This window comes from Phytopseudomonas dryadis (assembly GCF_004327355.1).
GTDB lineage: Bacteria > Pseudomonadota > Gammaproteobacteria > Pseudomonadales > Pseudomonadaceae > Aquipseudomonas > Aquipseudomonas dryadis.
Genome location: NZ_QJUM01000023.1, coordinates 1 through 55,401, shown reverse-complemented (window position 1 = coordinate 55,401; position 55,401 = coordinate 1). Strand labels below are relative to the sequence as shown.

Sequence of the window (55,401 nt, the reverse complement as noted above, 5' to 3'; positions counted from 1 at the left end):
GCTGCCAGCCGCTGCCGGGCGACCCCATCGTCGGCTACATCACCCTGGGCCGCGGCGTGAGCATCCACCGCCAGGACTGCGCCTCGGTGCTGCAACTGGCCGGCCGCGAGCCGGAGCGCATCATCCAGGTCAGCTGGGGGCCGGTGCCGGCGCAGACCTACCCGGTGGACATCATCATCCGCGCCTACGACCGCTCCGGCCTGCTGCGCGACGTCACCCAGATGCTGCTCAACGAGAAGCTCAACGTGCTGGCGGTCAACACCCGTTCGAACAAGGAAGACAACACCGCATCGATGTCGCTGACCGTGGAGATCCCCGGTCTGGATGCCCTGGGGCGCCTGCTCGGGCGCATTTCCCAGTTGCCCAATATCATCGAGGCCCGTCGCCACCGGGCGCCCTGAACCGGCAGGCCGCACGCCGCGGCCTTGCCCGTGGCGCGCGGCGGCTGGCCTCCTGCACTGAGCGGAATTTGCCATGTACCAACTCGACGACCTCCTGCACCTGATGGCGCGCCTGCGCGACCCCCGGCACGGCTGTCCCTGGGATCTGCAGCAGTCCTACGCGAGCATCGTGCCGCATACCCTCGAAGAAGCCTACGAAGTGGCCGATGCCATCGAGCGCGAGGCGTTTGCCGAACTGCCCGGTGAGCTGGGCGACCTGCTGTTCCAGGTGGTGTACTACAGCCAGCTGGCCCGCGAAGAGGGGCGTTTCGACTTCGCCCAGGTGGTCGATGGCATCACCCGCAAGCTGGTTCGCCGCCATCCCCACGTGTTTCCCGATGGCGATCTGTACGGTGCGCCGGATCTGCCGCGCCTCGGCGAGGCCGAGGTCAAGCAGCGCTGGGAGGCGATCAAGGCCGAGGAGCGTGCACAGCGCGCGGCGGCCCCCGAGCAACTGTCGCTGCTCGACGATGTGCCGACCGTGTTGCCGGCCCTGAGCCGGGCCAGCAAGCTGCAGTCGCGGGCCGCCCGGGTCGGCTTCGACTGGCCCGATGCGCTGCCGGTGCTGGACAAGGTGCGTGAAGAACTGGATGAAGTGCTCGAGGCCATCGGTGCCGACGATCCTCCGGCAATCGCCGAGGAGGTCGGTGACCTGCTGTTCGCGGTGACCAATCTGGCCCGCCACCTCAAGGTCGAGCCCGAGGCGGCGTTGCGCGCGGCGAACGCCAAGTTCGAGCGGCGCTTCCGTTTTATCGAGCAGGCATTGCGCGAAGCGGGGCGGCCCATCGAGAATTGCGCCCTGGACGAGCTGGACGCCCTGTGGGGCGAAGCGAAGAAACGCGAGAGGCAGCCCTGATCGTGCTGCTGAAATCCGGTGGGTTGTCGGCTCACCACCATATTCATTGTTCGGCGGATAGGTAGGTTATGGCTCTTTCATTACGCGACCAGTTGCTCAAGGCGGGGCTGGTCAACGAGAAGCAGGCCAAGCAGGTCAGCAAGCAACAGCAGAAGCAGCAGCGCCTGGTACAGAAAGGGCAGGCCGAGAAGGACGAGTCGCAGAAGCTCGCCGCCCAGCAGGCCATGGCCGAAAAGGCGGCCCGGGATCAGGAGCTGAACCGGCAGCAGCAGGAGAAGATCGAGCAGAAGGCCCGCGCCGCCCAGGTCAAGCAGTTGATCGAGGTCTCCCGGCTGCCCAAGCTCACCACCGAGGATTACTACAATTTCGTCGACGACAAGAAGGTCAAGCGCCTGTCGGTCAACGCCCTGATGCGCGACAAGCTCAGCCGCGGCTCGCTGGCCATCGTCCGCCACGGCGGCGGCTACGAAGTGATTCCGCGCGAGGCCGCGCTGAAGATCCAGGAGCGCGATCCGCGCCGCGTGGTATTGCTCAATACCCCGACCGAAGCACCGGATGCGGACGACCCCTATGCCGCCTACCAGGTTCCCGATGACCTGATGTGGTAAACGCGCTCATGCGCGCATGGCTGGCAGTGCACCGCGATTACGCGGGCTTTTTCGTCCGATCATTCCGTATGCGGACTGGCTGAGGTTTCCAGCTCCGCCTGGTAGGCGATGGCCTCTTCCCGAGAGGGGAATATACCGACCAATTGGTCGTTCTGATGCACGTCCCAGACGCGCTTGCCCATGGCCTGGGCTTCGTGGGACATGTGCTGCTCGTCACGCTCGGACACAACTACTACGCTCATTCTTATATCTCCAGTCTGTCGGATCAATGCGGCGCAATACATGGGTCGTTCATGCTTAGCTTGCTAAGCAAACGATGCCATTTGTGACCGTAACGATTGGTTACAAGTTCCGCGGCATGGCAGTGCCGTGGTTGGCCGCCAGCATCGGGATCACTGCCGCGAGGCGGTAGCTGCCTTTCGTAGGGTGGACGACGCTTGCCTGCGCGGCCCGATCCGTCCACCGCTCTGCGATCGCAATGGTGGATGAAAAGAGCGTCATCCACCCTACGGGCTGGCACAAGCCCCGGAGCCAGCACGGATCGGCTCCCTCGCCCCCTGGGAGAGGGCTGGGGAGAGGGGCTCTTCAGGGGGGCAATCCGTAGATGGGGTCGGGCCACGCAGTTGAAACCCATCAATCGCCGATGGGTTTCACCCATCCTACGGCCTGCTCCATCCGGTCGTGGCTGAAGCCCCTCCTGCAAATGGCTGCTTCGCCAACAGCCTGCGGCCAAGAAAAAGCCGGGCATGCCCGGCTTTCTGATGATGACGGCGACCGGCTGGTCGATCAATCGCGACGGCCTTCCACGGTCTTGCCGTCGACGGTGCCGGACTTGAGCATGATCTGGTATTCCTTGCCGTCCTTTTCCACCTGATGCAGACGCACCAGCAGGTGGCCCCAGTCCTTGGCGAACCAGAGGATGGTCTTGCGGCTGCTCTGTGTCGGGTCGCGCACGCGCTCGACCTTGATCGCATCGATCAGGCCGGCCTTGGTGCGTACCACTTCCTCGCCCAGCACGCGGAAATCATAGGTTTCGACCTCGTCGCCATCGACCACTTGATAGCTCATGCTCTTCTGCCCGGCCGCGACGTCATGTTGCAGCACGAGCTGGTAGGTCGACTTGTCCTGCATGCCGCGGTTGAGCGGGAAACGCACGGGGTCGCCGCGATCGCTGCCGATCACCTGCTTCTGCGTCCAGTCGAAGTCGAACTCGACTTCCTTGCCCTTGCCCAGGCCGCTGCGTTCGAACTTGTAGGTCTGGGGCAGGAAGCTGTTGCCATCGACCGTGAAGGTGCTCTGCTCGGTGAGGCTGGCCACCAGCATGGAAGCCTTGAAGCTGAGCAGCCAGCGTCCATCGTCCTGTGCCTGCAGGCTGCGTTCGGCGGAGCCACTGACCGGCAGTTGCTTCCAGTCGGCGGTGTAGCTGGCGGAGAACGGCTTCAGCTCTTCGGCGACGGCTGGCAGGCTGAGCAACGCCAGGGCGAACAGTAAGGCACGACGCATGGTGTCTCCTAGGTGTTGATGAGGTAGCCGGTGGCCGGCAGGGGGTTGCCGTCGAGCGATGCGCCCGAGGCGTCGAGGCGCAAACGTCCTTCGGCGAACCAGCGGACGGCCAGCGGATAGATCAGGTGTTCCTGGACGTGAACCCGCTGCGCCAGGCTGGCGGCAGAGTCCTGCAACTGTACCGGGATTACAGCCTGTACGACCAGAGGGCCACCATCGAGTTCCTCGGTGACGAAGTGCACGCTGCAGCCGTGCTCGCGGTCACCGGCCTCCAGCGCCCGTCGATGGGTGTGCAGGCCCTTGTGCCTGGGCAGCAGGGAGGGATGGATGTTGAGCAGGCGTCCGCTGTAGTGGCGGACGAACGCCGGGCTGAGGATGCGCATGAAGCCGGCCAGCACCACCAGGTGCGGTTCGAAGGCGTCGATGGCTTCGATCAGGGCCTTGTCGAAGGCTTCGCGGTCGGCGAAATCGCCATGCTCGAGCACCCGGGTGTCGATGTCGGCATTCTTCGCCCGTTCCAGGCCATAGGCATCGGCGCGGTTGGAAATCACCGCGGCGATGCGTGCCGGATTGTCCGCGGCCCCGGCGCTGTCGATCAGCGCCTGCAGATTGCTGCCGGCGCCGGAGATCAGCGCCACCACATTGCAGGCTGGGGGCATCAGTGGCTTTTCAGGTTGTTCAGGACGACCCGTTCCGCGCCGTCGGCGGCGCTGGCGATCCGGCCGATGACCCAGGGCTGCTCGCCAGCGGCGCTCAGGGTCTCGAGGGTCACGTCGACCTGCTCCTGGGCGACACAGATGACCATGCCCACGCCGCAGTTGAGTACGCGGTGCATCTCGGTCTCGTCGACGTTGCCTTTTTCCTGCAGCCAGTCGAACACCGCCGGGCGGGTCCAGCTGGCCACGTCGATCAGCGCCTGGGCGCCGGCGGGCAGTACCCGCGGGATATTGTCGAGCAGGCCGCCGCCGGTGATGTGGGCCATGGCCTTGACCGCGCCGGTGTCCTTGATCAGCTTGAGCAGGGGTTTGACGTAGATGCGCGTCGGTGCCATCAGCAGATCGGCCAGCGGCTTGCCGTCGACCAGGGTGCTGTCGATGTCGCTGCCGGCCACGTCGATGATCTTGCGGATCAGCGAGTAACCGTTGGAGTGCGGGCCGGAGGAGGGCAGGGCGATCAGCGCGTCACCGGCGGCCACTTTGGAGCCGTCGATGATCTCGGCCTTTTCCACCACGCCGACGCAGAAGCCGGCCAGGTCATAGTCCTCGCCTTCGTACATGCCGGGCATCTCGGCGGTTTCACCACCGACCAGGGAGCAGCCGGCCAGTTCGCAGCCGGCGCCGATGCCGGTGACCACGGTGGCGGCCACATCGACGTTGAGCTTGCCGGTGGCGTAGTAGTCGAGGAAGAACAGCGGCTCGGCGCCGCAGACCACCAGGTCGTTGACGCACATGGCCACCAGATCCTGGCCGATGCTGTCGTGCTTGTTCAGGTTCAGCGCCAGGCGCAGTTTGGTGCCGACACCGTCGGTACCGGATACCAGCACGGGCTGTTTGTAGCCGGCGGGGATCTCGCAAAGGGCGCCGAAGCCGCCCAGGCCACCCATGACTTCAGGACGGGCGGTGCGCTTGGCCACGCCCTTGATGCGTTCGACCAGGGCTTCGCCCGCGTCGATATCTACACCTGCGTCCTTGTAGCTGATGGAGGGTTGCTTGCTCATAGATCCAGGCCTTTGGAAGGGGGAAGTCGGAATTGCACCGGCCTGCGACGGCCGCTCTGCGAAGGCGCGCGATTTTATCAGGCTTGCCGTGCAGCGGCCAGCCGCAGCGCCGTGCGGCGCTCTGCCGGGGGCGCCGGGCACGGCCTGCACGGGGCAGGCAAGCGACACGCTTGCACGCTGGCGGCAGCGACGCGGCTTGCGATGAAAGCGCAACAACCCATAAGGTATAGCGATTCGGCAGCCTGAGCTGCGCCGCCTCCTGTCTGCAGAGAGCTTTTATTCATGCGCCCGACCTCCTGTGTGTTCCTCCTGTGCCTGTCGCTGCTCAGCCTGACGAGCGCCGCTGCCACGGTCAGCGACCTGTATCAGGTGCGCGAGAAGGTCGCCAGCCAGCAGCCGCAAGAGCGCGATGCCGCCATGCAGCGTGCCCTGGAAACCCTGGTGCTGCGCCTGACCGGTAACCGCGACGCGGCCAAGGGCTCGGCGCTGGCCGAACTGCGCAAGGACCCCCAGCAGATCGTCAGTCAGTACGGTTATGAAGGTGACAGCCTGCTGGTCGACTTCGATGCCGTATCGACCGATCGCACGCTGCGCCAGGCCGGATTGCCGCTTTGGGGCGTCAACCGCCCGGCGTTGCTGACCTGGTGGCTGAGCGACACGGCGGCCGGCTCGAACATGGTCGGCGATGGTCAGGCCAGTGCCGAGCCCCTGCGTCTGGCGGCGCAGCATCGTGGGCTGCCGCTGCGTCTGCCGTTGGCGGATCTCGACGAGCAACTGCTGGCGACGGCGGACAACCTCGGCGCCAGCGATCCCGAGGCGTTGCGTTCGGCCTCGGAGCGTTATGGCGCCGATGCCCTGTTGGCGGTGCATGCACGCGAAACCGACGACAAGTGGCAGGCCGACTGGCAAATGTGGCTGGGCGAGGAACACGAGCAGGGCAAGGCCGAAGGTGCCGACCAGGCGGCCCTGGCCGATGCCGTGTTGCTGGCGGTGAGCGAGCGCCTGGCGCCGCGTTTCGTGGTCACCCCGGGCACCTCGTCGACGCTGACCCTGGAAGTCATCGGCGCCGATCTTTCACGTTATGCCGAACTGCAGCGTATGCTCGAACCCTTCGCTGCGCAGTTGCAGTCCGTCGAGGCCGACCGCCTGGTCTACCGGGTCAACGCCAGCGCCGAGCAACTGCGCGCGCAGTTGGCCCTGGCCCAACTGCACGAGGTGCCGGCGGATGAAGCCCTGCCCGAGCCCGCGCCGGCCAATGACGAGACACTGCCGATCGATGCCACTCAGGCGCCGCTCGAGCCCGCTGCTCAAGAGCCCGCGCCGCGCATCGTCCCGCGTGGCGATGTGCTGCGCTTTCGCTGGTAGACTGCCGCGCTGGCCGCACTGATATCGACTCCGGCGGATCACTCCGCACTGGCGCGGTCGGCGCTGTTTGCGCTTTATTCGCCGTTGTTCCCGAGGATTGAGCATGACCGTTTCGTCTCGCTGGCTATGGATTGCCGTGCTGCTGCTCTGCGGCCTGGTCTATGTCCTGCATCCGATCTTGCCGCCCTTCCTGATCGGCGTGTTGCTGGCTTACCTGGGCGATCCCCTGGTGGATCGCCTGGAGCGCTTGAAGCTGTCGCGTACCTGGGGCGTGATCGTGGTATTCGCCTTGTTCACCCTGGTCATCACCCTGATGCTGCTGGTATTGATCCCCATGCTCGGCAAGCAGATGGTACGGCTCTACGAACTGGCGCCGCAGATGCTCGACTGGGCGCAGCACGAGGCGCTGCCCTGGGTCCAGTTGAAGCTCGGCTTGAACGAGGGCTTCTGGCGCTTCGACCAGATGAAATCGGCGATTTCCGAGCACCTGGGCAAGACCACCGATATCGCCGGGCTGATCCTGGCCCAGGCCACGGCGTCGGGTCTGGCGCTGATGGCCTGGCTGGCCAACCTGCTGCTGATCCCGGTGGTCAGCTTCTACCTGATGCGTGACTGGGATCTGCTGGTCGCCAAGCTGCGTGGTCTGTTGCCGCGCAGCAACGAAGGGCTGGTGGTCAAGCTGGTCAGCGAGTGCCACGAGGTGCTGGGCGCTTTCCTGCGCGGACAACTGCTGGTGATGTTCGCGCTCGGCGTGATGTACGCCGTCGGCCTGATGGCCATCGGCCTGGAACTGGGGCTGTTGATCGGCCTGCTCGCCGGCCTGGCGAGCATCGTTCCCTATCTCGGGGTGGTGGTCGGCATCGGCGCGGCCCTGATCGCCGGGCTGTTCCAGTTCGGCGGCGACTTCTACCCGCTACTGGCCATTGCCGGCGTGTTCATGGTCGGCCAGATGCTCGAGGGCATGCTGCTGACGCCCCTGTTGGTGGGCGACCGCATCGGCCTGCATCCGGTGGCGGTGATCTTCGCGATCATGGCCGGCGGTCAGCTGTTCGGCTTCACCGGTATCCTGCTGGCCCTGCCGGTGGCCGCGGTGATCATGGTTTTGCTGCGTCATGTGCATGATTTGTATAAACTTTCCGACCTTTATCAAGAGCCTTCAGGGGGCTCCGACGAGCCTCCCCGTCCAGTATGAAGCCTATTCAACTGCCGCTTGGCGTCCGTCTGCGCGACGACGCCACCTTTGCCAACTACTACCCGGGCGCCAATGCCGCTGCCCTGGGGTATGTCGAGCGCCTGTGCGAAGCGGATGCCGGCTGGACGGAGAGCCTGATCTACCTGTGGGGGGGCGAGGGCGTGGGGCGCAGCCACCTGCTGCAGGCCGCTTGCCTGCGTTTCGAGCAGCGCGGCGAGCCCGCCGTCTACCTGCCGCTGGCCGAGGTGGTGCAGTACGGGCCGGAGCTGCTGGACAACCTGGAACAGTGCGAGCTGGTATGCCTGGATGACCTGGATGCGGCGGCGGGCCGGGGTGAATGGGAAGAGGCGCTGTTCCACCTGTTCAATCGCCTGCGTGACAGTGGCCGGCGTCTGCTGCTGGCGGCGGGCTCCTCGCCCCGCGAGTTGCCGGTCAAGCTTGCCGACCTCAAGTCGCGCCTGACCCTGGCCCTGGTCTTCCAGCTCCAGTCCTTGTCCGATGAGGACAAGCTGCGCGCCCTGCAATTGCGTGCCTCGCGCCGGGGCCTGCACATGAGCGACGAGGTGGGACGCTTCATCCTCACCCGCGGTGAGCGCAGCATGAGCGCGCTCTTCGAACTGCTCGAACGCCTCGATCAGGCTTCCCTGCAGGCCCAGCGCAAATTGACCATTCCCTTCCTGAAAGAGACGCTCGGCTGGTAGCGGCGCTCGATTGCGCCGCCTGGAATGGCTGAAACAAGGCGCAAGCGGACGGCCGATAAGAGCGCTAGAGGCTGGAGGCTGAACGACAAGCAAGCCGCACAGGCTCTTTCGTCCAGCTTTCCAGCCTCAAGCGCGTAGGGTGGATGACGCTCTTTTCATCCACCATTGCTATTGCGGAGCGGTGGACGGGTGAAGCGTCGTCCACCCTACGAACGGCCGCTTCTGCCTTCCAGCCGCGTAGGGTGAAGCCTCAGCTACGTGCCCCGGTTCACCCTGCGAAAGGCTACGGATGAAGAGCCCCTCTCCCCAGCCCTCTCCCGGAGGGAAAGGGAGCAGAACCGTGGTGGTTCCGGAGCTTGTATCAGCCTCAAGGCTTGCGCATGCCTCGCCTGCCGGATTCAGGCAGGCCTGCTTTGCTCCCCTCGCCCTCCGGGAGAGGGGCCGGGGGAGAGGGACGAGGTGCACGCGGTATTTCTTTTCACAAGAACGTAGCCTGGATTAGCCGTAGGCGTAATCCGGGGCCGAAGGCCTGATCCTCCGTTTAACGCGGATTATCGGCGCCTTCAGCGTGCCGTTCTTATCCCTCGGTGTTATCACTGAGCCTGTCGATGTATTGGTACTGCGCACACCAGCGGGTGTAGAGCAGGGCACTGATGAACAGGCCCATGCTCAGCAGGATTTCCAGCCAGCCGAACAGCGCTTTCGACGGGTCGAACGCCGCCAGCACGCCTTGGATGAAGTACAGGTTGACCACGAAGCAGGCCCAGGCATGGGCGCGCGGATGCCCGGCGATCATGCCCGGGGCGAGCAGGAGCAAGGGCAGCAACTGGAACGCCAGCACCGCCCAGAGCAATGAGCCGGGGACCGCGGCATAACCCAGGTTCCAGATCAGCAGCAGCGCCGCCAGCGCCAGGAAGCTGGCCAGGCTCAGGTAGCGGCTCAGGCGCAGGCGCGGCTGCAGCCACTCGATGCTGGGCAAGGGCTTGAGCGTTCTAGCCACGGTCGTTCCCCAGTTTCAGGGCGGTGCTGGCCAGGCGCTGGCCGAGGGCGCGGCACAGGGTGATTTCATGCTCGTCGAGGGCGCGCTTGCCGTCGGCGCCGGCATGGTGGCTGGCGCCGTAAGGCGTGCCGCCGCCACGGGTCTCGAGCAATGCGGATTCGCTATAGGGCAGGCCGGTGATCAGCATGCCGTGGTGCAGCAGGGGCAGCAGCATGGACAGCAGGGTGGTTTCCTGACCGCCATGCAGGCTGGCCGTGGAGGTGAACACGGCGGCCGGTTTGCCGACCAGGCTACCGGTCAGCCACAGGTTGCTGGTGCCGTCGAGGAAGTACTTGAGTGGCGCGGCCATGTTGCCGAAGCGGGTCGGGCTGCCGAGAACCAGGCCGGCGCAGTGCTTCAGGTCGTCGAGGCTGGCATAGGGCGGGCCGTCGGCGGGAATGCTGTCGGCAACGGCTTCGCACTCGCTGGACACGGCCGGTACGGTGCGCAGGCGCGCTTCCAGCCCCTGCATCTCCGCGCCGCGGGCGATGTGCCGGGCCATGTCGGCGGTGGCGCCATGGCGGCTGTAATACAGAACCAGGATGTAGGCGGTGCTCACGGCAGGATCTCCAGCAGGTTTTCCGGCGGGCGCCCGATGACGGCGCGCTCGCCGGCGATCAGGATCGGCCGTTCGATCAGCCTGGGATGGACGACCATGGCCTCGATCAGTTGCGCTTCGGACAAATCGGTCCGGGCCAGATCCAGCTCGCGATACTCGTGCTCGCCCGTGCGCAGCAACTGGCGCGCCCCGATGCCCAGTTTGCCCAGCACGTCGCGCAGTTGCGCCGCGCTGGGCGGGGTTTCCAGGTAGAGCACGAGGGTCGGCTGCAGCCCGCGTTCTTCGAGCAGTTGCAGGGCGCTGCGTGATTTCGAGCAGCGCGGGTTGTGATAGAGCGTCAGATCGGTCATGTGAGTCGCATCTTGCCTCGGGTGACAGTTATTCTAACCGCGCCAAGGCCCTGCGCTGAACAGGGGAATGTCAATGGATCGATGACGATGGAGGTGGCATGCAGCAGCGTTTCAACGATTGGCTGGAGTTCTGGCGGTTTCTGCTGCATCGATTTCTCGCCGACCGGGGGGCCGATAACGCGGCCGCGCTGACCTATACCACCCTGTTCGCCGTGGTGCCGATGATGACGGTCACCTTCGCCATGCTCTCGGCGATCCCGGCTTTCCAGGGCACCGGCGAGCAGATCCAGGCCTTCATCTTCCACAACTTCGTGCCGTCGGCCGGGGAGACCCTGCAGCAATACCTGCGTGATTTCACCAATCAGGCACGGCAACTGACCTGGATCGGTGTGGGCGTGCTGGCGGTCACGGCATTCTGGATGCTGGTCACCATCGAGCGCACCTTCAACACCATCTGGCGCGTCCGCCAGCCGCGCCGGGGCATGTCGACCTTCCTCCTGTACTGGGCGATTCTCAGCCTGGGGCCGATCCTGCTGGGAGCGGGCTTCGCCGTCAGCACCTATGTCGCTTCGCTGTCGCTGCTGAGCGGGCCGGATGCGGTGGTCGGCGCCAAGACGCTGCTGCGTTTCACGCCACTGTTGTTCAGCGTGGCGGCGTTCACCCTGCTGTACGCCGCTGTCCCCAATGCGCGGGTACCGATCAGGCATGCGCTGCTGGGCGGGCTGTTCACCGCCGTGCTGCTGGAGCTGGCCAAGGCGCTGTTCGGCTTGTATGTGCGCCTGTTCCCTGGTTATCAACTGATCTATGGCGCATTCGCCACCGTGCCGCTGTTCCTGCTGTGGATCTATACCTCCTGGCTGATCGTGCTGGTTGGCGCGGAACTGGTGTGCAACCTGGGCGTGTCGCATCAGTGGCGCAAGCGCGCACTGCCACGCCTGCTGGTGCTGCTGGGCATTCTGCGGGTGTTCCACTCGCGGCAGCAGTCCGGTCTGAAGGTGCGTCACCGCGACGTGCAGCGCCAGGGCTGGCTGTTGCCCGAGCACGAGTGGGCGGAGGTGGTGACTTTTCTCGAAAGCCAGCAACTGGTGGCCTCGACCGGCGGCGGCAGCTGGGTGCTGAGCCGCGACCTGAGTCATTACAGCCTGCAGCATCTGCTCGAGCGCAGCCCGTGGCCGTTGCCGTTGCTCGGCCAGTTGCCGGCCGATCTGGATGAGCCCTGGTACCCCGCCTTGCGCCAGGCCTTGCAACGCCTGCATGACGAGCAGTCGGTGTTGTTCGGCGAGGATCTCGCGCAGTGGCTCGATCCGGCGGCCCACGACAAAAAAACGGCCGGGGACCATTCTTGATATCGCTGACGACGGCCAACGGAGTGCCTGCCAGGGATGGCAGGCAGCAAAGAATCGTCGGGAGCGATTCTTGACGACGCTGGCGACGGCCTACAGGGTGATCCATCAGGGAAGGCAGGCGACAAAGAATCGCCGGGAGCGATTCTTGACGTCGCTTGCGACGGCCCGCAGGGTCGCCGCCAGGGATGGCAGGCGACAAAGAATCGTCGGGAGCGATTCTTGACGTCGCTTGCGACGGCCCGCAGGGTCGCCGCCAGGGATGGCAGGCGACAAAAAAGGGCAGATTGAGCGCCAAGTGGGCGTGCCGGCCGAGCCGAAGGAGCAGGGTCGGCTGGTGGCCGTCTGGGTAGCTGGGAGCGCTGTAGCGACTTTATAGTGACGTCACTATGCTGGCACGCTTCTGGCTATGCTTCCGGCTATATTGGCCCGTACGCCCCGATGGCTTTCAGGAAGACGCCATGAAAAAAACTGCCGAAAAGGTCGTCGCCCTGCATCAGCGTGATCCGCAGACCGCACTGGATAACCTCAACCGCATCACCGGCCTCAAGTTCAGCCACTGGCCCGAGTCGCTGTTGCCGGCGGTAGCGCAAGAGCGTGAGGATGAGCCGCAAGCGCGGCCGTGGCCGACGTCGGCCTGAACGCGAGGCACTTGGCCAACAATCAGCCGTTGGCCTGCCGGGAGTCGTCCTGAGCCTGGGCCGGCTCGACGGCCTGCACGAACAACTCCTCCACCACCACCTCGACCTTGGGTGCTGCTGCGCGCAGGCGTACCTGCATGTCTTCGATCCTCTGCTTCACCGGCAGGCGCGCGATGCCCGAGAGGAGGATTTTGCCATGGGCACTGACCTTGGCATGGTCGAGATTGACTTCCCGGCGCCGACCGCCATCGAGGTAGCTGACCAGCAGCGATACCAGGTTGTTGGCCTGACCGGGCAGTTGCAGCCAGGCCGCGACGTTGAATTCGGCCACCCGTCCTTCGTAGGCGGTGAGCTGCAGATGGGCGCTTTTGACCAGATGCGAGGGCACCTGGCCGATCAGCGTGTCGTGAGCGTTGGACATGGTCGCATTTCCCGACTGAGTGCAAAGAGCGTCATCGGGAAATTATAAGCAGGCTTATTGCACCGAGACTGTGCGCTATGGCGGTGTTTGATGTGACCTGTCTCGCATTTACGGCAGTTCGAGCGGGTGTCGGCTCACTGACGAGCTGGCCAGATTGGCAGCGGGCAGTTGCAGGGGCAACTGATTCGGTGCGTTGCTCAACTGCAGCCAGAGGTTCTCCGCTTCGACGAACTGGCCATGGGGCAGCCACAGGCCATGGTGCCAGCCATTACCCGGATTCGGGGTGCTTTGCAGGATACCGGGATGGGTCTGTGCGCTTGGTGTGCGTCTGAGCCATGCCGGCCGTGCCAGGCCCTTGAGGTAGCGCAGCCCCAGGTGGAGGCCCTGGGCATTCCGGTGTCGCCAGCAGACCAGAGCCAGGACATGGCTGTCGGTCATCAACAGTACCAACTGGCCGACGACCAGTGGCGCGACGGGCTCGTCGCTGCACAACAGGCGCGCACCCCCGGAACCGTTATCGAGAATCTGCGCGGCAGCGCAACGGGGGCGCTGTTCCAGCAACTGTGCGTGAATGGCCGGCAAGCCTATGGCCAGGTTGCAGGCGCTGTTCTGGGCACTGCGCCCATGGCGGCGTTGTTCGCGTCCGAGCCAGTGTGGCTGGACGCGTTCGAGCAGTTGGCGCTCGGCGCTGCTTTGCAACGGCGCCGGTTCGTTCAGGGCGACCAGCAAGGCGCCGATTTCGAAGCGGCGCAGGTGTTCCGGCTCGCCTTGCGGTTTCTGCGCATAGCTGAGGCAGGGCTGCGCCTGGGCCAGATCGACCAGCGGGCCGTCGCGCTCGTCTTCGGCATCCCAGGGCAGCAGGCGGGCAATGCCGGCCAGGGGCGCCAGGGCGCCGAACAGCAGGGCGCATTCACCTTCCGCGAGGTGGAAGGGATTGCTCAGGGCGAGCAGCAGCATCTGCTGGTAGAGGCCGCGCAGGGTGCTGGCGGGCGCTGGCTGGAACGCGGCGGCCACGGGTTCGTCAAGGCAGTCCTGCTGTTCGCCTTGCCAGTACAACAGGTGGCTGTCGCGCCATAGCCCGGCAGGTGGTTGCTGGTACTGCTGGTAATGGCGCATCAGGGTCTGGGCCAGAAAGTGCTGGGCCATGTACAGGCACCAGGCCAGGTGCGGGCGTGAGGGCTGGCGACCCAGGTGTATCTGCAGCAGCAGGCGTTTGAAACCGACGGCCAGCTCGCTGCACAGGCGCAGAAAAAATGGCGCTGTCAACTGGTCGCTGCGATAGGCCGCGGCGTAGTGGCGGTACTCATCGCTGAAACTTTGCAGCGCGCGCTGCCTTTCGAGTAAGGTCATTGCACTGCGGTTCAGGCGCAGCAGAATATCGAGTACCTGCTGCAATCCCTGCTCGGGCGGCTGCTGGCGGGCCTGGCTCAGCTGCTCGTTGAGTTCGGCCAGGCTGGTCGAGTCCGTTTGCAGGGCATCGGGGACTTCGAGGTGCAGGACATCCAGTGTCATGGTAGCCCTGCGGGGATGAGGATCGATTCCATGGTAAAGCGACTCCGGGTTGTCACGCGGATAATGGCAGTGATCGCCGCCGGACTGTTACTGACGGGTTGCGGCGAGGACTTCGGCGTCGACCAGCATGGGCGAAAGGTAGCGGTTGAGCGCTTCGATGGCCAGTGGTTGGTGATCAATTACTGGGCCGAATGGTGTGGTCCCTGCCGCACCGAGATCCCCGAGCTGAATGCCTTGGCCGGTCAGCTGGAAACACAGCCGGTCGGTGTATTCGGGGTCAACTTCGACGGTCTGCAGGGGGACGAACTGGCCCGCGCGGCACAGGCATTGGGCATCGAGTTCACCGTGCTGGCCCAGGACCCTGCCGAGCGCTATCAGTTGCCGCCCAGCGAGGCGCTGCCGGTGACCTATATCGTCGACGATCAGGGCAAGGTGCGTGAGCGCCTGCTGGGTGAGCAGAGCGCAGAGGGGCTGAGCGCCCGCCTGCAGGCGTTGCGGGCCGAAGGCTGAGGTGGCGGATATGGCGCATCGGTGCGTGCATGGCTATATCAGTGGGCGTGTGCAGGGTGTCGGCTTTCGTCAGAGCACGGCCAGCATGGCGGACAGCCTGGGGCTGTCGGGTTGGGTGCGCAATGTCGCCGATGGGCGGGTAGAGTTATTGTTCGAAGGGGACGACTCGGCGGTGCAGCAGATGGCGACCTGGCTGGAAACCGGACCGCGTGCGGCGCGTGTGGCGTCTGTCGAGCTGCAGGAACATGCCTGGCAGGGTATCGCCGGGTTCGTGGTGCGGCCCTGACGCCTGTTTCTCTCAGTCGTTGCCCGGGTCGGCGACCAGTCTGCCGGCGTCATCGGTCAATGATTGCAGGAAGGCTGCCTGGAGTTCCGGATCGTTGCGGGTCAGTTCGATAAGACTCTGCTCCAGCTCGCTGGCTTCTTCCTCGAGACCGAGCTCCGACAGGCGCTTGACGCGATGCACCCATTGCTCGATTTCCGCGCCTTCGAGGTCGTCATAGATCAGGTCATGGGCTTCACGCAGCTTGCCGCGCAAGCTGCGCCCGACCAGCAGGGTCGCATCGGCACTGGCCGAGCCCTGGCCATCCTCGACGCTCAGCAGCAGCGTATCGATCCGGCCAATGTCCTGGTCGGCGAATGGCCCGTCCAGCAGGTTGAGGCGCAGCACACCGTTGCGATCGGTGAGCAATTCGTGGGTCTGGCCCCCGGCCTGCACCCGTACCGGCCGTTCGGCCCATGGCAGGCTGGAATACTCGGTACGGGCATCCTGACGTTTTTCGTCAACAGTGGCCAAATTCTGCTGCGAGCGACCATTGGATTCGGCGTTCATGAACGGGTTGATGCCGGCGACGCCATAGCTGATCCAGTCCTTGGTCACGCTATCGGGCAGGCGGCCGAGCAGTACCACGTTCAACAGGTTGGCACCGACGCCGCCGACGATGGCCACCGCGCCCAGCGGCACTTCGTACAGCTCGCGCCAGGCTTGGTAGGGCGTATAGCGATCATAGCGGCGGGTGACCTCGAAAGCGGTCACCTCGAAGGCCTTTTGCTCGTGCACGCGTACGCGCCGTTGCGGCAGCTCCAGCACCTGCGGCTCGCCCACATCGATCTGCAGGCTGTGGCTCAGCAGTTTGCGTTCGATACGTTCTTCGTGCTCGCTGCGCTGTGGCAAATGATTGGCACAGCCACTGAGAAACAGAGCGCCACAGGTCGTGGCGCTGAGCAGACGCAAGGTGCTTCGCTTGAACATGACGGCTCTTGGCAAAAGGCTGGGATCAGCGGCGGATACGGCTCTGGATGAACGACAGGATCTCGGCTACCGGCACGGCCTGGGCCTCGCTCTGCAACCGGCTCTTGTACTCCAGGTTGCCTTCGGCCAGGCCGCGGTCGCTGACCACGATACGGTGTGGAATGCCGATCAGTTCCATGTCTGCGAATTTGATGCCCGGACTGGTCTTTTTGTCACGGTCATCGAGCAGAACCTCGAAGCCGGCGGCAGTCAGCTCGGCATACAGCCTGTCGGTCGCCTCGCGCACGGCGTCGGTCTCGTAGCGCAGCGGCACCAGGGCGATATGGAAGGGCGCCAGGGCGTCGTTCCAGATGATCCCGCGCTCGTCCGAATTCTGTTCGATGGCCGCGGCGACCACCCGGGACACGCCGATACCGTAGCAGCCCATGCTCAGGGTCACCGGCTTGCCATTCTCGCCGAGTACCTGGCAGTTCATCGCTTCGCTGTACTTGGTGCCGAGCTGGAAGATGTGCCCGACCTCGATGCCGCGCTTGATCTCCAGGGTACCCTGGCCGTCCGGGCTGGGGTCGCCGGCCACCACGTTGCGCAGATCCGCCACGCTCGGTAGCGGCAGGTCGCGTTCCCAGTTGACGCCGAAATAGTGCTTGTCATCGATATTGGCGCCGATGGCGAAGTCGCTCATCAGTTCGACCGAACGGTCGATGATGCAGGGCAGGGGCAGGTTCAACGGGCCCAGCGAGCCGGCACCGGCGCCGATGGCGGCGCGCAGTTCGGCATCGGAAGCCATCACCAGCGGGCTGGCGACGCCTGGCTGGTTGGCGGCCTTGATTTCATTCAGCTCGTGGTCGCCGCGGATGATCAGGGCGATCAGCTTGCCTGCTTCCTCGGCATGCACGATCAGGGTCTTGATGGTGCGTTCGATGGGCAGGTCGAAGCCGTCGACCAGTTGCTGGATGGTCTTCACGTCGGGGGTGTCGACCAGGCGCAGTTCTTCCGTGGGCGCCGGGCGCGAGGATTCCCGGGGAATGGCTTCGGCCTTCTCGATATTGGCCGCGTAGTCGGAGGCGTTGCTGAAGACGATATCGTCCTCGCCGGACTCGGCCAGTACATGGAATTCATGGGAGCCCGCGCCGCCGATGGAGCCGTTGTCGGCCTCCACGGGGCGGAATTTCAGGCCCAGGCGGGTGAATATGTTGCAATACGCCTGGTGCATGCGGTCATAGGTTTGCTGCAGGGAATCCTGGCTGGCGTGGAAGGAGTAGGCATCCTTCATGATGAACTCGCGGCCGCGCATCAGGCCGAAGCGCGGGCGGATTTCGTCACGGAACTTGGTCTGGATCTGATACAGATTGAGCGGCAGCTGTTTGTAGCTACTGAGCTCGTTGCGCATCAGATCGGTGATGACTTCTTCGTGGGTCGGGCCGGCACAGAAATCACGGCCATGGCGATCCTTCATGCGCAGCAGTTCCGGGCCGTACTCCTCCCAGCGGCCGGACTCCTGCCAGAGTTCGGCGGGCTGGATGCCGGGCATCAGCACTTCCAGGGCGCCAGCGGCGTCCATCTCCTCGCGGACGACCTTTTCCACCTTGCGCAGGGTGCGCAGCCCCATGGGCAGCCAGGTATAGAGGCCGGAGGCGAGTTTGCGGATCATCCCGGCGCGCAGCATAAGCTGGTGGCTGACGACGACGGCGTCGGAAGGGGTTTCTTTGAGGGTCGAGAGCAGGAACTGACTGGTGCGCATGGTTGGCCGTTCTGTCGGTTGCAAGGGCTTTGGATAGCTCGGCATTGTACGGCGCCTGTCCTGTTGCGTACAGGATGCCGCTGCGGGGCTGGCACGGATCCGGGCAGGCTGGCCGATAGCCGTATTTGGTTGGGCGGTGAGAAGGGCTGGAGAAGGCGCCTGGCTGGGCGCGGTGCGTCATCGTGTTGCGCAAAAGAAAACACCCGGCAATGGCCGGGTGTTTTCAGGGGTACGCGTAGTGCCTGTATTTACAGAACGCTCAGCGGGTATTCGACGATCACACGAACTTCGTCCAGCTTGCCGCCTTCGTAGCCGGAATCGGCACGGTAGGTGGCTTGGCGAACGCGGAACGACAGATCCTTGGCCGCGCCGTCTTGTACGACGTATTTGGCTTCGAGGTTGCGTTCCCAGCGGTTCAGATCGCTGCCAGGGCCAACATCGATGTCGCTACCGGTGATGTAGCGCGCCATGAAGCTCAGGCCGGGTACGCCGAAAGTCGACATATCCAGGTCGTAGCGAGCCTGCCAGGACTTCTCGTCCTTACCGTTGAAGTCGCGCATCTGCACGGAGTTGGCCAGGAAGACGGTGCCGCCACCATCGACGCCATAAGCGTAGCCAGCGTCACCGCTGGAGCGCTGGTGGGCAACGGTGAAGGTATGGGCGCTGAGGCTATAGGCTGCTGCCAAGCTCCAGATCTTGTTGTCGACTTCGCCATAGCGCTCTTCGCCGTCACCGCTGGTCTTATAGGCGTTGAAGTCGAAGTTCAGCGCTTGCTCGTCGCTCAGCGGCAGGTTGTAGTTCAAGTTGACATAGGTCTTCTTGAAGAAGTCTTCGACGTCGGAGTGGTGGATCGCGCCGCTGAAGTTGTCGGTGAAGGCGTAGCTTGCACCAACGATGTTGGCGGAGGTCAGGCCTGGCTCGCCCTTGCCGTTGATGCCATCACGGCCGCTGCCTACTTGGCTGCTCATTGCGGTGAAGCGACCAGCGGTCAGCTCGAGGCCTTCGATTTCGTTGCTGGTGAGCAGGGTACCGGTGGCGACTTCCGGCAGAATGCGGCTGTCGTCGGTGGCGAATACCGGGCTCGAAGTGAACTGGTTGCCGTATTTCAGAACGGTATCGGACAGACGCAGCTTGATGGCGCCGCCGACTTCGGTCTGGGTGTCTTCGCCGCGGCCGTCGCTGGTGGTGCCGAACTGGCCGGTGCTGTGGCGGCCACGGCCGCTGTCGACCTTGATGCTGCTCAGGCTGTGAGCGTCGAAACCGAAGCCAACGGTACCTTGAGTGAAGCCGGACTCGTACAGCAGGCGAATACCGAGGCCGGTCTCTTCGGCGTAGCTCTGGGAGCCAGGAGCGGCGTTACGGAAGTCGCGGTTGAAGTACAACGCGCGGTTGAAAATATTGAAACTGCTGTCTTCGATAAAGCCGTTGGACTCGGACTGGCTGGACGCCACTGCCATTTGAGAAGTACCCGCGGCAACTGCCAGGGCGATTACGCTCCACTTCATCACTTGCATCGTGATTGCTCCTTTGGTTTAGAAGAGTTGCACTGCTCAATTGGTTGTTATGTGAGCAGCCCTATTTCTTTTTGTGTCGGCGCTAACTTATAGCACGCCGCCAATATTGGCGATAGTTTCAATCTATCCATTGATCGCTCCACACGGCACTGTCGCAAAGCCAATGAAGTGTGTCGCAATTTCGTAGATTTCCACTTGCGCCCAGTGCGCCGACGCTCTCGGTTCTACTGGCAACCGTGTTCCGTTACTGCGCTGCACGGCATACCGGGCATTGCTCAGGACTAAGCAAGAGTCGTGCTCAAAATGCACAAGGCTGTGAAATCAGTGCGCTACGGGGCTTCTGGAGGCTTTCTGCCAGGCCATTTCCTGGAGCCGGGCGTCTTTCTCCAGTAGCGGCGGGCCGATTCCTATCCGCTCTGATTAGCCCGCTTATTAATAGCTAGCAGATTTTAAGCGTCCTTACTGATAATGAGATTTGATTATAGGGTGATGAGCTGCCGGTACTGTTTACTTCGGGAAACAAAATGGTGCGTAAAACCTGGGGTGGGGCGGTAATTGTGCAACCTGTTGGTGCGAGGCTGGTGCAGGGGTTAATTTCCGGGGGGATGGCGGGTATGCTGCGACTCTTTGTCGTCTGACAGCGAGTGGTAAAGGTCATGTTCGTCTTGGATTCCCGCCTGCAGCAGGACACCCGGGTTCTGGGGGATTTCCCCCTGAGCCGCCTGTTGTTGAGCAATGATGCCCGCTATCCCTGGTTCATCCTCGTGCCCCGTCGGGAAGAGGTCAGCGAGCTGTTCCAGCTCAGTGTGGACGAGCAACAGGCGCTATGGCGCGAGACCGCTCTGCTGGCCGAGCTGCTGAAGGATGTCTTCAAGGCTGACAAGATCAATATCGCCACCCTGGGTAATGTGGTCAGCCAGCTGCATATGCACGTGATCGTACGTTATCGCGGTGATGCGGCCTGGCCCTCTCCGGTGTGGGGCGCGCATCCGGCCCTGCCTTACGAGCAGGCGCAGGTCGAGGCCATCGAGCACAAGTTGCGTTCGGTGATGCCGGGGCAGTTCCAGTTCGGTGTTCTATAGATGAAGGCGCTGGAAGCACGCATCGTCGAGCTGGAAAGCCGCCAGGCCTTTCAGGACGACACCATTCAGGCCCTCAACGATGCGCTGGTCGTGCAGCAGCGCAGTATCGAGCGGCTACAACTGCAACTGACGGCCCTGGCCCGGCGTCAGGAAGAGGCCGGGACGTCCGGGGTCGCCCAGGACGAGGCGCCACCGCCGCACTACTGAATGCCCCGCATGAAAAAAGCCCGCAATCGCTGCGGGCTTTTTTGTAGCCTGCCATCCCTGGCAGCTCCCCTGCGGATCGTCGCAGGCGACGTCTGGTGCAGATCAAATGTCGCATCCGAGCGTTGCTCAAAGGCGGAAGCGGCCGTAGTTCCACAATCGCAATGGTGGATGAAAAGAGCGTCATCCACCCTACGTACCCTGTGGCTGTGGGAGGGGCTTTAGCCGCGATTGGGCCGTCAAAGGCGCGAAGAGCTCGCGGCTAAAGCCCCTTCCACCTTATAGCTATCATCCCCCCCCGCAGCAGGTTCATCTGCCCCAGGCCGACACATGACCGTTGTCGCAACACTAGCGACGTGTGGGCTGGGCCGCGATCACGTCTTCGGCCTGCAGGCCTTTGTCGCGCTGCATCACGGAAAACTCCACGCGTTGTCCTTCCACCAGAACGCGGTGGCCTTCGCCACGAATGGCGCGAAAGTGCACGAAGATATCGTCACCCATATCGCGTGAGATGAAGCCGAACCCCTTGGAGGTGTTGAACCACTTCACCGTACCGGTTTCCCGGTCGCCCAGATCCTGCGGGATCGGGTTGCTGCGGGTTCTGGGGCGCAGGTTGGTGGCCAGGTGCAGGGCGACGGCGACGCCGATGATCAGCAGGCTGAACAACAGGGCTGGCTGTTCGGCGATCAGGGGCAGTGGTGCCAGCAGAATCAGGGCTTGCAGCAGTGTGCCCAGGATCAACAGGGCCGAGACCAGGTTTTGCAGTTGCTGGCGAATGTTGGTGTGCCAGATGGGGAGTTGAGGTGCCAGCAGCAGGTTGAGGAGGCCGAAGAGCGCAAGGCACAGGGCATCCGGGTGCTGCAGGAAGGGCTGGGCGTTACTGCTCAGGTTGGGTGTGACGGATAGCAGCAGGGCCGACAGGCCCGCCAGTAGGTGGACGATTTTCAACATGTTCAACGAGCTCACTTGTAAAAGGATCACCAGGAAGAGCTGGTCTCGCGCGATTTGCCGTGACGTAAGGGCGATGGAGATACGAGGAGGGCCAGCCTATGCGCCCACCCGATGGCTCGGGGTGACGGCACGGGGCGTATTTAACAGCAAAGAGGAGGGCTACTCAAATCAGCGCGGGCGTATGGCGCGGGGGTGGCGGTCACGGGTCTGCCGAGGCGGGCTACGGCCGGTCGCGTAACAGGCAAGTGCCCGCCGGCTGGCGGGCACTTGTGCAACGGGATATGGGCTCAGGCGGCGAGCAGGCTGCGCAGCATCCAGGCAGTCTTCTCGTGAACCTGCATGCGCTGGGTCAGCAGGTCGGCGGTCGGCTCGTCGCTGACTTTATCCAGCAGCGGGAAGATGCCGCGCGCGGTACGCACCACGGCTTCCTGGCCTTGAACCAGCAGCTTGATCATGTCCTCGGCGGCCGGCACGTTTTCTTCTTCCTTGATCGACGACAGGCGTGCGTAGGCGGCGTAGGTGCCTGGCGCCGGGAAGCCGAGGGCGCGGATGCGCTCGGCGATCTGGTCGACGGCCAGGGCCAGTTCGGTGTACTGCCCTTCGAACATCAGGTGCAGGGTGTTGAACATCGGCCCGGTGACGTTCCAGTGGAAGTTGTGGGTCTTCAGGTAAAGGGTGTAGGTGTCGGCAAGCAGGCGCGACAGGCCTTCGGCGATGGCGGCTCGGTCCTGTTCGGCGATTCCGATGTTGATTTCCATGGCTTTTTCTCCTGTTGATGGTCGGGAACTGGCGGCCCTGTGCGGATGGCACAGAGCCTAACACGGCTATTGCCGGGCTTGAGCCGTGTTTATGTCAATGGAAGTGATGGTTGGCGGCTATGATGCCACAGCGGTTCGGGTTTGCTGTCAGCGTGGCCGGCTGCGCGGTGCGGTTTAACCATATATAATCTCGCGCTTTGCTGCGACCCGTCCGCGTGTGCTGGACGAGCCCCTGCAGTCGCGCTGCAGGCTTGGTGAGGTACAGCCGGTTCGCGGTTCAATGAATTTCAGACTCAAGAGAAGCGATAACGACCATGATGCGCAGCCACTATTGCGGCCAGTTGAACGAGAGCCTGGATGGCCAGGAAGTCACCCTCTGCGGTTGGGTTCATCGCCGCCGCGATCATGGCGGGGTGATCTTCCTCGATATCCGTGATCGTGAAGGCCTGGCGCAGGTGGTGTTCGATCCTGATCGCGCCGAGACCTTCGCCGCCGCCGACAAGGTGCGCAGCGAGTACGTCGTGAAGATCGTCGGCAAGGTGCGCCTGCGTCCGGCCGGGGCGGTCAACCCGAACATGACATCGGGCGCCATCGAGGTGCTGGGCTACGACCTGCAGGTGCTGAACGAGGCGGAAACCCCGCCTTTCCCGCTCAACGAATACTCCGACGTGGGCGAGGAAACCCGTCTGCGCTATCGCTTCATCGATCTGCGCCGGCCGGAAATGGCGGCCAAGCTGAAGCTGCGCTCGAGCATCACCACCAGCATCCGCCGCTACCTGGACGAGAATGGCTTCCTCGACGTGGAGACGCCCATCCTCACCCGCGCCACGCCGGAAGGTGCGCGCGATTACCTGGTGCCGAGCCGTACCCATGCCGGCAGTTTCTTCGCCTTGCCGCAGTCGCCGCAGTTGTTCAAGCAACTGCTGATGGTGGCTGGCTTCGACCGCTACTACCAGATCGCCAAGTGCTTCCGCGACGAGGATCTGCGCGCCGACCGTCAGCCGGAATTCACCCAGATCGACATCGAGACCAGCTTCCTGGGCGAGGACGAGATCATCGCCATCACCGAGAAGATGGTGCGCCAGCTGTTCAAGGACGTGCTGGACGTGGAGTTCGGCGAGTTCCCGCACATGACCTTCGAAGAGGCCATGCGCCGTTACGGCTCCGACAAACCGGATCTGCGCATTCCGCTGGAGCTGGTGGACGTCGCCGATCAGCTCAGGGACGTCGAGTTCAAGGTCTTCAGCGGCCCGGCCAACGATCCGAAATCCCGTGTGGCCGCACTGCGCGTGCCCGGTGGGGCGAGCATGCCGCGCAGCCGTATCGACGAATACACCAAGTTCGTCGGCATCTATGGCGCCAAGGGCCTGGCCTATATCAAGGTCAACGAGCGGGCCAAGGGTGTCGAAGGTCTGCAGTCGCCGATCGTCAAGAACATTCCCGAGGCCAGCCTCAATGTGATCCTCGATCGCGTGGGCGCGGTCGATGGCGACATCGTGTTCTTCGGCGCCGACAAGGCCAGGATCGTCAGCGAGGCCCTGGGCGCGCTGCGTATCAAGCTGGGCCATGACCTCAACCTGCTGACCTGTGAATGGGCGCCGATGTGGGTCGTCGACTTCCCGATGTTCGAAGAGAACGACGACGGCGGTTTCACCGCTCTGCACCACCCGTTCACCGCGCCCAAGTGCTCGCCGGCAGAGCTGGAGGCCAACCCGGCCGCGGCGCTGTCGCGTGCCTACGACATGGTGCTCAACGGCACCGAGCTGGGCGGTGGTTCGATCCGTATCCACCGCAAGGAAATGCAGCAGGCCGTGTTCCGCCTGCTGGGCATCGACGAGGCGGAGCAGGAAGAGAAGTTCGGCTTCCTGCTCGACGCCCTGAAATACGGTGCGCCGCCCCACGGTGGCCTGGCCTTCGGTCTGGATCGCCTGGTGATGCTGATGACTGGTGCCCAGTCGATCCGGGAAGTGATCGCCTTCCCGAAAACCCAGAGTGCGGCCTGCGTCATGACCCAGGCGCCCGGAGTGGTCGACGCCAAGGCGCTGCGCGAATTGCACATTCGCCTGCGCGAGCAGCCCAAGGCCGAATAGGTCGTACGTGGCATACAAGCCCAGGGAAACCTGGGCTTGTGCATTGTGAAACCCGAATATCTGTGTGAAGTGGAGTGGAATATGGCAGGTCATTCCAAGTGGGCCAACATCAAGCACCGCAAAGGGCGTCAGGACGCCAAGCGCGGCAAGATTTTCACCAAGTTGATCCGCGAACTCACCGTGGCGGCGTCCCAGGGCGGCGGCATTCCCGCCGACAACCCGCGCCTGCGCCTGGCCGTGGACAAGGCGCTGACGGCCAACATGACGCGCGACACCATCGACCGCGCCATCGCCCGCGGCACCGGTGAGAACGAGGGCGAGCGCGTCGAAGAGCTGTCCTATGAGGGGTATGCGCCCAGCGGCGTGGCGCTGATCGTCGAGACCATGACCGACAACCGCAATCGCACCGCGGCCGCTGTGCGTCACGCGTTCAGCAAATGCGGCGGCAACCTGGGCACCGACGGCTCGGTGGCCTACATGTTCGAGCGCAAGGGGCAGATCAGCTTCGCCGCCGGCACGGACGAGGATGCCTTGATGGAAGCGGCGCTGGAGGCCGGTGCCGACGATGTGGTGGTCAATGACGACGGCTCCATCGATGTGTTCACCAGCTTCACCGACTTCATTTCCGTCAACGAAGCCTTGAGCGCTGCTGGTTTCAAGAGCGAAGAGGCCGAGGTGTCGATGATTCCGTCCATCGGCGCGCCGCTGGATGACCTGGAAACCGTACAGAAGGTGGTCAAGCTGATCGACATGCTCGAGGATCTCGATGACGTGCAGAACGTCTATCACAATGCCGAGATTCCCGATGAGCTGATGGAGCAGCTCGGCTGAGCGTTCGAGGTGTGAAGGAACGATGGCCGGAATCCGCAGGGCGCTGCGATTCCGGCTTTTTTGTGGCCCGTCATCCCTGGCGGCCACCCTGCGGGCCGTCGCCAGCGACGTCAAAAATCGTTCCTGACGATTTTTTGTGGCCCGCCATTCCTGGCGACCGGGCTGTCGCTCGGCGGGTTGCGGCGCATCGTAGGCGGCTGCCGTTGGCTGGTCAGCGATAACCGTGGAGGACGGCCACGCTTGTGTGGGAGCCGCGCCCCCGCGGCGATTGCCGGTCGCACCACGGATGTTGTGGGATGGCCGCCATCGCATCGCGCCGGGGTCGACGCTCCTGCACGGTCGGCGGTTTGCCACGATCCCGTAGGAACCGCGCCCCGCGGCGATTGCCGGTCGCACCACGGATGTTGTGGGATGGCCGCCATCGCATCGCGCCGGGGTCGACGCTCCTACACGGTCGGCGGTTTGCCACGATCCCGTAGGAACCGCGCCCCGCGGCGATTGCCGGTCGCACTACGGATGTTGTGGGATGGCTGCCATCGCATCGCGCCGGGGTCGACGCTCCTACACGGTCGGCGGTCTGCCACGATCCGGTAGGAACCGCGCCCCCGCGGCGATTGCCGGTCGCACTATGGATGTTGTGGGATGGCCGCCATCGCATCGCGCCGGGGTCGACGCTCCTGCACGGTCGGCGGTTTGCCACGATCCCGTAGGAGCCGCGCCCCCGCGGCGATTGGTGGCCGCACTGGGGATTTGTGGAACGGCCGCCATCGTATTGCGCTGGGGTCGACGCTCCTGCGGCCGCCGCTCCCGGCGTGAAAACGCTTTCGGCCATCTTTGTCTGGTGACGGCGACAGCGGGCGGCCCTATACTCGCAGCCTGGATAAATAGACAGTACGGCGCGCCATGGCGCAGTCGCTAGGCAGGCAGCAGGCATGACCTTGATTCTGGGCATCGACCCCGGCTCGCGCATTACCGGGTACGGCGTGGTGCGCGATACCGGGCGCAATTGCGAGTACGTGGCTTCCGGTTGCATCCGTACCGGGAGTGGCAGCATGCCCGAACGGCTGCAACTGGTGTTTCGCGGGGTGAGCGAGGTGATCAGGACGTATGGGCCGGTGACCATGGGCATCGAGCAGGTGTTCATGGCGCGCAACCCCGACTCGGCCCTCAAGCTGGGGCAGGCCCGTGGGGTGGCCATGGTTGCCGGCATCGAGGCGGGCCTGGATATCTCGGAATACACCGCCACCCAGGTCAAGCAGGCCATTGCCGGCACCGGGGGGGCGGACAAGGAGCAGGTGCAGATGATGGTCATGCATTTGCTCAAGCTGGTGCAGAAGCCGCAGATCGACGCCTCCGACGCCCTGGCGATCGCCCTGTGCCATGCCCATCATCGGCAGAGCCTGATTCCCCACGGCCTGGTGGGCGCCAAGCGACGTGCCGGGCGTCTGCGTTTGTAGCACCGGGCTCCTGTGTGGCGGTCGCCGGCAATGGCGGGTGGCCAGGCATTTAATGATGATTCGACCCTGATAAGGACGGCGCGATGATCGGACGTTTGCGCGGTACGCTGGCGGAAAAGCAGCCGCCTCATTTGATTCTGGATGTGAATGGCCTGGGCTATGAGCTGGAAGTGCCCATGACCACGTTGTACCGTTTGCCCGCAGTGGGCGAGCCGCTGACGCTGCATACCCATCTGGTGGTGCGTGAGGATGCGCACCTGCTCTATGGCTTTTACGAGAAGCGCGAGCGTGAGCTGTTCCGCGAGCTGATCCGTCTCAACGGCGTCGGCCCGAAACTGGCGCTGGCGCTGATGTCCGGCCTCGAGGTCGATGAGCTGGTGCGTTGCGTGCAGGCGCAGGATACCGCCGCGCTGGTCAAGGTCCCGGGGGTCGGCAAGAAAACCGCCGAGCGCCTGCTGGTCGAGCTCAAGGATCGCTTCAAGGCCTGGGAAAGCGTGCCCGGTATGGCGACCCTTGTGGTTGAACCTCGCGCGGGTGGTGCAGTCTCAAGCGCGGAGAATGATGCGGTCAGCGCACTGATTTCCCTGGGTTACAAACCCCAGGAAGCCAGTCGCGCTGTGTCCGCGGTAAAAGAAGATGGGCTGAGTAGTGAAGACATGATTCGTCGCGCGCTGAAGGGAATGCTGTAGATGCTCGAAGCAGACAGGCTGATCACGGCCAGCACGCGCGACCGCGACGAGCAGGTCGATCGGGCCATTCGTCCGCTGAAGCTGGCCGAATACATCGGCCAGCCCATTGTCCGTGAGCAGATGGAGCTGTTCATCCAGGCGGCGCGCGGGCGCCGCGAGTCGCTCGATCACACGCTGATCTTCGGCCCGCCCGGGTTGGGCAAGACCACCCTGGCCAATATCATCGCCCAGGAAATGAATGTCTCGCTCAAGAGCACCTCGGGGCCGGTGCTGGAGCGGCCGGGCGATCTGGCGGCGCTGCTGACCAACCTGGAGCCCGGCGATGTGTTGTTCATCGACGAGATCCACCGTCTGTCGCCCATCGTCGAAGAAGTGCTGTACCCGGCCATGGAGGACTTCCAGCTCGACATCATGATCGGCGAGGGGCCGGCGGCGCGTTCGATCAAGCTGGATCTGCCACCCTTCACCCTGGTGGGCGCCACCACCCGTGCCGGCATGCTGACCAACCCGCTGCGTGACCGTTTCGGTATCGTCCAGCGCCTGGAGTTCTACAGCACCGAGGACCTGGCCACCATCGTCAGCCGTTCGGCCGGCATCCTCGGTCTGCCCATCGAGGCGCAGGGCGCTTTCGAGATCGCCCGGCGGGCCCGTGGTACGCCGCGTATCGCCAACCGCCTGTTGCGTCGTGTGCGTGATTTCGCCGAAGTCCGCGGGCAGGGCGCGATCACCCGGCCGATCGCGGATCTGGCGCTGAACCTGCTGGATGTCGATGAGCGTGGTTTCGACCACCAGGACAGGCGCCTGCTGCTGACCATGATCGAGAAGTTCGATGGCGGGCCGGTAGGGGTCGACAGCCTGGCGGCGGCGATCAGCGAAGAGCGTCATACCATCGAGGATGTGCTGGAGCCGTACCTGATCCAGCAGGGCTACATCATGCGTACCCCCAGGGGGCGGGTGGTGACCCGGCATGCCTACCTGCACTTCGGCCTCAATGCGCCCAGGCGCATGGGCGACCTGCCCAGCGCCGACCTGTTCGCCGGTGGTGACGAATGAAAAAAATACTTGTCTTGCCGATTGGCAAGCGCGGGAGCTGGCACTAGAGTATGCGCGCGCAAGACGGAGTTCAGCCGTTCGCCCATCGTTGTCGGGTCTACTACGAGGACACCGATGCCGGCGGCATCGTTTATTACGTCAACTACCTCAAGTTTATGGAACGGGCTCGCACCGAGCGGCTGCGCGACCTGGGCTTCGCCCAGTCGACGCTGGCGGGTGAGGGCCTGTTGTTCGTCGTGCACTCGAGCGAGGCGCGCTACCACGCGCCGGCCCGCCTGGACGACGAGCTGCTGGTGAGCGCCGAGGTGAGCGAGTTGAACCGTGCCAGCCTGCGCTTTCGTCAACAGGTCAGACGGATCACGGATAACGCGCTGCTCTGCGAAGGGCAGTTCATGGTGGCCTGCGTGCGCGCCGACAATTTAAAACCCCGGGCCATTCCCCAGTCTCTGCGTGCGGCCTTCGCCGAGCTGGGTGGTGCCGGTACATCTGAAGCAGGAGAGTAAGCGTGGAAGCCAACGCCGTTGACCACATGTCGATGTGGAGTCTGATCAGCAACGCCAGCCTGGTGGTGCAGTTGGTGATGCTGACCCTGGTGGCCGCATCGGTCACTTCATGGGTCATGATTTTCCAGCGCAGCACCTTGCTGCGTGCCGCCAAGCGCGCTCTGGACAGCTTCGAGGAGCGCTTCTGGTCGGGTATCGATCTGTCCAAGCTGTACCGCCAGGCGGGCAGCAATCCCGATCCGGACTCCGGTCTTGAGCAGATCTTCCGCGCCGGCTTCAAGGAGTTCTCGCGCCTGCGCCAGCAGCCGGGCATGGATCCCGATGCGGTGATGGATGGCGTGGCGCGAGCCATGCGCGTGGCCATCTCCCGCGAGGAGGAAAAGCTCGAGCAAAGCCTGCCGTTCCTCGCCACCGTCGGCTCCACCAGTCCCTATATCGGCCTGTTCGGCACCGTCTGGGGGATCATGAACTCCTTCCGCGGCCTGGCCCAGGTACAGCAAGCCACCCTGGCGACGGTCGCCCCGGGGATCGCCGAGGCGCTGATCGCCACCGCCATCGGTCTGTTCGCCGCGATTCCGGCGGTGATCGCCTACAACCGTTTCGCCGCGCGCGGCGAGATGCTGATCGCGCGCTACTACACCTTCGCCGACGAGTTCCAGGCGATCCTGCACCGCAAAGTGCACAGCAGCGAAGAATAAGCCTCAGGCGCACTCAATACAGGTTTCGAGCCCATGGCCAGAATTCGCAACAGACGCAAGCCCGTCTCCGAGATGAACGTGGTGCCCTACATCGATGTGATGCTGGTGCTGCTGGTCATCTTCATGGTGACGGCGCCCATGCTCAATCAAGGGGTCAAGGTCGATCTGCCGCAAGTCAGCAGCGAGGCCCTGCCGCAGGACAACGACGCGCAGGTATTGACCATTTCCATCAGGTCCGACAAGTCCTACTACTGGAACATGGGCACCGAAGTGGACACCGACACCGTTCAGGATCGTGCCCTGACCCTGGACGAAATGACCCGCGCGGTCACGGCCATCATCAACCAGAGCCGTGGCCAGGGTAAGCAGGTGCAGGTGTTCGTGCGCGGCGACAAGGCGGTGGACTACGGTACCGTGATGTCGGCCATGGGTGGTCTGCAGCAGGCCGGCGTGGGTAACGTCGGCCTGATTACCGAGGCCCCCTGATGCGGCAGCGTGAACGCTCTCCTTCGGAAAGCCTGTTCTGGCCGGTGGTCTGGGCGGTGGGGCTGCATGTGCTCATGTTCGGCATGCTGTTCGTCAGTTTCGCCTTCGCCCCGGAACTGCCGCCGTCGAGGCCGATCGTGCAGGCTACGCTCTACCAGTTGAAGTCGCAGAGCCAGGCGACCACGCAGACCAACCAGAAGATCGCCGGCGAAGCCGCGAAGACCTCGGCGCCGCAGTACGAAACCGAGCAGCTCGAGCAGAAGAAGGCCGAAGAGCAGAAGCTGGCCCAGGCCGAAGCGCAGAAACAGCAGGAGGCCAAAGCAGCGGAACAAAAGAAAGCCGAAGAGGTTCGAAAGGCCGACGCGGCGAAAAAGGCCGAAGCCGAGCAGAAGGCCGCAGAGCAGAAGAAACTGGCCGATGCCGCCAAGAAGAAGGCGGCGGATGACGCGCAGAAGAAGGCCGCGGACGAGGCCGCCAAGAAGAAAGCCGCCGAGGATGCCAAGAACAAGGCCGCCGAAGAGGCGAAGAAGAAAGCCGCGGCCGATGCCGCTAAAAAGAAAGCGGCCGATGAGGCCAAGAAGAAGGCTGCGGCACAGGCAGCCGAGCGCAAGGCGATCGAGGACAAGAAGGCCGCTGCCCTGGCCGAGCTGTTGTCCGACGATGTCGGGCGCCAGCAGGCGATGGCCGACACCCACGGCGATCAGGTGGCCGGCAATCTGGACGATCTGATCGTCAAGCTGGTCAGCGAGCAGTGGCGCCGTCCGCCTTCGGCGCGCAATGGCATGAGCGTGGAAGTGCTGATCGAGATGCTGCCCGATGGCACCATCACCAATGCCAGCGTCAGTCGTTCCAGCGGCGATGCGCCATTCGACAGTTCAGCGGTACAGGCGGTGCGCAATGTGGGACGCATCGCGGAAATGCAGCAATTGGATCGTGCCACCTTTGACCAGCTTTACCGGCAGCGTCGTGCCGTCTTTAAACCGGAGGATTTAGGTCTGTGAATACCCTGATGCGTATCGTTGTACTGGGCCTGGCCATGCTGGTCGGCTCCGTGCAGGCGGCTGATCCGCTGGTGATCAGCACCGGCACCGACCGAGCGACCCCGATCGCCGTGGTTCCATTCGGCTGGCAGAGCGGCACTGTACTGCCCGAGGACATCGCCGATATCGTCGGCAAGGATCTGCGCAACTCCGGTGTGTTCGAACCGGTTCCACGGCAGAACATGATCAGCCTGCCGACCCAGGCCAGCGAAGTCATCTACCGCGACTGGAAGGCCCTGGGCGCGCAGTACGTGCTGGTCGGCAACATCGTGCCCAACGGCGCCCGCCTGCAGGTGCAGTTCGCCCTGTTCAACGTCGCCACCGAGCAGCAGGTGATGACCGGCAATGTCGGCGGCACCACGGACCAGTTGCGTGACATGGCCCACCACATTGCCGACCAGGCGTTCGAGAAGCTGACCGGGGTCAAGGGCGCTTTCTCCACCCGCATGCTGTATGTGACGGCAGAGCGTTTCGGCGTCGACAACACCCGTTACACCCTGCAACGCTCGGATTATGACGGTGCCCGCGCGGTGACGCTGCTGCAGTCGCGCGAGCCGATCCTGTCGCCGTCGTTCGCCTCGGATGGCAAGCGCATCGCCTATGTCTCGTTCGAGCAGAAGCGCCCGCGCATCTTCGTCCAGCACATCGATACCGGTCGTCGCGAGCAGATCACCAATTTCGAAGGCCTCAATGGCGCGCCGGCCTGGTCTCCGGACGGCAATCGCCTGGCATTCGTGCTGTCGCGCGATGGCAACCCGGAAATCTATGTCATGGACATGGGCACCCGCCAACTGCGCCGCATCACCAATCACTATGCCATCGATACCGAGCCCTTCTGGGGCAAGGACGGCCAGACGATCTACTTCACCTCCGACCGTTCCGGCAAGCCACAGATCTACAAGACCAATATCAACAGCGGTGCGGTCGAGCGCGTGACCTTCGTCGGTAACTACAACGCCAACCCGAAACTGTCCGCTGACGAGAAGACCCTAGTGATGATTCATCGTCAGGACGGTTACACCGTGTTCAAGGTAGCGGCACAGGACCTCGAGCGTGGCAATCTGCGCATTCTTTCAGATACAAGTTTGGATGAGTCGCCTACTGTTGCGCCCAATGGCACCATGCTAATCTACGCTACCCGCCAGCAGGGGCGGGGAGTCCTGATGTTAGCGTCCACCAATGGCCGCGTTAGGCTCCCTCTTCCTACCGCTCAAGGCGAAGTTCGAGAGCCTTCCTGGTCCCCCTTCCTGAACTGATGCGCGGTGCTTTACCTGTTTGTATGCTTAACACACTGGGGTTCATTAGGAGTTACACATGGAAATGCTGAAATTTGGCAAATTTGCTGCACTGAGCTTGGCTCTCGCCGTAGCTGTAGGTTGTTCCTCCAAAGGCGGTGATGCCGCTGGTGAAGGCGCTGCCGTAGATCCGAACGCCGGTTACGGTGCCAATACTGGCGCTGTCGACGGCAGCCTGAGCGAAGAAGCCGCCCTGCGCGCCATCACCACTTTCTACTTCGAATACGACAGCTCGGACCTGAAGCCGGAAGCCATGCGCGCTCTGGACGTTCATGCCAAAGACCTGAAAGGCAACGGCGCTCGCGTCGTTCTGGAAGGCCACGCTGACGAGCGCGGTACTCGTGAATACAACATGGCTCTGGGCGAGCGTCGCGCCAAGGCCGTTCAGCGTTACCTGGTACTGCAGGGCGTTTCCCCGGCTCAGCTGGAAGTGGTTTCCTACGGCGAAGAGCGTCCGGTTGCCACTGGCAACGACGAGCAGTCCTGGGCTCAGAACCGTCGCGTCGAACTGCGTAAGTAATTCGTCATGCGAACGTGCCGCCGCGTAGTAACCGTTATGGCGCTGAGCCTGCCGCTTGCGGCCTGGGCTCAGATTCCCGTGCAGGATGACAGTACCGGTAACGGTAGTGCCTATCCATCAGGCGGTTATGGCGCGTCCGGCGCCTACGTCGGGGGAGGGGCTGAAACCCCGACCTCGGCGCAGGGCATGCTGTTCACGCAACTGCAGCAGATGCAGCAAGAGATTGCTCAACTGCGCGGTATGCTGGAAGAGCAGCAGAACGAAGTTCAGCGTTTGAAACAGGAAGGCCTGGAGCGATACCAGGAGCTTGATCGACGTCTGGGCAGCGGTGCGGCCGCAGGTGCGGCAGCCACACAGAATTCTCCCGCCGCGGGTGCCTCCGGCACCGGTGGTTCCACGGCCAGTGGTGGCGATGCGGGGCAGGCGCAAGCCTCCGGCGAGCCTGCCGATCCGGCCAAGGAAAAGCTGTTTTACGATGCCGCCTTCGATCTGATCAAGGCCAAGGATTTCGACAAGGCCAGCCAGGCTTTCAGCGCCTTTCTGCGCCGCTACCCCGATAGCCAGTACGCCGGCAATGCCCAGTACTGGCTGGGCGAGGTGAATCTGGCAAAGGGCGACCTACAGGGTGCGGGCCAGGCCTTCGCCAGGGTCAGCCAGGCGTATCCGCAGCACGCCAAGGTGCCGGATTCCCTGTTCAAGCTGGCCGACGTGGAAATCCGTCTGGGCAACAACGACAAGGCCAAGGGCATCCTGCAGCAGGTGATCGCGCAGTACCCGGGTACCTCTGCCGCGCAGTTGTCCCAGCGCGATCTGCAGCGTTTGCAGTAGGAAAGCAGCGACAAGCTTCAAGTTAAAGCGAAAGCTTGACGGTCTTTCTGCGGCCAAGCCACGCTAATTGCAGCTTGCAGCTTGCAGCTTGCAGCTTGCAGCTTGCAGCTTGCAGCTTGCAGCTTGCAGCTTCCATGAAACCCGCGCCTGTCGCGGGTTTTTTGTAGCCTGCCGTCCTTGGCGGCCATCCTTCGGGCCGTCGCCAGCGCCGTCAAAAATGACTCCCGGCCATTTTTTTCGTTTAGAATCGCCGTCCTTTTTCGCAACGGAGGCGGATGGCCTGTTTCGCCGTCACGCCCGTGGCCCCTATGAAAGATACCCTGCGCATTACCGAGATCTTTTTCTCGTTGCAGGGGGAAACGCGAACCGCCGGCCTGCCGACGGTCTTCGTGCGCCTGACCGGCTGCCCCCTGCGCTGTCAATACTGCGATACCGCCTATGCTTTCAGCGGCGGTGAAATCATGACGCTGGACGCCATTCTCGATCAGGTGGCGAAGTACCGCCCACGCTACGTCTGCGTGACCGGTGGCGAGCCCCTGGCCCAACCCAACTGCCTGCCCTTGCTCGAGCGTCTGTGCGATGCCGGCTATGACGTTTCCCTGGAAACCAGCGGTGCCCTGGATGTTTCCCAGGTCGATGGACGGGTGAGCAAGGTCATCGACCTGAAGACACCGGGTTCGGCCGAAGTGGCGCGTAATCGCTATGAGAACATCCAGTACCTGCAGCCGCGCGATCAGGTCAAATTCGTCATCTGCTCGCGCGAGGACTATGAGTGGTCGGTGAGCAAGATCATCCAGTACGGGCTGGCCGAGCGTGCCGGCGAGTTGCTGTTTTCGCCCAGCCACCAGCAGGTGAGCGGGCGCGAACTGGCCGAGTGGGTGATCGCCGACAACCTGCCGGTACGCATGCAGTTGCAGCTGCACAAGATTCTGTGGAACGACGAGCCGGGGCATTGAGCATGAACGACAACAGAGCAGTCATCCTTCTTTCCGGCGGCCTCGACTCGGCGACCGTGGTCGCCATGGCCAAGGCCCAGGGCTACAGCTGCTACAGCATGAGCTTCGACTATGGCCAGCGCCATCGCTCCGAACTGCAGGCCGCCGAGCGTGTGGCGCGGCAGTTGGGGGTCGTCGAGCACAAGGTGATCGGCCTGGATCTCGATGGGATGGGCGGTTCGGCCCTGACCGATAGCCGCATCGACGTGCCGGAAAGCCCGACCAGCGGTATTCCGGTGACCTATGTGCCGGCACGCAACACGGTGTTCCTGGCGTTGGCGCTGGGCTGGGCCGAAGTGCTGGGCGCACGGGACATCTTTATCGGGGTCAATGCGGTGGACTACTCGGGCTATCCGGATTGTCGTCCCGAGTTCATCGAGGCTTTCGAGCGCATGGCCAACCTGGCGACCAAGGCCGGGGTCGAGGGGCAGGGCGTGCGCATCCGCGCGCCGCTGCAGATGATGAGCAAGGCCGAGATCGTCCAGGCCGGGGTGCGCCTCGGTGTGGATTACGGGCTGACCGTGTCCTGCTATCAGGCCGACGAGCAGGGGCGGGCCTGCGGCAAATGTGACAGTTGCCGCCTGCGGGCGGCGGGCTTCGTGGCGGCCGGTGTGACCGATCCGACCCGCTATCGATAAAATATTTTCCGGCGGGTGTTGAATTTCTGAATCAAATCAGTATCATGCCGCTCGCACAACGGGTCGTTAGCTCAGTTGGTAGAGCAGTTGGCTTTTAACCAATTGGTCGTAGGTTCGAATCCTACACGACCCACCATCTCCAGCCTTCCAGGTGAAGGCGCAAAAAAGCCCGGATATCTTCAACGATATCCGGGCTTTTTCGTTCCCGCGCCATTCGCGGTTCCGCAATGGCCCAGGCGGCTTGCAGGAGCCCCCTGGCTCATCGATTCAGACTTTGACGATCCAGCCTTGCGGCGCTTCGATATCGCCGGACTGAACGCCGGTGAGCTCGTTGTAGAGGCGTCGAATGGTCGGGCCTACTTCCTGCTCGCTGTAGAACACGTGCAGCTTGCCCTGGTACTCGATACCGCCGATCGGCGTGATCACCGCTGCGGTGCCGCAGGCGCCGGCTTCCTTGAAATCGGACAGGCGGTCGATGAACACGTCGCCCTCGATGACCTTCAGGCCTAGGCGGCTCTGCGCCAGTTCGATCAGCGACAGGCGGGTGATGCCCGGCAGCACCGACGGCGACTTGGGCGTGACGAACTCGTCGTTGTGGGTGATGGCGAAGAAGTTGGCCGAGCCCACTTCCTCGATCTTGCTGTGGGTCTGCGGGTCCAGGTAGATACAGTCGGCGAAGTGGTTCTTCTTGGCCTGGGAGCCCGGCATCAGGCTGGCGGCATAGTTGCCGCCGACCTTGGCGGCGCCGGTGCCGTGCGGGGCGGCGCGGTCGTAGTCGGAAATGACGAAGTTGTTCGGTTTCATGCCGCCCTTGAAGTACGGGCCGACCGGGATGCAGAACACCGAGAAGATGAACTCGGGGGCGGTGCGTACGCCGATGTTGTCACCCACGCCGATGACGAACGGACGCAGGTACAGGGCGCCGCCGGAGCCGTAGGGCGGGATGAAACGTTCGTTGGCGCGCACCACCTGCTTGCAGGCTTCGATGAACTGCTCGGTCGAAGGCGCCGGCATCAGCAGGCGCACGCAACTGCGCTGCATGCGCTGGGCATTCTGGTCGGGGCGGAACAGGTTGATCGAGCCGTCCTTGCAGCGGTAGGCCTTGAGGCCTTCGAAGCACTGCTGGCCATAATGCAGGGCGGTCGAGCCTTCGCTGATGTGCAGGATATTGTCTTCTGTCAGCGTGCCGGGCTGCCATTCGCCATCGCGCCAGTGCGACAGATAGCGCTGGTCGGTCTTGATGTAGTCGAAACCCAGCTTGTCCCATTCGATGCTTTCGTAAGCCATGACATCCTCAATCGCTGAACGGCCGCCCGGGTTCGCGGGCGACGGGTGTTTTCCGAAATATAGTGGTAACCGCTGACTGGTGCGGCATTGAGCGCAGCAGGAATCCCGCGGCGCCGGATATGGCATCCAGGCGGGGCTGCTCCTGGCTCGGCGGGCGGCTATCGCTCACTGAAGCAGTGTTGTCCCTGTGCCGATGATGAGGCTGTTTATCGCGGCGATCAACCGACAGACGGGCAGAAGAGGGCGTACGCGGTTGAAAAGCTCGTATCGATGCCCTTACCATGCGCGCCCGCGCAAGGCGGGTGTCCGCCGCCGTACGCGCGATTTCTCTGCCTGTTCCTGCCCGGCCTTGCGCTCGTACGGTCAACTTGGCGGGTATACTCCCAATTCCGTGCTGATAGACCTTAACAGGGCCTGATGACATGACGCAGATTTCCGAACGACTTCTTGTCCAAGCTCATCTCGATGCCAAGCAGCCAGAGACGCTGACGGCGGAGCAGGAAGCGTTTTACCGTGATGAAATCGCTTCCGAACTGAAGCGCCAGAACGCCGTGCTGGTCGCCCACTACTATTGCGATCCGGTTTTGCAGGCATTGGCCGAGGAGACCGGTGGTTGCGTGTCCGACTCCCTGGAAATGGCCCGCTTCGGCAACCAGCACCCGGCGCAGACCGTATTGGTCGCCGGGGTCAAGTTCATGGGCGAAACGGCGAAGATCCTCAACCCCGAGAAACGCGTGCTGATGCCGACGCTGGAGGCCACCTGCTCGCTGGATCTGGGCTGCCCGGTGGATGAGTTCGCCGCCTTCTGCGACCAGCATCCGCAGCGTACCGTGGTGGTCTACGCCAATACCTCCGCCGCGGTGAAGGCGCGTGCCGACTGGGTGGTGACTTCCAGCTGCGCGGTGGAGATCGTCGAGCACCTGATGGACAACGGCGAAAGCATCATCTGGGCGCCGGATCAGCACCTGGGTCGCTATATCCAGAACAAGACCGGGGCCGACATGCTGCTGTGGGACGGTGCCTGCATCGTCCACGAGGAGTTCAAGGCCCGGCAGCTCGCGGACATGAAGGCGCTGTACCCGGATGCGGCGATCCTGGTGCACCCCGAGTCGCCTACGGCGGTGATCGAACTGGCCGACGCGGTGGGCTCGACCAGCCAGTTGATCGCGGCGGCGCAGAGCCTGCCGAACAGGACCTTCATCGTCGCCACCGACCGCGGCATCTTCTACAAGATGCAGCAGCTGTGTCCCGACAAGGAATTCGTCGCCGCGCCGACGGCCGGCAATGGCGCGGCCTGCCGCAGTTGCGCCAATTGCCCGTGGATGGCGATGAATACCTTGCAGCGTACCCTGCAGTGCCTGCGCGAGGGAGGCAACGAGATCTTCGTCGACCCGGCGCTGATTCCGCGGGCGATCAAGCCGCTCAAGCGCATGCTGGACTTCACCCAGGCGGCGCGCCTGAAGCTGGCGGGGAATGCCTGAGGGCAGTTTCGAGCCGCAAGCCACAAGCCGCAAGTAGAGGCGCTGGTATCCAGAACGTTCGTGAGTGCTCGGGTTTCTCAGCTTGAAGCTTGAAGCTTGAAGCTTGAAGCTTGAAGCTTGAAGCTTGAAGCTTGAAGCGGCTAGCCGCGCAGCATCTGCTCGGTCATGCGTTTTTCTTCGGCCAATTCCTTTTGCCGGGCGTCTATTCGCGACGCCAGCTGGAAGTTGTTGCTGGCCCGGCGTTTGGCCAGGTCGAGCTGGTCGATGGCCTGGTTGTAGTCGCCGACCAGGGCGAAATATTCGGCGCGGGCCTGGTGCAGGCCGATGGTGTTGCCGCTCAGGCCGCGTACTTCGGCGACCTGGTACCAGACGTCCGGGTCTTTCATGCGGCGCTTGAGCAGGGCGTCCAGGGCGCGCTCGGCGTCCTGGATGCGCCGCTGCTTGAGCATCAGGTCGATACGCGCCTGATTCAGCGGATAGTTGTTGGGGTACAGCTCGAGCAGGCGATCGATGCGCTGCTGGGCATCGGGCAGGCGGTTGGCGGCGGTGTCCAGGTCGATCTGCGCCAGGTTGTAGGTGATGTCGTTCGGCGACTTCTGCAGCAGGGGCTGCAGGGTTTCGCGCGCCCCGTCATACTGGCTGCCCTTGATCTGGGCGATGGCCAGGCCATAGCGCGCGGCTTCCAGCTTGTCGTTCTCGTCGAGCATGGCGCGAAAGCGCTTGGCGGCGATGCCCGGGGTTTCTTCGTAGATCAACTGGACGCGGGCGCGCATCAACTGGTAGCGCAGGCTGTCTTGGGTGCCGCCGGCCTGGTACTGCTCGGCGCGGTTGCGGGTGTCGGCGATGCGCGACTCGGAAACCGGGTGGGTCAGGAGGAACTCCGGCGGCATGCGGTCGTAGCGGTATTGACGCATCAGGCGCTCGAACATGCTCGGCATCGAGCGCGGGTCATAGCCGGCCTTTTCCAGGTTGACCAGGCCGATACGATCCGCTTCCTGCTCGTTCTGCCTGGAGAAGCGCCGTTGTTCCTGAATGGCCGCGGCCTGGGTCGAGGCGATGGCGGCGATACCGGCATCGCCCGCGCCGGCGGCCGCGGCGACGATGCCGGCGAGCATGGCGGCCATGACCGGCAGTTGCATGCGTTGCTGCGCTTCCAGGCCGCGGGCGAAATGGCGTTGCGACAAGTGGGCCAGTTCGTGGGCCAGCACCGAGGCGTACTCGCCTTCGGTCTGGGCATGGAGGAACAGGCCGCCATTGACCCCGATGATGCCGCCGGGGGCGGCGAAGGCGTTGATCTGCGGACTGTTGAGCAGCACGAATTCCAGGCGCCGATCCTGTACCTGGCTGGTTTCGGCCAGTCGGTAGACGCTGCTTTCGACGAAGTCCTTGAGCTGCGGATCGGACAGCTGGCTGACCTGGCCGCGAACGATGCTCAGCCAGGCGCGGCCCAGCTGATATTCCTGTTGCGGCGAGACGAGTGCGGAACTGGCGTCGCCGAGCGACGGCAGGTCGTTGGCCATGCCGGGTTGCGCCAGCAGGCAGGCGAGCGTCAACAGGGTAATCGGGCGCAAAACATTCATGCGTGGAGCTCTTGTCTGATCAGTGCCGTACTGTAGCCGGGCCGATGCTTGCCTGACCAGCGCTGGCAGGTATCCTGTCGGCCTGACAACAGGGGAATCCCATGAGCGATAGACAGGATTGGCAGGGCGGACATGCGAGCGAAGTGGACGCGCGCGGATTGAACTGTCCGCTGCCCCTGCTCAAGGCGAAGATGGCGCTCAACGGCCTGGCCAGCGGCGAAGTGCTCAAGGTGCTGGCCACCGATGCCGGTTCGCAGCGTGACCTGCGCACCTTCGCCCGCCTGGCCGGGCATGCGCTGCTGCATGAGGAGGTCGTAGACGGCGTCTACCGTTACTGGCTGCGCAAGGCCTGATACCGGCAGCCGTCACCACGATGCCGCTCGAGAGCGGCATTGTTTCAAGACTTGTTCAGCGACTGGGCGGCGGCCAGAACCGCGTCGACGTGGCCCGGCACTTTCACGCCACGCCATTGCTGGCGCAGCACGCCGTTCTTGTCGATCAGAAAGGTGCTGCGGTCGATGCCCAGGTATTCCTTGCCATAGAGCTTCTTCGGCTTGATCACGTCGAACAGCCGGCAGAGGCTTTCGTCCTTGTCGGAAATCAGCTCGAAGGGAAAGCCCTGCTTGGCCTTGAAGTTCTCGTGGGTCTTCAGGCTGTCGCGCGATACGCCGAACACCAGGGTATTGGCGTCAGCGAAGGCCTGGTGCCGGTCACGGAAGCCCTGGCCCTGGGTGGTGCAGCCGGGGGTGTTGTCCTTGGGGTAGAAATAGATCACCACCTGGCGGCCTTGCAGTTCGGCCAGGCTGACGTCGCGGCCGCCAGTGGCGGTAACCGTGAAGTCGGGGACCGGGGTGTCGAGGGCTACGGCCATGCAAGGCTCCTTATGGGGTCTGTGGGCGCCAGGGTTCGATCAGGGCATCCAGGTTCAGGGCATCGGCGAAATCGAGGAACTGATCGCGCAGCCAGCTGATCTGGGTGCCGGCCGGCAGGGTCACGGTCAGCGTGGCATTGAGCATGGTGCCGCCGGTCTGCGGTGCCTGGTAGGTGTCGCAGGTGAGGTTTTCCAGCTCGACCCGGTGGTCGATGAAGAACTGGCACAACTCGTTGAGGATGTCGGGGCGGTACACCGAGCTGACATAGGCGACATACGGCAGGGCCTGGGGGCGGCTCTCCGAGGCGCCGCTGCGGATCACGTTGACCGTGAACTCGTGCTTCTTGGACAGCGTCGGCAGGCTCGACTCCAGGCGCGCCAAGGCGTCCCAACTGCCGGAGATCTGCAGCACCAGCGCACTGAATTCACCGTGACGGCTCAGGCGGGTGCTGACCACGGCGCAACGGTTCTCGTGGCTGGCGCGGCACAGCACGTTGGTCAGCTCCATGGCATTGGGGCCGAGCGCACTGATGACGAGGAATTGTTCGCGAACTTGAGGGGTGGACATGCAGCCTTCCTAAACGATGAGCGGTCGGCCCGAAACACGAAGCCGAGCAAACGTGCAGGGTAGCGAAAAGCGCCGGCCAGGGGAATGCCAATGGTGGGCCCTGCGGTCGAATGTTTGCCGGCGCGGCGCGAAAGCAGGCCGGCTCATGCGGCGGTGTACTTCGCTTGTACAAGGCAGGTGGCGCCAGTACCATTACGCTCTCTTTTTCCGGCAGGAGCGGTTGCATGATTGCGGGCAGTATGGTGGCACTGGTCACGCCCATGGATGCGCAAGGCGGTCTCGATTGGGATGCCCTGAGCAAACTGGTGGATTTCCACCTGCAAGAGGGCACCAACGCCATCGTCGCCGTCGGCACCACCGGCGAGTCGGCGACGCTCGATGTCGGTGAGCACATCGAAGTGATCCGTCGTGTGGTCGATCAGGTGGCCGGGCGCATCCCGGTGATCGCCGGTACGGGCGCCAACTCCACCCGTGAAGCGGTGGAGCTGACCGAAAACGCCAAGTCCGCCGGCGCTGATGCCTGCCTGCTGGTGACGCCGTACTACAACAAGCCGACCCAGGAAGGCATGTACCTGCACTTCCGCCATATCGCCGAGGCCGTGGCGATCCCGCAGATCCTCTACAACGTGCCGGGCCGTACGGCCTGCGACATGCTGCCGGAGACCGTCGAGCGCCTGTCGAAGATCGACAACATCATCGGGATCAAGGAAGCCACCGGCGATCTGCAGCGGGCCCGCGAGATTCTCGACCGCGTCGCCGCGAGCTTCATGCTCTATTCCGGCGACGACGCCACCGCGGTGGAACTGATGCTGATGGGCGGCAAGGGCAATATCTCGGTGACCGCCAACGTCGCGCCGCGGGCCATGAGCGACCTGTGCTCGGCGGCCATGCGCGGCGAGGCCGGCATTGCCCGGGCGATCAACGACCGCCTGATGCCCCTGCACAAAACCCTGTTCATCGAGTCCAACCCGATCCCGGTGAAGTGGGCGCTGAACGAAATGGGCATGATGGCCGACGGGATTCGCCTGCCGCTGACCTGGCTCAGCCCGCGTTGCCACGAACCGCTGCGTCAGGCCCTGCGCCAGTCCGGTGTATTGGTCTAATCGAGGAAACATTACGCATGAAGCGACTGGCCGGACTTTCCGCACTTGCTCTGATCATCACCAGCACCAGTGGCTGTGGCTGGGTCTGGGGCGAAAATGGCTACTTTCGTGATCGCGGCAGTGATTACCTGACGGCGCAGCAGACGGCACCGATGCAGTTGCCTGCCGATGCCGAGGCCAAGCGCCTCGATCCGCTGCTGCCGATCCCGCCGCACATCGCCGACAGCACCGCCCGGGGCGAGTACGAGGTGCCGCGTCCGCTGCCTCTGGCGGTACGCGCCGACAGCAGCGAGTTCAGCCTGCAGAGGAGCGGGGATTCGCGTTGGCTGGTGGCTCAGCGGGTACCCGCCGAAGTCTGGCCGGTGGCCCGCCAGTTCTTCGAGGACGGCGGCTTTCGCATCGTCGACGAGCGCCCGCAGACCGGCGAGTTCAGTACCGACTGGCAACGCTTCGATGCCCTCTCCAGCAGCATGGTCAATCGCCTGAACGGGCGTGTGGCCGGCCTCGACGGCAGCGCCGAGACCCGGGTGCGGGTGCGTATCGAGCCGGGTGTGCAACGCAACACCAGCGAAATTTTCGTGGTCAGCGCCCAGCGTGCGGCCGGCAGCAGTGCCGAGGTGGCCTTCACCGAGCGTGGCGCCAACCAGGCGCTGGATGCCGCGCTGCTCGACGAAATGCTCGCCAGCATGTCGCGCAGTGCCGAGCAGGGCGGGTCGGTGTCGCTGCTGGCCGGGCGTGATTTCGATGCGCCGAGCCGCGTGACCCTGTCCGAGGATGGCAACGGCAACCCGGTACTGAACCTGAGTGCCGATTTCGATCGCGCCTGGTCCGGCGTCGGCCGCTCCCTGGAAATGGCCGACCTGCGCGTCGACGATATCAACCGCAGCCTCGGCGTGTACTACGTCAACCTGGCCGAAGGTGCGCAGCGCCAGGACGACAAGCCGGGCTTCTTCCGCCGTCTGTTCGGCGGTGCGCCGGACAAGGACGAGATCGAGGCCCGTGCCGAGCGTTACCAGGTGCGCCTGACCAGCGTGGGCGACAGCGTGCAGGTGACCGTCGAGAAAGACCTCAATACCATTGCCCCGGCCGACGTATCGCGCCGTCTGCTGGGCATGATCCAGGAAAACCTCGGGTAAGGCTGCGCCCCCCCGAACCTGACATCGATAGGCGAAACCCGGTGGGTTTCGCCTGTTTTGTTTTCGCCGGCAGGCCGTCGTGGCGTTGCCGGCACTCACCAGGCCGTCGGGGCTGCCCCAGGCCGGCGTTGCGCACGCTTGCTGGACTGCGGGAGGCGTTGCGGCGCGACTTTCACGCTAAAGGCGGAATCTCGACATGACCACACCCTCGACCCTGAGCCTGAAGAAAATCTATTCGGGCAAAGTCCGCGACCTCTACGAGATCGACGACAAGCGCATGCTGATGGTGGCCAGCGATCGCCTCTCGGCATTCGACGTGATTCTCGCCGAGCCGATTCCGGAGAAGGGCAAGATCCTCACCGCCATTTCCAATTTCTGGTTCGACAAGCTGGCCGAGGTGGTGCCCAACCATTTCACCGGCGACCGTGTCGAGGACGTGGTACCGGCTGCCGAACTGCCGCTGGTCGAAGGCCGGGCCGTGGTCGCCAAGCGTCTCAAACCGGTCGCCGTGGAGGCCATCGTGCGTGGCTACATCGTCGGTTCCGGCTGGAAGGAATACCAGAAGAGCGGCACCGTATGCGGTATCGCGCTGCCGGCCGGGCTGAAAGAGGCCGCCAAGCTGCCGCAACCGATCTTCACGCCGTCGACCAAGGCCGCCGTTGGCGACCACGACGAGAACATCTCCTTCGAGCAGTGCGCGGCGATCATCGGCGCCGACCTGGCCGCCCAGGTGCGCGACACGGCCATTGCCCTGTACAGCGCGGCGGTCGAGTACGCGGCGACCCGCGGCATCATCATCGCCGACACCAAGTTCGAGTTCGGCCTGGACGAAGAGGGCCGCCTGACCCTGATGGACGAGGTGCTGACCCCCGACTCCAGCCGCTTCTGGCCGGCCGACAGCTATGCCGAGGGCAGCAACCCGCCGAGCTTCGACAAGCAGTTCGTGCGTAACTGGCTCGAATCCACCGGCTGGAACAAGCAGGCGCCGGCGCCGGCGGTGCCGGCCGAGGTGGCGCAGAAGACCGCCGACAAGTACCGCGAAGCGCTGGTCAGGCTGACCGCCTGAGTCCACGGCGAGGCTGACACGACGCCGCCTCCCGGCAACGGGATGGCGGCGTTTTCGTTGGCCCTCACACGTCATCCCTGGCGCGCAAGCCGATGCGACGGTCAGCCAATCGTCTGGTTCGGGCATGGTGAAAGTTCCGCGCTCTGGAGGTTTTCACAAAAACTCCAGAGCTTTTTGCAAGAAGCCGGCGGCGCTCTGCCACTACATTCCGCCATCCACTTGCGTTACCTCATCGCCAGATCGAGCTGTCTGGGCTAGACCGATAGCAGTGGTATCTCCTACACAATCCCTAGAAGAGGATGGGCGTGATGTTCAAAGCCAGTCACGTCTTGCACGACGAGTTCCTGAACCGGATCTCTGCCGCCAAGGCCGCCGATTTTTTTCCGCTCATCAGCGCCAACTACAGCGTTGACGAGGCAGCCTATCTCACCGAGCTGCTGCAGCTCGCCGATCCGGGCGAAGCCGGGATCGAAGCGATCCGCCAGCAGGCGCGCAGCCTGATCCAGGACGTGCGCAGCCGCGACAACGCCGTGGACACCCTCGACGCCCTGTTGCGCCAGTACAGCCTCGACACCCAGGAAGGGCTGATGCTCATGTGCCTGGCCGAGGCCTTGCTGCGGGTGCCGGATGCCGCCACCGCCGATGCGCTGATCCGCGACAAGCTCAACGCCGCCGAGTGGGAGCGGCACCTGGGCAAGAGTGACAGCGTGCTGGTCAACTTCGCCGCCTGGGGCCTGGTGATGACCGGCAAGGTGGTCGATCCGCAGACCGCCGATGGCCGGCCGAAGAATGTGCTCGGTCGGCTGATCCAGCGCTCCGGCGAACCGGTGATCCGCGCGGCGATGAACCAGGCCATGAAGCTCATGGGCAAGCAGTTCGTGCTCGGCCGCAGCATCGGCGAAGCGCTGAAGAACGGCCGCCCGCAGCGCCAGAAGGGCTACACCTATTCCTTCGACATGCTCGGCGAGGCGGCGCTGACCGCCGCGGACGCCGAGAAGTACATGGCCGACTACCGCAAGGCCATCGACACCGTCGGCGCCGAACCGCAGGTCGGCCCGGGGCCGCGGCCGTCGATCTCGATCAAGCTGTCGGCGCTGCACCCGCGTTACGAAGTGGCCCAGCGCGAGCGCGTGCTCACCGAGCTGTTCGCCAATGTGCGCGAACTGGCCATCCGCGCGCGCAAGCTCGACGTCGGCATTTCCGTGGACGCCGAAGAGGCCGACCGCCTGGAGCTGTCCCTGGAGCTGTACGAGAAGCTGCTGCGCGACCCGGCGCTCAAAGGCTGGGGCGAGTTCGGCCTGGTGGTGCAGGCCTATTCCAAGCGTTGCCTGCCGGTGCTGGTCTGGCTGACCCTGCTGGGCCGGGAACTCGGCGAGAAGATGCCGCTGCGCCTGGTCAAGGGCGCCTACTGGGACAGCGAGATCAAGCAATGCCAGGTGCAGGGGCTGGACGGCTACCCGGTGTTCACCCGCAAGGAAGGTACCGATACCTCCTACCTGGCCTGCGCCCGCTACCTGCTCAGCGAGTTCACCCGCGGGGTGATCTACCCGCAGTTCGCCAGTCACAACGCTCACACCGTGAGCTGCATCCTGGCCATCGCCGCCGAGCAGAAGACGCCCCGCGAGTTCGAGTTCCAGCGCCTGCACGGCATGGGCGACGCGCTGTACGACACGGTGCTGGAGAAGCAGGGCAAGAACGTGCGCATCTACGCGCCGGTCGGCGCGCACAAGGATCTGCTGCCCTACCTGGTGCGGCGCCTGCTGGAGAACGGGGCCAACTCGTCCTTCGTCCACCAGTTGGTCGATCCGAGCACGCCGATCGAGTCCCTGCTCGATCACCCGGTGACGCAACTGCGCCAGTTCAAAAGCATCGGCAACGACAAAATCCCACTCCCGCCAGCGCTGTACGGGGCGACACGGAAAAACTCCCAAGGCATCAACATGAACATCCAGAAATCCCTGACCGAGCTCGAAAACGCCTACCGGCCGCAACTCGACCGCCAATGGCAGGCGGCCCCGGTGATCAATGGCCAGACGCTGACAGGCACTGCCCAGGAAGTCCGTTGCCCCTATGACCTGAACAAGCTGGTCGGCACGGCCCAGTTCGCCACCGCCGCGCAGGCGGCCCAGGCGCTGGATGGTCTCAGCGCGGCCTGGCCGCGCTGGAACGCGGTGGCCATCGACGAGCGCGCGCGCATCCTCGAGCGCCTGGCCGACCTGCTGGAAAACAACCGCGCCGAGCTGATGGCGCTGTGCACCGTCGAGGCCGGCAAGTCCATGCAGGACGGCATCGATGAAGTGCGCGAGGCGGTGGATTTCTGCCGTTACTACGCCCAGCAGGCGCGCCTGAAACTGGGCCGCGAAGAACTCAAGGGCCCGACCGGCGAGCGCAACGAGCTGTTCCACGAAGGCCGTGGCATCTTCGTCTGCGTCAGCCCGTGGAACTTCCCCCTGGCCATCTACCTGGGCCAGATCAGTGCGGCCCTGGTGGCAGGCAACGTGGTGCTGGCCAAGCCGGCCGAGCAGACCAGCCTGATCGCCGCGCGCGCCCTGGAGCTGATGTTCGAAGCCGGTCTGCCCAAGGACGTGATCGCCTTCCTGCCGGGCGACGGTGCCACCCTCGGCGGCGTGTTCTGCCGTGATCCGCGGGTCGCCGGGGTGTGCTTCACCGGCTCCACCGACACCGCCCGCATCATCAACCGTCAACTGGCCGAGAAGGACGGCATGATCGCCACCCTGATCGCCGAGACCGGTGGCCAGAACGCCATGATCGTCGACTCCACCGCACTGCCCGAGCAGGTGGTCAAGGATGCCGTCGGTTCCGCCTTCACCAGCGCCGGCCAGCGTTGCTCGGCACTGCGCGTGCTGTACGTGCAGAGCGACATCGCCGAGCGGGTGATCGACCTGCTCAAGGGCGCCATGGCCGAGCTGAAGATCGGCCCGACCCACCTGCGCGAAAACGACATCGGCCCGGTGATCGATGGCGAGGCCCGCGAAGGTCTGCTGGCGCATATCCAGCAGCTCAAGGGCGAGGGCAAGCTGATCGCCGAAGCCACGCTGCCCGCGGATCTGAACGGCCATTTCGTGGCGCCGGTGGCGTTCGAGATCGGCGGTATCCACGAGCTGAAGAAAGAGCAGTTCGGCCCGGTACTGCACGTGGTGCGTTTCGAGGCGGCGGATCTGGAGCAGGTGGTCGCGGCGATCAATGCCACCGGCTACGGTTTGACACTTGGCGTGCACAGCCGAAACGAGGAAACTGCCGCGCGTATCGAAGCCCTGGCGCGGGTCGGCAACCTGTACGTCAACCGCAACCAGATCGGCGCCGTGGTCGGTGTGCAGCCGTTCGGCGGCTGCGGCCTGTCCGGCACCGGGCCGAAGGCCGGTGGCCCGAGCTACCTGTTGCGTTTCGTCAACGAGCGCACGACCTCGGTCAACACCACGGCGGTGGGCGGCAACGCCTCGCTGCTGTCGCTGGGCGACGAGTAACCGACGACGGGTGGAAATCGAACAGCTTTCCACCCGTTTTCATATGGGGGTATCCCCAGAACCGGTCGCACCACCGGCGTTCATGAAGTGGTGTACCCGTAACACGGCCGTGACCCAGGGTCGTGATGAGCCAACCGGGCCCGGGGTTATCCCCCGGCCTGAATAAAAACAAACGAGAGGGGCATTCCCCAAATGACTGCAAGTACTCCCATGCTGGTCACCTTCGTGGTCTATATCCTGGCCATGGTGCTGATCGGCTTCGTTGCCTATCGTGCGACCAAGAACTTCTCCGACTACATCCTCGGTGGCCGCAGCCTCGGCAGCTTTGTCACCGCGCTGTCGGCCGGCGCTTCGGACATGAGTGGCTGGCTGCTGATGGGCCTGCCGGGGGCGATCTTCGTCGCCGGTATCTCGGAAAGCTGGATCGCCATCGGCCTGATCCTCGGCGCCTGGCTGAACTGGCTGTTCGTCGCCGGTCGTCTGCGCGTGCACACCGAGCACAACCACAACGCCCTGACCCTGCCGGACTTCTTCACCCACCGTTTCGAGGACAACAGCAAGCTGCTGCGCGTGTTCTCGGCGCTGGTGATCCTGGTGTTCTTCACCATCTACTGCGCTTCGGGCGTGGTGGCCGGTGCTCGCCTGTTCGAGTCTACCTTCGGCATGTCCTACGACACCGCCCTGTGGGTCGGTGCGGCGGCGACCATCCTCTACGTGTTCGTCGGCGGCTTCCTCGCGGTGAGCTGGACCGATACCGTGCAGGCCACCCTGATGATCTTCGCCCTGCTGATCACTCCGGTATTCGTCATCCTCGCCCTGGGCGATTTCGACGCGGCCATGGCCACCATCGAGCAGGCCAATCCGGCCAACTTCGACATGTTCCGCGGCCTGTCCTTCGTCGCCATCGTCTCCCTGCTTGCCTGGGGCCTGGGCTATTTCGGCCAGCCGCACATCCTGGTGCGCTTCATGGCAGCCGATTCGGTCAAGTCGATCCCGGCCGCGCGCCGCATCGGCATGGCCTGGATGATCCTGTGTCTGGGCGGCGCCGTGGCGGTGGGTTTCTTCGGTATCGCCTATTTCGCCAACAATCCTGCACTGGCGGGCCCGGTCAGCGAGAATGGCGAGCGCGTGTTCATCGAGCTGACCAAGATCCTGTTCAATCCCTGGATCGCGGGGCTGATCCTCTCCGCCATTCTGGCAGCGGTGATGAGTACCCTGAGCTGCCAACTGTTGGTATCGTCCAGCGCCCTGACCGAAGACTTCTACAAGGCGTTCCTGCGCAAGGGCGCCAGCCAGACCGAACTGGTGTGGGTCGGCCGCGGCATGGTGTTGTTGATCGCGGTAGTGGCTATCCTCATCGCCTCCAATCCGGAGAGCAAGGTCCTGGGCCTGGTGTCCTACGCCTGGGCCGGTTTCGGCGCCGCCTTCGGCCCGGTGGTGATCCTCTCCCTGGTGTGGAAGGGCATGACCCGCAACGGCGCCCTGGCCGGCATGGTCGTCGGTGCCTTCACCGTGGTGCTGTGGAAGAACTTCGTCGGCCTGGGGCTGTACGAGATCATCCCGGGCTTCATCTTCGCCACCCTGGCCATCGTCATCTTCAGCAAGATCGGTCGCCCGGCTTCGCCTGCGATGGTTCAGCGTTTCGACGCGGCCGAAAAGGAGTACCAGGACGCGCATCTCTGATCGCGTATCCGTAGCTCGTTCCAGCAAAGGCCCGGACAATCGTCCGGGCCTTTTCATTCGTGGCGTCTGTTAAGCTGCCGCGCCGCAATAGGGAGACTGCCATGAATACATCGAAAGACCCGCTGCACGGCCTCACCCTCGAGGCCGTTCTCACCGAGCTGGTGAACAGGCTGGGCTGGGACGGCCTGGCCCAGCGCATCGATATCCGCTGCTTCAAGAGCGACCCGAGCATCAAGTCGAGCCTGACCTTCCTGCGCAAGACGCCCTGGGCGCGGGAGAGGGTCGAGGCGTTGTATCTGCAGCTCAAGCGCTAGTGTCGCGACACAGATCAAATGTCGGTCGCAACGGGCTTCGGCAACAAGCGTGCAGCATGGCCACATTCGTGTGGGAGCCGCGCCCTCGCGGCGAATCGTGGCCATGGCGCGTTTTTGCAGCATGGCCGCCAGCGTATCGCGCCGGGGTCGACGCTCCTACTGCCCAACCCTGACTGCGAACGGGCTCTTGCTGGCCAGGGATCAAGACGGTATCCAGGGAAGTCCGACAGACACGACACTAGTGCGGCATTGCCGATTCAGAGGATATACGCCGTTGTAGGAGCCAGCTTGCTGGCGATAGCGGTGGCGAAGGTCATGCCTGCGTTGCGGCTAGGATCGCTTCGCCGGCAAGCCGGCTCCTACGGCCCGCAGGGCATCTTAGGCGGGAGCCATGGTGGGTTACGGTGCAGAAGGCCGCGCGGCGTAACAGGTGCCTGACTGCGGCTCAGCGTTGTGCCGTCGTCGCCTGTGGCTGCGGCGCACACAGGGTGTGGGCGCCCGGTTGCAGATAGGGCGTCAGGATCGGCGCCATGCCTTTGAGTACCTGCACCGGCAGCGCCGAGGTGAAGCGGAAGTTCTCCGCCGCGCGCCCCGGCACGAAGGCGGTGAGGGTGCCGAAATGGTCGGGGCCGAGGAAGAAGACGAAGGTGGCGGTGCGGTTCTGTACCCGTGAACTGATCACCTGGCCGCCGCGGCCTACGCTGGTCAGGCGGTTGTCGCCGGTGCCGGTCTTGCCGCCGAGGGTCAGCGCGCTGCCATCGGCCAGGCTGAAGCTGCCCTGCAGGCGCCGCGCGGTGCCGCCTTCCACCACCTGCGACAGGGCATTGCGCAGGGCCGCGGCCACTTCGGGCGCCATGACCCGTTGCCCGGCTTCCGGCACGTGGCCGACCAGGGTGTCGTAAGGGGTATCGGCGGCGAAATGCAGGCTGTCGATCCTGACCGTGGGCTGACGGATGCCATCGTTCTGGATGATGCCGATCAGCTCGGCCAGCGCCGCCGGGCGGTCGCCCGAGCTGCCGATGGCGGTGGCCAGCGACGGCACCAGGTACTCGAACGGGTAGCCCAGGTTCTGCCAGCGACGATGGATGTCGAGGAACGCCTCGACCTCCAGCATGATGCGGATACGGCTGTCCCGGGCGCTCTTGTGACGGCTCTTGAACAGCCAGCCATAGACTTCCTGGCGTTCATCGCGACTGGCGTTCACGGCATCGCTGAAGCCAGCTCCGGGCTGCTCGATCAGGAAGCCCAGCAGCCACAGCTCCAGCGGATGCCCCCGGGCGATGTAGCCCTGATCCGGCAGGCTGAAGGCGCCCGGGCCATAGCGTGTGTACAACTCGGCGACGCGTTTGTCGCTGAGCTTCACGCCCGGCAGGTGGGCCTTGAGGAAGGCGGCGAAGGTCGCCTGGTCGACATCCGGCATCAGGTAGCGGTGCACTGCCGCCAGGCGGGTATCGGTGAGGCGCAGGCCGCCGAGGAAGGTGTCCAGGCGCTGCTGGGCGGATTGCCCCTGGTACTTGCGCCAGAAGCGCAGCAGGAAGGTGGTGCCTTCGCGGTCGGCGAACCGGCTCAGGTACTCCAGGCGCCGCGGGTCCTTGTCGTCCTTGAGCAGCTCGGCGCTGTTCTCCGGGGCCTGGTAGGTGCTGTAGCGCACCAGGTCGCGCATCAGGCGGATGAACGGCAGGTTGATCGATTCGCGCAGCGACTCGCGCAGGGTGGGCAGGCGGCCGTTGTCCTCGCGGCGGAAGTTGCCGAAGCTGTGCAGGCCGCCGCCGGTGAAGAAGCGTTCGCCGGGGCTGGCCGAGTAACGCCGCTCCAGCGCGGCTTCGAGCATGCTGGCCAGGTCGGCGCCCGGGTGGCGGCCGAGGTAGTCGATGGCCCAGCGGCTGAGCAGATCCTGGTCGGCCACCTCCACGGCGCGCAACTGGTCGGGCGTCTGCCCGGCATGGCGCTGGTGCAGTTCGGCGATCACCTCCAGGTAGGTGGCCATGACCCGCAGCTTGGCGGTGGAACCCAGCTCCAGCTTGCTGCCTTCGTTGATGTCGAAGGGCTGGTGGGTGTTGTCGGTCTGCACCCGCACCTGGTTGCCGCTGGGGGTGCGCTCGAAGAGGGTGAAGCTGTAGCGCACATCGGCGGTCTTGGCCGGCGACAGCAGGCGGTCGCCGAACAGGCCGATGTGTTCGGCGAAGGCTGGGTCGGCGAGTTGGCCAAGGTAGTCGCTGACCTGCTGCTGCAGGTCCTGGTTGAGGCTCGAGCGGGCGCTGAGGTCGAGCCGGTCGAGGTCGTAGTAGGGCCGGTCGAGCAGGCCCGAGAGACGGGCGCGGGCCATGCTGATGCCCTTGTTGCTTTCCACGAGTTGCAGGTTCGGGGCGCTCTGCCAGTCGCGGAAGGTCACCTGCTGGGCCAGGGCCGCATCGCGCAGCGCCTCATCGAGGATGCCGCCACTGGCCAGCAGGCGCAGGTGGCTGTCGGTCAGCGCCGCCAGTTCGGCGCGGCCCTGAGCCAGGTAGTAGGAGGGCCGGCGCTGGGCGATGATCAGCGACAGCACCTGGCGCAGGGCCAGGCCCCGTTCGGCCAGGGTGGCCTCGGGGGAGCGCGCGGGATCGAGCAGACGGTTGCTGGCGGCGAAGTCGGCGCCGTACCAGATGCGCAGGCCATCGGCCAGGCCGTGTACCTCGCCATGCCCGGGGGCCGCCGACAGCGGCACGCTGTTGAGGTAGTCGAGGACGATGCCCTGCCTGGCCTCGAGGGTCTGGGGCCCGCCCTGATAGGCCCGCACGCTGGCGGAAACCATCTGCCGCAGCTTTTCCGTGGGCGAGTGGGTGATGCCGTCCGGCGAGTGGCGGTATTTCTCCAGCTGGGTGGCCAGGGTGCTGCCGCCAGCGGACTGATCCTGCACCGCCATGAGTTTGCCGGCCTGGGACAGCGCCGCCTTGAGGAAGCGCGGCCAGTCCACCGCCGGGTTGGCCTCGGCCGGCTCGCTGGCGAGCAACTGGCGATCCTCGATGAACAGCAGGCTGCCGACCACCAGCGGCGGGATGGCGCTGAAGCTGGCATAGCGCTGTTGTGGGTAGCGGACGCTGTAGAACGGCGTGCCGCGGCAGTCCTGGATGCTCAGGCCGTTCTGGGTCTTTTGTGGGTATGGGGGGAAGAAGCCGCGTTCGCTGTAATCGAGCAGGGCGGGCGAGAAGCGCGCCTGCTGCAGCACTTCGAAACCGCGCTGCTGCAGGCGTTGCACGAAGAAGGGCAGGTCGCTGTAGCCCAGGCGCTTGTCGAAGGGGCCGTTGCCGGGATAGTGGATGGCCTCGCTCGGGCCGGGCTCGACCCGGTAGGTCAGCTGAGCGGCATAGCGGCTCAACTCGCGGGACTGGAAGAACGCGGTACGCCATTCGTAGGCGAGCAACAGGATGCCGAGCACCAGCAGCAACAGGATCACTGCGACGCCCCGGCGCACCAGACGCGGGTGCCGACGAGGGCCGAGAGGCACCGCTGCGGCGGCCTCAGGCACGGGGTGGGTAACCGCTGAGTCGGATCGCCATATTGCGCCCATGATCGAGTTGGCCCTGGCTTGTCCTTTGTTCTTAGCTTAGTCGCTGGTAAACAGGCCGTTTCGGCAAAGGTGCAGAAATCTTGTGTCGTGAAGTGAATGCAGGCCTTGCTGCCATCGCTCTGCGCCGCGGCTTGCGCTGAAACGCCAACGGATTCCGAGGACGGGAGGTAGCGCGTGCAGCCATTGCTCAATATCGACGTGGCGGACCTGACGGTCGCCGCGGATTTCTACAGCCGGGCGTTCGGGTTGAAGGTCGCCCGCCGGCTGTTCGGCGGCCAGGTGCTCGAGCTGCTCGGTGCGCAGGTGCCGATCTATCTGCTGCAGCAGGCCGCCGGCAGCCCGCCTTTTGCGGGCAGTAGCCAGGGCCGCGACTATCGGCGGCACTGGACGCCACAGCACCTGGACTGGGTGGTCGACGATCTGCCGGCGTCCTTGCGACGAGTGCTGGACGCCGGCGCCCGTCAGGAAGGCGAGGTGCGTGAGGCGCAGTGGGGCTCGCTGGCGCTGCTCAGCGATCCGTTCGGTCATGGCTTCTGCCTGATCCAGTGGCGCGGCGAGGGGTACGCCAGCGTGGCTGAACCGGTCGACGCGACGGGCGGTCAGCTGTGATGACAGGCAAGCCAACCGAGAGGAGACAACAGCATGCGAACCCTTGAACTGGCGGGAAAGACGGTGCCGGTGATCGGCCAGGGCACCTGGCGCATGGGCGAGGTGCCCGGGCAGCGACGGAGCGAGGTGGCGGCACTGCGCGAAGGCATCGAGCTCGGCCTGCGCCTGATCGATACCGCCGAAATGTACGGCGAGGGCGGTGCGGAGCAGGTCGTGGGCGAGGCCATCGCCGGGCTGCGCGACCAGGTATTCCTGGTCAGCAAGGTCTATCCGCACCATGCCAGCCGCAACGGTGTGGCTGCCGCCTGCGAGCGCAGCCTGAAACGCCTGGGCAGCGATCACCTCGATCTGTATCTGCTGCACTGGCGCGGCCAGTACCCCCTGGAGGAGACGGTCGAGGCCTTCGAGCGCTTGCGCGAGCAGGGCAAGATCGGCGCTTGGGGCGTGTCCAATTTCGATGTGGACGATCTCGAGGAACTGGGCGAGCCGGGCTGCGCCACCAATCAGGTGCTGTACAACCCGCAGAGCCGGGGCGTGGAGTTCGACCTGTTGCCCTGGCAGCAACGCCAGGGGATGCCGTTGATGGCCTATTGTCCGCTGGGGCAGGGCGGCGCTCTGCTGGCGAATCCGGCCTTGCGTCAGGTTGCCGAACGCCAGGGGGCGACGCCCGCCCAGGTCGCGCTGGCCTGGGCCTTGCGCCACCCCGAGGTGCTGGTGATCCCCAAGGCCAGCGATGCCCGGCACCTGGCCGAGAACGCCGCGGCGGCCGACGTGCAACTGAGCGCCGCCGATCTGCAGGCGATCGACAGCACCTATCCGGCGCCGACGCGCAAGGCGCATTTGCAGATGGTTTAGGAGCAGCCGCTTTATGAGGGCGGCAGATGCAAGGCGATAGCGGACGTAGGATGGGTGAAACCCATCGGCAATTGATGGGTTTCATCCATCCTACAGGCTGCCTCGCTTCTAGCGCGTAGATACCGTCTTGATCCTTGGCCTGCCAGAACCCGTTCACAGTCAGGGTTGACCAGTAGGAGCGTCGCCCCCGGCGCGAGGCGAGGGCGGTCATGCTGCGAAAATCGCGGTATGTCCACGATTCGCCGCGAGGGCGCGGCTCCCACAGGACAGGAATGTGGCCATTCTGCGCGCTTAGAGCTGAGCCCGACGAACGTCTCGACAGGAACGCGATCCTTGCGTAGCCCGGGTCGAGCGCAGCGACACCCGGGAAAGCCCACCCTGGGTATCGCTGCGCTCAACGCCAGGCTACGGGGCAAGTCGTACCCTGCAGATAC

55 protein-coding genes and 1 tRNA gene (1 of these 56 only partly in view) are annotated in these 55,401 nt (G+C 64.3%); 37 read left to right on the top strand and 19 right to left on the bottom strand.

What is annotated here, in order from left to right; genetic code table 11:
- The 3 genes from relA to DNK34_RS18535 form a co-directional block, all read left to right on the top strand.
- Positions 1-401 carry the 3' end of a GTP diphosphokinase gene (gene relA / locus DNK34_RS18545; RefSeq protein WP_131176602.1) on the top strand. It extends 1,843 nt beyond the left edge of the window, so only the last 401 of its 2,244 coding nucleotides appear in the window; its start codon lies off the left edge, out of view; its stop codon occupies positions 399-401.
- A gap of 73 nt (positions 402-474) precedes the next feature.
- Positions 475-1,296, top strand: coding sequence for a nucleoside triphosphate pyrophosphohydrolase (mazG, locus tag DNK34_RS18540; protein ID WP_131176601.1), 822 nt, complete (start codon positions 475-477; stop codon positions 1,294-1,296).
- A 68-nt stretch (positions 1,297-1,364) separates the two neighbouring features.
- A complete protein-coding gene (locus tag DNK34_RS18535; protein ID WP_131176600.1) occupies positions 1,365-1,904 on the top strand; it encodes a DUF2058 domain-containing protein in 540 nt (179 codons plus the stop codon).
- Between the two features lie 59 nt (positions 1,905-1,963).
- Here the strand turns inward: DNK34_RS18535 and DNK34_RS18530 are convergent, their stop codons facing one another.
- From DNK34_RS18530 to purM, 4 genes are all read right to left on the bottom strand, one after another.
- On the bottom strand, positions 1,964-2,146 hold the full coding sequence (locus tag DNK34_RS18530; protein WP_131176599.1) for a hypothetical protein: 183 nt from the start codon (positions 2,144-2,146) through the stop codon (positions 1,964-1,966).
- 544 nt (positions 2,147-2,690) lie between these two features.
- Positions 2,691-3,407 carry a DUF3108 domain-containing protein gene (locus tag DNK34_RS18525; protein WP_131176598.1) on the bottom strand — a complete coding sequence of 239 codons (717 nt, stop codon included), beginning with the start codon at positions 3,405-3,407 and terminating at the stop codon, positions 2,691-2,693.
- Between the two features lie 8 nt (positions 3,408-3,415).
- Positions 3,416-4,066, bottom strand: coding sequence for a phosphoribosylglycinamide formyltransferase (purN, locus tag DNK34_RS18520; protein ID WP_131176597.1), 651 nt, complete (start codon positions 4,064-4,066; stop codon positions 3,416-3,418).
- Positions 4,066-5,124, bottom strand: a complete 1,059-nt coding sequence (gene purM / locus DNK34_RS18515) for a phosphoribosylformylglycinamidine cyclo-ligase (protein ID WP_131176596.1) — start codon at positions 5,122-5,124, stop codon at positions 4,066-4,068. Before purM ends, purN begins: the two co-directional genes overlap by 1 nt.
- Before the next feature lie 282 nt (positions 5,125-5,406).
- Between purM and DNK34_RS18510 the strand changes: the two genes are divergently transcribed.
- The 3 genes from DNK34_RS18510 (at position 5,407) to hda (ending at position 8,382) form a co-directional block, all read left to right on the top strand.
- The gene (locus DNK34_RS18510) at positions 5,407-6,489 is read left to right on the top strand and encodes a DUF2066 domain-containing protein (RefSeq protein ID WP_131176595.1); all 1,083 of its coding nucleotides are present in this window, start codon (positions 5,407-5,409) and stop codon (positions 6,487-6,489) included.
- Between the two features lie 103 nt (positions 6,490-6,592).
- Positions 6,593-7,681: an AI-2E family transporter gene (locus DNK34_RS18505; protein ID WP_131176594.1), complete on the top strand. Its 1,089-nt coding sequence runs from the start codon at positions 6,593-6,595 to the stop codon at positions 7,679-7,681.
- Positions 7,678-8,382, top strand: coding sequence for a DnaA regulatory inactivator Hda (gene hda / locus DNK34_RS18500; protein WP_131176593.1), 705 nt, complete (start codon positions 7,678-7,680; stop codon positions 8,380-8,382). The genes DNK34_RS18505 and hda overlap by 4 nt, the downstream gene beginning before the upstream one ends.
- A gap of 577 nt (positions 8,383-8,959) precedes the next feature.
- On the opposite strand, the gene DNK34_RS18495 is transcribed toward hda, so the two are convergent.
- The 3 genes from DNK34_RS18495 to arsC are packed head-to-tail and all read right to left on the bottom strand — an operon-like array spanning position 8,960 to position 10,330.
- Positions 8,960-9,382, bottom strand: coding sequence for a DUF2069 domain-containing protein (locus DNK34_RS18495; RefSeq protein ID WP_131176592.1), 423 nt, complete (start codon positions 9,380-9,382; stop codon positions 8,960-8,962).
- On the bottom strand, positions 9,375-9,980 hold the full coding sequence (wrbA, locus tag DNK34_RS18490) for an NAD(P)H:quinone oxidoreductase (RefSeq protein WP_131176591.1): 606 nt from the start codon (positions 9,978-9,980) through the stop codon (positions 9,375-9,377). The genes DNK34_RS18495 and wrbA overlap by 8 nt, the downstream gene beginning before the upstream one ends.
- A complete protein-coding gene (gene arsC, locus DNK34_RS18485) occupies positions 9,977-10,330 on the bottom strand; it encodes an arsenate reductase (glutaredoxin) (RefSeq protein ID WP_131176590.1) in 354 nt (117 codons plus the stop codon). Before arsC ends, wrbA begins: the two co-directional genes overlap by 4 nt.
- 98 nt (positions 10,331-10,428) lie before the next feature.
- On the opposite strand from arsC, the gene DNK34_RS18480 reads away from it, so the two are divergent.
- On the top strand, positions 10,429-11,676 hold the full coding sequence (locus DNK34_RS18480) for a YihY family inner membrane protein (protein WP_131176589.1): 1,248 nt from the start codon (positions 10,429-10,431) through the stop codon (positions 11,674-11,676).
- A 458-nt stretch (positions 11,677-12,134) separates the two neighbouring features.
- On the top strand, positions 12,135-12,314 hold the full coding sequence (locus DNK34_RS18475) for a hypothetical protein (protein WP_131176588.1): 180 nt from the start codon (positions 12,135-12,137) through the stop codon (positions 12,312-12,314).
- A 22-nt stretch (positions 12,315-12,336) separates the two neighbouring features.
- Here the strand turns inward: DNK34_RS18475 and DNK34_RS18470 are convergent, their stop codons facing one another.
- A complete protein-coding gene (locus DNK34_RS18470) occupies positions 12,337-12,735 on the bottom strand; it encodes a hypothetical protein (protein WP_131176587.1) in 399 nt (132 codons plus the stop codon).
- Positions 12,736-12,843: 108 nt separating this feature from the next.
- Positions 12,844-14,247, bottom strand: coding sequence for a PilZ domain-containing protein (locus DNK34_RS18465; protein ID WP_131176586.1), 1,404 nt, complete (start codon positions 14,245-14,247; stop codon positions 12,844-12,846).
- 30 nt (positions 14,248-14,277) lie between these two features.
- Between DNK34_RS18465 and DNK34_RS18460 the strand changes: the two genes are divergently transcribed.
- On the top strand, positions 14,278-14,757 hold the full coding sequence (locus tag DNK34_RS18460) for a TlpA family protein disulfide reductase (RefSeq protein WP_131176585.1): 480 nt from the start codon (positions 14,278-14,280) through the stop codon (positions 14,755-14,757).
- Positions 14,758-14,767: 10 nt separating this feature from the next.
- Positions 14,768-15,043, top strand: coding sequence for an acylphosphatase (locus DNK34_RS18455; protein WP_131176584.1), 276 nt, complete (start codon positions 14,768-14,770; stop codon positions 15,041-15,043).
- Positions 15,044-15,055: 12 nt separating this feature from the next.
- Here the strand turns inward: DNK34_RS18455 and DNK34_RS18450 are convergent, their stop codons facing one another.
- The 3 genes from DNK34_RS18450 to DNK34_RS18440 form a co-directional block, all read right to left on the bottom strand.
- A complete protein-coding gene (locus tag DNK34_RS18450; RefSeq protein WP_131176583.1) occupies positions 15,056-16,009 on the bottom strand; it encodes a hypothetical protein in 954 nt (317 codons plus the stop codon).
- 25 nt (positions 16,010-16,034) lie between these two features.
- The gene (locus tag DNK34_RS18445; protein WP_131176582.1) at positions 16,035-17,750 is read right to left on the bottom strand and encodes a proline--tRNA ligase; all 1,716 of its coding nucleotides are present in this window, start codon (positions 17,748-17,750) and stop codon (positions 16,035-16,037) included.
- A gap of 248 nt (positions 17,751-17,998) precedes the next feature.
- Positions 17,999-19,264 carry an OprD family porin gene (locus DNK34_RS18440; protein ID WP_131176581.1) on the bottom strand — a complete coding sequence of 422 codons (1,266 nt, stop codon included), beginning with the start codon at positions 19,262-19,264 and terminating at the stop codon, positions 17,999-18,001.
- Positions 19,265-19,920: 656 nt separating this feature from the next.
- Here DNK34_RS18440 and DNK34_RS18435 point away from each other — a divergent pair.
- Entirely contained in the window at positions 19,921-20,346 is a 426-nt protein-coding gene (locus DNK34_RS18435) for an HIT family protein (RefSeq protein ID WP_131176580.1), read from the top strand.
- On the top strand, positions 20,347-20,553 hold the full coding sequence (locus tag DNK34_RS18430) for a SlyX family protein (RefSeq protein WP_131176579.1): 207 nt from the start codon (positions 20,347-20,349) through the stop codon (positions 20,551-20,553).
- Positions 20,554-20,898: 345 nt separating this feature from the next.
- Here the strand turns inward: DNK34_RS18430 and DNK34_RS25985 are convergent, their stop codons facing one another.
- Together DNK34_RS25985 and DNK34_RS18420 are read right to left on the bottom strand one after the other, a co-directional pair.
- The gene (locus DNK34_RS25985) at positions 20,899-21,501 is read right to left on the bottom strand and encodes a cold-shock protein (RefSeq protein WP_131176631.1); all 603 of its coding nucleotides are present in this window, start codon (positions 21,499-21,501) and stop codon (positions 20,899-20,901) included.
- Between the two features lie 287 nt (positions 21,502-21,788).
- The gene (locus DNK34_RS18420) at positions 21,789-22,259 is read right to left on the bottom strand and encodes a Dps family protein (RefSeq protein WP_131176578.1); all 471 of its coding nucleotides are present in this window, start codon (positions 22,257-22,259) and stop codon (positions 21,789-21,791) included.
- Positions 22,260-22,573: 314 nt separating this feature from the next.
- Here DNK34_RS18420 and aspS point away from each other — a divergent pair, with 314 nt between their 5' ends.
- The 15 genes from aspS to DNK34_RS18345 all read left to right on the top strand — a co-directional run bounded on the left by aspS (position 22,574) and on the right by DNK34_RS18345 (position 35,518).
- Positions 22,574-24,349: an aspartate--tRNA ligase gene (gene aspS, locus DNK34_RS18415; protein WP_131176577.1), complete on the top strand. Its 1,776-nt coding sequence runs from the start codon at positions 22,574-22,576 to the stop codon at positions 24,347-24,349.
- 81 nt (positions 24,350-24,430) lie between these two features.
- Positions 24,431-25,180, top strand: a complete 750-nt coding sequence (locus DNK34_RS18410) for a YebC/PmpR family DNA-binding transcriptional regulator (RefSeq protein WP_131176576.1) — start codon at positions 24,431-24,433, stop codon at positions 25,178-25,180.
- 932 nt (positions 25,181-26,112) lie between these two features.
- A complete protein-coding gene (gene ruvC / locus DNK34_RS18405; RefSeq protein WP_131176575.1) occupies positions 26,113-26,637 on the top strand; it encodes a crossover junction endodeoxyribonuclease RuvC in 525 nt (174 codons plus the stop codon).
- Positions 26,638-26,720: 83 nt separating this feature from the next.
- Positions 26,721-27,326: a Holliday junction branch migration protein RuvA gene (gene ruvA, locus DNK34_RS18400; protein WP_131176574.1), complete on the top strand. Its 606-nt coding sequence runs from the start codon at positions 26,721-26,723 to the stop codon at positions 27,324-27,326.
- Positions 27,327-28,379, top strand: a complete 1,053-nt coding sequence (gene ruvB / locus DNK34_RS18395) for a Holliday junction branch migration DNA helicase RuvB (protein WP_131176573.1) — start codon at positions 27,327-27,329, stop codon at positions 28,377-28,379.
- Positions 28,380-28,429: 50 nt separating this feature from the next.
- Entirely contained in the window at positions 28,430-28,882 is a 453-nt protein-coding gene (ybgC, locus tag DNK34_RS18390; protein WP_131176572.1) for a tol-pal system-associated acyl-CoA thioesterase, read from the top strand.
- A 2-nt stretch (positions 28,883-28,884) separates the two neighbouring features.
- A complete protein-coding gene (gene tolQ, locus DNK34_RS18385) occupies positions 28,885-29,580 on the top strand; it encodes a protein TolQ (RefSeq protein WP_131176571.1) in 696 nt (231 codons plus the stop codon).
- Positions 29,581-29,613: 33 nt separating this feature from the next.
- Positions 29,614-30,066, top strand: a complete 453-nt coding sequence (gene tolR / locus DNK34_RS18380) for a protein TolR (protein ID WP_131176570.1) — start codon at positions 29,614-29,616, stop codon at positions 30,064-30,066.
- Positions 30,063-31,067 (top strand): cell envelope integrity protein TolA, encoded by a 1,005-nt coding sequence (gene tolA / locus DNK34_RS18375; protein ID WP_131176569.1) that lies wholly within the window; start codon positions 30,063-30,065, stop codon positions 31,065-31,067. The genes tolR and tolA overlap by 4 nt, the downstream gene beginning before the upstream one ends.
- Positions 31,064-32,362, top strand: coding sequence for a Tol-Pal system beta propeller repeat protein TolB (tolB, locus tag DNK34_RS18370; RefSeq protein WP_131176568.1), 1,299 nt, complete (start codon positions 31,064-31,066; stop codon positions 32,360-32,362). Before tolA ends, tolB begins: the two co-directional genes overlap by 4 nt.
- A 58-nt stretch (positions 32,363-32,420) precedes the next feature.
- Entirely contained in the window at positions 32,421-32,921 is a 501-nt protein-coding gene (gene pal / locus DNK34_RS18365) for a peptidoglycan-associated lipoprotein Pal (RefSeq protein ID WP_131176567.1), read from the top strand.
- A 6-nt stretch (positions 32,922-32,927) separates the two neighbouring features.
- Positions 32,928-33,749 (top strand): tol-pal system protein YbgF, encoded by an 822-nt coding sequence (gene ybgF, locus DNK34_RS18360; protein WP_131176566.1) that lies wholly within the window; start codon positions 32,928-32,930, stop codon positions 33,747-33,749.
- Positions 33,750-34,057: 308 nt separating this feature from the next.
- Positions 34,058-34,705, top strand: coding sequence for a 7-carboxy-7-deazaguanine synthase QueE (gene queE / locus DNK34_RS18355; RefSeq protein ID WP_131176565.1), 648 nt, complete (start codon positions 34,058-34,060; stop codon positions 34,703-34,705).
- A 2-nt stretch (positions 34,706-34,707) separates the two neighbouring features.
- Complete coding sequence (queC, locus tag DNK34_RS18350) at positions 34,708-35,382, top strand: 7-cyano-7-deazaguanine synthase QueC (protein ID WP_131176564.1); 675 nt, start codon at positions 34,708-34,710, stop codon at positions 35,380-35,382.
- A gap of 60 nt (positions 35,383-35,442) precedes the next feature.
- Positions 35,443-35,518 (top strand) — tRNA-Lys (locus DNK34_RS18345).
- 131 nt (positions 35,519-35,649) lie between these two features.
- Here DNK34_RS18345 and DNK34_RS18340 read toward each other — a convergent pair.
- Entirely contained in the window at positions 35,650-36,669 is a 1,020-nt protein-coding gene (locus tag DNK34_RS18340; RefSeq protein ID WP_131176563.1) for a branched-chain amino acid aminotransferase, read from the bottom strand.
- Between the two features lie 422 nt (positions 36,670-37,091).
- Between DNK34_RS18340 and nadA the strand changes: the two genes are divergently transcribed.
- Positions 37,092-38,150: a quinolinate synthase NadA gene (gene nadA, locus DNK34_RS18335; protein ID WP_131176562.1), complete on the top strand. Its 1,059-nt coding sequence runs from the start codon at positions 37,092-37,094 to the stop codon at positions 38,148-38,150.
- Positions 38,151-38,290: 140 nt separating this feature from the next.
- On the opposite strand, the gene DNK34_RS18330 is transcribed toward nadA, so the two are convergent.
- A complete protein-coding gene (locus tag DNK34_RS18330; RefSeq protein WP_131176561.1) occupies positions 38,291-39,730 on the bottom strand; it encodes a M48 family metalloprotease in 1,440 nt (479 codons plus the stop codon).
- A 101-nt stretch (positions 39,731-39,831) separates the two neighbouring features.
- Between DNK34_RS18330 and DNK34_RS18325 the strand changes: the two genes are divergently transcribed.
- Complete coding sequence (locus DNK34_RS18325; RefSeq protein ID WP_131176560.1) at positions 39,832-40,083, top strand: sulfurtransferase TusA family protein; 252 nt, start codon at positions 39,832-39,834, stop codon at positions 40,081-40,083.
- 44 nt (positions 40,084-40,127) lie between these two features.
- On the opposite strand, the gene DNK34_RS18320 is transcribed toward DNK34_RS18325, so the two are convergent.
- Together DNK34_RS18320 and DNK34_RS18315 are read right to left on the bottom strand one after the other, a co-directional pair.
- Entirely contained in the window at positions 40,128-40,601 is a 474-nt protein-coding gene (locus DNK34_RS18320) for a peroxiredoxin (protein WP_131176559.1), read from the bottom strand.
- Between the two features lie 10 nt (positions 40,602-40,611).
- Positions 40,612-41,169: a glycine cleavage system transcriptional repressor gene (locus DNK34_RS18315; protein ID WP_131176558.1), complete on the bottom strand. Its 558-nt coding sequence runs from the start codon at positions 41,167-41,169 to the stop codon at positions 40,612-40,614.
- A 224-nt stretch (positions 41,170-41,393) separates the two neighbouring features.
- On the opposite strand from DNK34_RS18315, the gene dapA reads away from it, so the two are divergent.
- The 6 genes from dapA to DNK34_RS18285 all read left to right on the top strand — a co-directional run bounded on the left by dapA (position 41,394) and on the right by DNK34_RS18285 (position 49,956).
- Positions 41,394-42,272, top strand: coding sequence for a 4-hydroxy-tetrahydrodipicolinate synthase (gene dapA, locus DNK34_RS18310; protein WP_131176557.1), 879 nt, complete (start codon positions 41,394-41,396; stop codon positions 42,270-42,272).
- A 17-nt stretch (positions 42,273-42,289) separates the two neighbouring features.
- On the top strand, positions 42,290-43,408 hold the full coding sequence (gene bamC, locus DNK34_RS18305) for an outer membrane protein assembly factor BamC (RefSeq protein ID WP_131176556.1): 1,119 nt from the start codon (positions 42,290-42,292) through the stop codon (positions 43,406-43,408).
- Positions 43,409-43,604: 196 nt separating this feature from the next.
- Entirely contained in the window at positions 43,605-44,474 is an 870-nt protein-coding gene (locus DNK34_RS18300) for a phosphoribosylaminoimidazolesuccinocarboxamide synthase (RefSeq protein WP_131176555.1), read from the top strand.
- 308 nt (positions 44,475-44,782) lie between these two features.
- A complete protein-coding gene (putA, locus tag DNK34_RS18295) occupies positions 44,783-47,959 on the top strand; it encodes a bifunctional proline dehydrogenase/L-glutamate gamma-semialdehyde dehydrogenase PutA (RefSeq protein WP_131176554.1) in 3,177 nt (1,058 codons plus the stop codon).
- Positions 47,960-48,151: 192 nt separating this feature from the next.
- Positions 48,152-49,642, top strand: a complete 1,491-nt coding sequence (putP, locus tag DNK34_RS18290; protein WP_131176553.1) for a sodium/proline symporter PutP — start codon at positions 48,152-48,154, stop codon at positions 49,640-49,642.
- 101 nt (positions 49,643-49,743) lie between these two features.
- On the top strand, positions 49,744-49,956 hold the full coding sequence (locus DNK34_RS18285; RefSeq protein WP_131176552.1) for a VF530 family protein: 213 nt from the start codon (positions 49,744-49,746) through the stop codon (positions 49,954-49,956).
- Between the two features lie 445 nt (positions 49,957-50,401).
- On the opposite strand, the gene DNK34_RS18280 is transcribed toward DNK34_RS18285, so the two are convergent.
- Positions 50,402-53,503 carry a transglycosylase domain-containing protein gene (locus DNK34_RS18280; protein ID WP_131176551.1) on the bottom strand — a complete coding sequence of 1,034 codons (3,102 nt, stop codon included), beginning with the start codon at positions 53,501-53,503 and terminating at the stop codon, positions 50,402-50,404.
- 174 nt (positions 53,504-53,677) lie between these two features.
- Between DNK34_RS18280 and DNK34_RS18275 the strand changes: the two genes are divergently transcribed.
- The gene (locus tag DNK34_RS18275) at positions 53,678-54,112 is read left to right on the top strand and encodes a VOC family protein (protein WP_131176550.1); all 435 of its coding nucleotides are present in this window, start codon (positions 53,678-53,680) and stop codon (positions 54,110-54,112) included.
- Positions 54,113-54,145: 33 nt separating this feature from the next.
- On the top strand, positions 54,146-54,967 hold the full coding sequence (locus DNK34_RS18270; RefSeq protein ID WP_131176549.1) for an aldo/keto reductase: 822 nt from the start codon (positions 54,146-54,148) through the stop codon (positions 54,965-54,967).
- Positions 54,968-55,401: the final 434 nt, after the last annotated feature.

Excerpts from the sequence above, each read along its gene's own strand:
- mazG (WP_131176601.1), top strand. The coding sequence starts at position 475 with ATGTACCAACTCGACGACCTCCTGCACCTGATGGCGCGCCTGCGCGAC.
- DNK34_RS18535 (WP_131176600.1), top strand. The coding sequence starts at position 1,365 with ATGGCTCTTTCATTACGCGACCAGTTGCTCAAGGCGGGGCTGGTCAAC.
- DNK34_RS18530 (WP_131176599.1), bottom strand. The coding sequence starts at position 2,146 with ATGAGCGTAGTAGTTGTGTCCGAGCGTGACGAGCAGCACATGTCCCAC.
- DNK34_RS18525 (WP_131176598.1), bottom strand. The coding sequence starts at position 3,407 with ATGCGTCGTGCCTTACTGTTCGCCCTGGCGTTGCTCAGCCTGCCAGCC.
- purN (WP_131176597.1), bottom strand. The coding sequence starts at position 4,066 with ATGCCCCCAGCCTGCAATGTGGTGGCGCTGATCTCCGGCGCCGGCAGC.
- purM (WP_131176596.1), bottom strand. The coding sequence starts at position 5,124 with ATGAGCAAGCAACCCTCCATCAGCTACAAGGACGCAGGTGTAGATATC.
- DNK34_RS18510 (WP_131176595.1), top strand. The coding sequence starts at position 5,407 with ATGCGCCCGACCTCCTGTGTGTTCCTCCTGTGCCTGTCGCTGCTCAGC.
- DNK34_RS18505 (WP_131176594.1), top strand. The coding sequence starts at position 6,593 with ATGACCGTTTCGTCTCGCTGGCTATGGATTGCCGTGCTGCTGCTCTGC.
- hda (WP_131176593.1), top strand. The coding sequence starts at position 7,678 with ATGAAGCCTATTCAACTGCCGCTTGGCGTCCGTCTGCGCGACGACGCC.
- arsC (WP_131176590.1), bottom strand. The coding sequence starts at position 10,330 with ATGACCGATCTGACGCTCTATCACAACCCGCGCTGCTCGAAATCACGC.
- DNK34_RS18480 (WP_131176589.1), top strand. The coding sequence starts at position 10,429 with ATGCAGCAGCGTTTCAACGATTGGCTGGAGTTCTGGCGGTTTCTGCTG.
- DNK34_RS18475 (WP_131176588.1), top strand. The coding sequence starts at position 12,135 with ATGAAAAAAACTGCCGAAAAGGTCGTCGCCCTGCATCAGCGTGATCCG.
- DNK34_RS18470 (WP_131176587.1), bottom strand. The coding sequence starts at position 12,735 with ATGTCCAACGCTCACGACACGCTGATCGGCCAGGTGCCCTCGCATCTG.
- DNK34_RS18465 (WP_131176586.1), bottom strand. The coding sequence starts at position 14,247 with ATGACACTGGATGTCCTGCACCTCGAAGTCCCCGATGCCCTGCAAACG.
- DNK34_RS18460 (WP_131176585.1), top strand. The coding sequence starts at position 14,278 with ATGGTAAAGCGACTCCGGGTTGTCACGCGGATAATGGCAGTGATCGCC.
- DNK34_RS18455 (WP_131176584.1), top strand. The coding sequence starts at position 14,768 with ATGGCGCATCGGTGCGTGCATGGCTATATCAGTGGGCGTGTGCAGGGT.
- DNK34_RS18450 (WP_131176583.1), bottom strand. The coding sequence starts at position 16,009 with ATGTTCAAGCGAAGCACCTTGCGTCTGCTCAGCGCCACGACCTGTGGC.
- DNK34_RS18445 (WP_131176582.1), bottom strand. The coding sequence starts at position 17,750 with ATGCGCACCAGTCAGTTCCTGCTCTCGACCCTCAAAGAAACCCCTTCC.
- DNK34_RS18440 (WP_131176581.1), bottom strand. The coding sequence starts at position 19,264 with ATGCAAGTGATGAAGTGGAGCGTAATCGCCCTGGCAGTTGCCGCGGGT.
- DNK34_RS18435 (WP_131176580.1), top strand. The coding sequence starts at position 19,921 with ATGTTCGTCTTGGATTCCCGCCTGCAGCAGGACACCCGGGTTCTGGGG.
- DNK34_RS18430 (WP_131176579.1), top strand. The coding sequence starts at position 20,347 with ATGAAGGCGCTGGAAGCACGCATCGTCGAGCTGGAAAGCCGCCAGGCC.
- DNK34_RS25985 (WP_131176631.1), bottom strand. The coding sequence starts at position 21,501 with ATGTTGAAAATCGTCCACCTACTGGCGGGCCTGTCGGCCCTGCTGCTA.
- DNK34_RS18420 (WP_131176578.1), bottom strand. The coding sequence starts at position 22,259 with ATGGAAATCAACATCGGAATCGCCGAACAGGACCGAGCCGCCATCGCC.
- aspS (WP_131176577.1), top strand. The coding sequence starts at position 22,574 with ATGATGCGCAGCCACTATTGCGGCCAGTTGAACGAGAGCCTGGATGGC.
- DNK34_RS18410 (WP_131176576.1), top strand. The coding sequence starts at position 24,431 with ATGGCAGGTCATTCCAAGTGGGCCAACATCAAGCACCGCAAAGGGCGT.
- ruvC (WP_131176575.1), top strand. The coding sequence starts at position 26,113 with ATGACCTTGATTCTGGGCATCGACCCCGGCTCGCGCATTACCGGGTAC.
- ruvA (WP_131176574.1), top strand. The coding sequence starts at position 26,721 with ATGATCGGACGTTTGCGCGGTACGCTGGCGGAAAAGCAGCCGCCTCAT.
- ruvB (WP_131176573.1), top strand. The coding sequence starts at position 27,327 with ATGCTCGAAGCAGACAGGCTGATCACGGCCAGCACGCGCGACCGCGAC.
- ybgC (WP_131176572.1), top strand. The coding sequence starts at position 28,430 with ATGCGCGCGCAAGACGGAGTTCAGCCGTTCGCCCATCGTTGTCGGGTC.
- tolR (WP_131176570.1), top strand. The coding sequence starts at position 29,614 with ATGGCCAGAATTCGCAACAGACGCAAGCCCGTCTCCGAGATGAACGTG.
- pal (WP_131176567.1), top strand. The coding sequence starts at position 32,421 with ATGGAAATGCTGAAATTTGGCAAATTTGCTGCACTGAGCTTGGCTCTC.
- ybgF (WP_131176566.1), top strand. The coding sequence starts at position 32,928 with ATGCGAACGTGCCGCCGCGTAGTAACCGTTATGGCGCTGAGCCTGCCG.
- queE (WP_131176565.1), top strand. The coding sequence starts at position 34,058 with ATGAAAGATACCCTGCGCATTACCGAGATCTTTTTCTCGTTGCAGGGG.
- queC (WP_131176564.1), top strand. The coding sequence starts at position 34,708 with ATGAACGACAACAGAGCAGTCATCCTTCTTTCCGGCGGCCTCGACTCG.
- DNK34_RS18340 (WP_131176563.1), bottom strand. The coding sequence starts at position 36,669 with ATGGCTTACGAAAGCATCGAATGGGACAAGCTGGGTTTCGACTACATC.
- nadA (WP_131176562.1), top strand. The coding sequence starts at position 37,092 with ATGACGCAGATTTCCGAACGACTTCTTGTCCAAGCTCATCTCGATGCC.
- DNK34_RS18330 (WP_131176561.1), bottom strand. The coding sequence starts at position 39,730 with ATGAATGTTTTGCGCCCGATTACCCTGTTGACGCTCGCCTGCCTGCTG.
- DNK34_RS18325 (WP_131176560.1), top strand. The coding sequence starts at position 39,832 with ATGAGCGATAGACAGGATTGGCAGGGCGGACATGCGAGCGAAGTGGAC.
- DNK34_RS18320 (WP_131176559.1), bottom strand. The coding sequence starts at position 40,601 with ATGGCCGTAGCCCTCGACACCCCGGTCCCCGACTTCACGGTTACCGCC.
- DNK34_RS18315 (WP_131176558.1), bottom strand. The coding sequence starts at position 41,169 with ATGTCCACCCCTCAAGTTCGCGAACAATTCCTCGTCATCAGTGCGCTC.
- dapA (WP_131176557.1), top strand. The coding sequence starts at position 41,394 with ATGATTGCGGGCAGTATGGTGGCACTGGTCACGCCCATGGATGCGCAA.
- bamC (WP_131176556.1), top strand. The coding sequence starts at position 42,290 with ATGAAGCGACTGGCCGGACTTTCCGCACTTGCTCTGATCATCACCAGC.
- DNK34_RS18300 (WP_131176555.1), top strand. The coding sequence starts at position 43,605 with ATGACCACACCCTCGACCCTGAGCCTGAAGAAAATCTATTCGGGCAAA.
- putA (WP_131176554.1), top strand. The coding sequence starts at position 44,783 with ATGTTCAAAGCCAGTCACGTCTTGCACGACGAGTTCCTGAACCGGATC.
- putP (WP_131176553.1), top strand. The coding sequence starts at position 48,152 with ATGACTGCAAGTACTCCCATGCTGGTCACCTTCGTGGTCTATATCCTG.
- DNK34_RS18285 (WP_131176552.1), top strand. The coding sequence starts at position 49,744 with ATGAATACATCGAAAGACCCGCTGCACGGCCTCACCCTCGAGGCCGTT.
- DNK34_RS18280 (WP_131176551.1), bottom strand. The coding sequence starts at position 53,503 with ATGGGCGCAATATGGCGATCCGACTCAGCGGTTACCCACCCCGTGCCT.
- DNK34_RS18270 (WP_131176549.1), top strand. The coding sequence starts at position 54,146 with ATGCGAACCCTTGAACTGGCGGGAAAGACGGTGCCGGTGATCGGCCAG.